We start from the raw sequence: 52,811 nt of genomic DNA on the forward strand, positions 1-52,811 counted from the left end.
CCATTCGGCGTCCGGATGTGCTTCGCGCGCCTGTGCGAGCATGCCGCCGCTGAAGTCGACGCCCGTGACCCGTCCTCGGCACAGCGGCCGGAGGACCCGCATGCCCGCGCCGGTGCCGCAGCACACGTCCAGCCCCTCGCCGAACGGCCCGAGTGGACGCAGCGCGTCGGCGGTCGCGTCAAGGACGCGGTCGGGGGTGCGGAAGGGCGTGTGATCGAATTTGGGTGCGAGCAGGTCGTAGCCGCGCTCGACCGAGGACAGCGACTGGATCGCCAGCTCGCGCAGAGACGGGCCTTGAGACGAGAACACGGGCCAAGGGTACTTCTCGACGTCGGCCCGTCCGCCGGCTCCGGGTTCGTGGCGGGACGGTGATCACGTCGGGGGATGGGCGTCGAGCCAGGCGGCGGCCCGGCGGGCTGACGCGCGCGACAACCACGCGTCCTGAACTATTTCCGCCAGCTCGTTCCGGGTGAGCTCGCCGATGCGTCCCGCCCGCAGCAGCACGGACAGGTGGCCGTTGAAATGCGCGGTGGTGAAGAACGGTGACGCCTCGTCCTGCACCAATGCCTGCTTGTCCTCTTCGGACGCGACCCAGAAGACGATGACATCCCGGTAGCGTTCCCCGGTCTCGGGATCGACCGCGTCGGGTCGCGGATTGCGGAAGAAGACGAACGACTTCCCGCCCACCTGGTAGACCGGATTGTCGTCGGTTCCCGGATAGACGGTGACATGCGGCATGGCCAGAGCGAGCTCGTGTACGTCCTCGACCCGGGCGGGCCGGCTCTCGTCGTCGGGCATGGCCTCAGCGTAGGCCGCACGCCATTCGAACGGCGCTGCCGTGATCACCCGGTGAGGAAGTCGGTCAGGACCGGTGCGAGGATCTCGGGCTGCACGACGTGTTCCTGGTCCTGCAGAATGTGAAGGCGTCCCTTCGGCAGCGCGTCCGCGATCCGCCGGGCGGCTTCGATCATCCATTCGGGGCTCGCCCCGCCGGCCAGGACGAGTGCGGCCGTGGTGACGCCCGCGGCCTGCTCGGCCGGTGTCCGTCCGCCCCGGCTGTACTCGCTCATGACCTCGAAGGGGTCGTAGCGGAGCGTGGGTGCGTGAGCCCGCATGGCGGCGTCGCGGCTGAGGTCGTCGAGCACCTGCGGTGGCAGCCCCATCGGCTCCAGGAACGTCCGGACCGCATCGCCGTGGCGACCGCGGGCCAGCAGCGCAGAGATCCGCTCCGCCTCCTGCCGTTCGGCCTGCCGCTCCTCCTCGGTTCCGGATCCGAAGGGCGGCTCGTGCAGCACGATCTTGTCGATCGGAAGGCCGTACGCCGCCGCGTGCTGGACGAGGGCCGCACCGGAGGAATGGCCGTACGCCGAGGCCGTCCCGCCCGCCTCGGCGATGACCGCTCCGAGGTCCTCGATCTCGCGCTCGACCGCGTACGGTGCGGTGTCGCCGCTGCCTCCGCGGCCCCGCCGGTCGTAGTTCAACACGGTGAAGTGCCCAGAGAGCGCTTCGGCGAGCGGCCGGTAGGTCGCCCGGCCCTGCAGCGCCGCGGAGACCAGGACGAGCGGCGTCCCGGCACCGGTCCGCTCGAAGGCGATCTCCGTTCCGTCCTTGGACGTCGTTCGATGTTCGGCCGTCATCGGTTCTCCTCGCTCTAGAACTAGACGGTACAGTACTGAGTTGAGTACTGGGCCGTCCAGTACTGTTGGGTCCACGTTCGTCAGAGGAGGCAGTCATCGAAGAGCCGGCCCAGGGGGCGGTCCAGAAGGTTTCCGGGGACGGCGGGCCCGCTGAGCAGGGCCGATCCGCCAGGAAGCGCCGGGCGATCATCGAAGCGGCCCGCACGGTGTTCCTGCGCAAGGGGTACGGCGGCGCCAGCATGGACGAAGTGGCCGCGCTCGCCGCAGTGTCCAAGCAGACCATCTACAAGCACTTCGCCGACAAGAAGCGGCTGTTCACCGCGATCATCACCGGTGACATCAGCGACACCGAGATGCTGACCCATGAGATGGTCACGGCGCTGGGCGACAGCGAGAACCTGGAGGAGGACCTCCGGCGGTTCGCGCGCAGGCACATCGTCGAGGTGACCCAACCGCACCTGGTGCGGCTGCGGCGCATCATCATCGCCGAAGCCGAGCGTTTCCCCGAACTGGCCCGGACGTGGTACGCCAACGGGCCCGAGCGCGGGCACGCCGGCTTCGCCGAGCAGTTCCGCGCGCTCGCCCGGCGGGGGCTCCTGCGCATGGACGACCCGATGCTGGCCGCCCAGCACTTCAACTGGCTGATCCTGTCCATCCCGCTGAACAAGGCGATGTTCCACGGCGACGCCACCGAGTTCGCCCCGGAAGAGCTCGAAGGCTACGCCGACGAGGCCGTCCGCGTCTTCCTGGCCGCCTACGGCACCCCGCAGACCCGCTGAAGCCCGACACCCGCCACAGGAAGACGATTTGGCGGAACCGGTTCCGTGCGCGCGAACCCTCCTACTTGCCGTCCTGGCGGCGGACGATCTCGGTGATCCAGACGGGCGCGAACGGTGACGTGCAGCCCGGGGAGGTCGGGTAGTCCTTGAGCACCTCCAGGCGCTCACCGATGTCGATCGCACGGGCGCGGTGCTCGGCGTGGTCGATCCCGATCTGGGCCAGGCAGTGGTTCATCGCCCACTGCAGGCGATCCGGGGCGTCCTTCATCTCCGTCTCGATGACGTCGAGCAGTCCCGTGAGGTCGAGACTCTCGGGCTTCTTCGTCACGCGTTCGGTGGTCAGCGCCCAGCCGGCACTCGCGACCACCGGATCGGGATCGGCGGCCCAGGCCAGGCGCAGTTCCTCGGAGTGCGGGTTCTTCTTCACCACGTAGTTCACGAGCCAGTCGTGCACCTTGGGTGTGCGCGCCTCGCGCAGCATGACGTCCAGCTCGTCACGCTCGAACGCCTTCGGGCGGCAGATCAGGGTCGCCAGCAGTCTCGCCGCCGTGTCACCTGTCTCCCAGAGCCGGCGCGCGAGTTCCTGTTGCGTTTTCAGCCGTTTCGCGACGGCGCGCAGCCTGCTGAGGTTCACACCGTGATCGTCACCGTGCTTCTCGTTCACGGCGCGCGCCTTCGGGTCCTCGAGCGCGGCCAGCTCGGCCATCACCTCGGCCACCGCCGTCTCGGTCGGCGTCGTCTCGGTCACCTCGGCCTCCTGTCCATCACGGGCGAACCTCAGCCTACGACGGCGGTCGGCGCACACCGCGCTGCACGGGCTGCGCGACGCGGGGAGGATCGCCGCCGGGCAGCGGGTCCTGGTCAAAGGAACAGATCGCACCCGTCATCGACCGGACCTACCCGTTCGCCGAGATCCCCGAAACGCTGCGCTACATCGAGCAACGGCACGCCCGGGGCAAGGTCGCCATCACTTTCTGATCGTCCGCCGGTTCCGCGCCGCCCGGCGTTCGCGCCGCTTCGGGGTCAGACGGTGAGCAGCGTGCCCGCCGCGGCGCGCGACCGCCGAACAGGGCGCGGTTCAGTTCAAGGGCGGGTCGCCTGCACGAAGGTGATCCGGCCGAACCTGTGGTCGGCGTGCGCGACCTCCCGGGCGTCGCCGAACCCGGTCTCGGTGAGCAGCGCGACGATGCCGTCGCCATGGTCGCGGGCCGCAACCGGGCTGTGCGCCACCCGGGAACGCAGGGGGCGGGGCAAGTGCCGCAGGGCGTGGGCCGGGCCGTGGCCGCGCGCGGTGTGGTCGGCGTCCCCGGCGTCGGACGAGGGGCCGCCGAAGTCGACGACGGTGACCCGCCCGCCCGGCCGGAGGGCACGCAGCGCGTCGCGCGCGAACGCGCTCCGGCCGTCGTCGTCGATGTGGTGCAGGGCCAGCGACGAGATCACGTGGTCGAGCGTGGCGTCCTGGGCGGGGATCCGGTCGGCGTATCCCTGGACGAGGGTGAGAGCGACGCCGCGGCGGCGCGCCTTGCGCGCCGCCCTGCGCAGGGCGGCCCCGTCGGGGTCGAGGCCGGTCACCCGCGCGCCCGGCTGGGCGGCGAGCACGGTGAACGAGAGGTTGCCCGTGCCGCAGCCGATGTCGGCCACCGCGTGCCCGGGCTCGATTACGGCGAGCTCGACAGCCCGCTCGTGCAGTGCGCGGACGCCGGCCACCCGGGTGAAGGCGTCGTAGAACGGGAGGAGCCAGGTCTTGCCCGCACCCGGCAGGAACGGGCGGTCCCGCTCCTGCGGGGTTCGCTGGTCGAAGATGCGTACGTGGGTTGAAGTCGCCATGGGTGCCCCTTGCGCAGTTCGATGGCCGGTCTGCGCGCGGTGGCCGCGGCAGACCGGGTGCCGTCATCTCTCAGTCTTGGACATTCCGCGGTTACGGAGCAGGACATAAGTTGGAAACCATGGGACATTCTTCGGGCGGTGCCTCGGTGGGCGCCCGGTCGCGGCTGCGCACGGTGCGGCTCGACGGGACGCCCGTCTACCGCCACCAGCAGCGCCCCGGCGTGCCCGCCGTCTCGGTGACCCGTTTCGACGCCCGAGCCGCCCACGCCGGCCTCCCGGCCGGCCACCGGCACGCCCACGACTTCCTCGTCCTGGTGTACATCGAAGAAGGTGCGGGCTCGGTCACCATCGACGGCACCGAAAGGCCGCTGCGCGCCGGCGAGGTCCACGCCGTGTCACCCGGGCAGGTCATCGGCGTCACGACCGTCACCGAACTCGCCCGCGGCCGCGCGTGGTCGGTCGCGTTCACACCGGACGCCGTCCCCGCCTTGGCCTCGGTCTCCCCACTGGCCTGGACGCACCATCCCCTTCTCGCCCTGTTCGCCCCCGGTGCGGGGCGCGGCCGGGTCGACGGCCCCGACCAGGCGAACTGGTCGGCGTGGCTGACCGACCTTGCCGAGGAACTCGCCGACCCGGGCCGTCTCGGGGCCCGCGAGGCCATCGCCGCCGCGCTCACCCGTCTCCTGGTCGCGGCCGCGCGACTGGCACCCCGCGCTCCGGGTACGCCGGACCCACTCGTCGAGCAGGTCTTCGCCGAGATCGAGGCGACATTCCGCGAACCGGTCTCCGCCGCGGATGTCGCCCGCACGCTGGGCTACACGCCCGGACACCTCACGACCGTGCTCCGCCGGCGCACCGGCCGCCCACTGCTCGAATGGATCACCGAACGGCGCATGATCGAAGTCCGGCGGATGCTGCGCGAGACCGACCTGCCGCTCGACGCCGTGGCCGCCCGGACCGGCCTGCGCGATGCCACCTATCTCGTCCGCCGCTTCCGCAACCGCTACGGCATCACCCCGCAGCGATGGCGCCGCGCCGAACGCGAACGAGCATGAGGGAAGGGCCGTGGCGTCGACGCGGCCCGTGGATAGCGCGTCTGCGGCCTACCTGCTGCGGACAAGTGCGACCCGCCGCCCTCTTCGATCGAGGGCTGCGGGCCGAACGCCGGTCGCGGATGTTGTCAGTCTCTTCGCGGAGGCGTGGTGTGCCGCTCCTTCCCTGACGAGGCGCCCACCTTCTGCCGTCCGAGGTGGAAGGGGCCCCGCCTGGTCCGCTGCGACGGGACGGCGGTCGCCTCCGGGCGGTCATCGGCCCCGACGCGGTCATCCGCGCCGACACGATCATCCGCACGGACACGATCACCGGCGCCGACACGGTCATCCGCACCGACACGGTCATCGACGGGGCGGCGCTCCCTCTCCGCCCGCCGTACCTCGCGGACGCCGACCACCAGGAATCGTCCCAGCGCCAGCCCTGCCAGCAGGACCATGACGCTGCCGAGGCCCTCGAAGAACGACAGCCGTTCGGCGACCTGCCGTCCCTCGCCGCCGAGCGGCGATCCCACGCCCATGTTCCAGAGCGCGGCGATCGTGGTGCCGACGACGAACCAGAGGCCGCCGAGGACGGCCAGCCAGCCGCCGAACTGGGCGATGGGCCGGTTCGCCGCGAACATCAGGATCAGTCCGCCGATGCCGACGGCGATCGCCGGAAGGATGGACAGCACCAGGCGGTCGGCGCTGTAGACCCACGCATCACTCGAACCGAAGCCGAAGTCGAAGTAGGGGCCGATGAACGGAATGAGCCCGCCCCAGAGTGCGAGGAGCACCAGCAGCAGCCCGCTGAGCATGCCGCGGCTGCGGGGCGCTCGCAGTTTCCCAGCCATGAGAATCCCCCTCTGACCAGGTGATAGTCCAATATTTCAGGTTCAGGCATGCCGTACCCGATATGTCCCAGTCCAACCGGTTTGGGCATCAGGCAAGGTGTCGGCGCGGTTCGGTCTTCCTGCCACGGCTGTGTGATCCTTAAGTCCGGAAATGTGCCGTCCGGCTCGGGCCTGGGCGGCGGTCTGGACGGTGCGGGGATGAGCGGAGAACGCGAGGTCGACCGGGCCGCGAAGAGATACGGCCTCAAGGCCGTCGGGCGTTTCGCCGTCACCCAGGTCCTGATCGGCATCGGGCTGCTGATGGTCTGGACCTTCCTCTTCGGCGTCCTGGCGGAGGAGGTCGCGGCCACCGGCCGCGCCGCGAGAGGCGAGGGGGTTGCAGGCACGTTCACCGCGCACTCAAGGGTGTGCGGACGAGGCGGATGTTCCTGGTACGGCACGTTCACGACCGACAGCCTCTTTCAGTTCGCCGTCGGGCGAGTTGAGCTGAGGGGCGACGGCGGTCGTTCTTTTCACGCCGGGGAGGCGATTCCCGCCCTCGACGTCGGTTCGGGGAACTTCGTCCACGTGCAGGGCGGATCGCCGGAGTGGGGGCAGCCGGTCAGCATCGGGATCCTCACCGCCATGACCGGAGGCCTCGGGGTGGGGTTGAACGCCATGGTGCTGTGGGGCGTTTACTGGACGCGAGCTTCTCCCGCGTCGCGGAGACGGCAGGCGGGGGAACGCGGCCGCTTCGCGCTGCGCGACCTGGCCGACCCAGACCGGTGGGGCTGGTCCGCGCGGCCCGGTTCCTCCACGATCAGGGTGAAGATGGCCAGGTCCAAGAGGCGGACCCTGGCCGGGGCGGTCGGCCTGCTCACACTGGCGGCGTCACTGCCGCTGTTCGGTCTGATCTGGGTCGAGTTCAACAAGGAGACCACCCAGGCCGAGCTGGCCGCGGGCTCGTGGTCGCTGCTCTTCGCGCTCGTCCTGGGGGGCGTCGCGATCCAGACGCTCAGGCTGGTTCTGGCACGGCCCCGGATGTGGGTGACCGACGATGAGATCGTCATCTGGGACGCGCTGCTGCTGTGGAAGGTGCTGCGGATCCCGCGCACCGCGATCACGGCGGTCCGCTACGGCGACGAGCCGCGGCCGTACCAGGTCGAGGAGGACGTGGCCCAGCTGACACCGTTCCACGAGGAGCTCAACCTCGTCCTTCGGATGCGGGACGACATTTCCCTCCCCGCGCGTCGGCTGAGGTGGGGCAACTGGTTCTGGGTCATGTTGACGCTGAAGGATCTGGATCCGCGGACGGGCATGCCTCAGCGGGGGCATCGGGTCCGCCGGCTGTGCCTTCGGGTGAAGGAGCCCCGCAGGGTGGCCACCGAACTCGACCACTGGCTGGCGGAGGGCGAGACACTCCCGCCGCCGGCGTTGGAGCCGGTCGATCACGCTCATTACGGCACGGTCCGCACACACCGTGGCGTCGGCGGTACCCGCGTCAAGATCAAGGGACGGCTTCCCCGGCCGGTGCTGGCCGAGTTCGGGAATCAGGGCTCCGGGACGCTGCAGGCCTGGCTTCGACGTACCGAGTTCGGCCAGGGAACCCCGGTCGCGGTGTGCGGCCCTGGAGCCCCACCCGCAATGATCGTCCTGGACGACCGGCTGGTATCGGACAAGGCGCTCACGAAGAGGTTCCTGTACGTCGAGTCCCAGGGCCGGTGGACCGTCACGGTCAGCGGACCGGAACGCGCACGCCGGTTCACCGCTTCGGCCACGGGCAGCGGCCCCGAAGTGCTCGACTACCGGGGACCGGCTGGAATCGCCGTCGTGACCTGCCCAGGTGGGCAGCCCCATCAGATCCACTTGCACGGGCCGGACCTGGCCGCGCTCCACGGCTGCGACCCGCTCGCGTCCACCGCCGTGCTCAGCCCGCTACCGGGGAACGAGTCCCCGCCGGGCCGGAGCACATTCGCCGTCCCGGCGCGGGCGGTGATCCAGGTGAGAACCGCGGGGGCGGACTGGCGGATCGACGTGACGCCCCTGGAACAGGCCGACGTGGACGCCCTCGCCCAAGCCGCGGAGCAGGACGCCATCACCGTCCCGCCCACCGGCCACGTCCGCCCGTTCGAGCACTCCATCGCGGGCGACCGAACCGCAGTGGTGCGCTACCTGGGCCCGCCGGGACCTGTGCTGTTCCGCAGCGGAGACGCCTTCGGCCTCCTGCACCTCGACGCCGCCCTGACCCCTTCCCGGACGCTCGCACTCCCGGACGGCGACACCGAGATCCAACTCCGCTCCCGCACACTTCTCCAGATCACCGGAGGCCACGGCGCCTGGTCCCTGGAAGAGACCCACGTCCTCGTAAAGCCTGACTTCTGACGGCCGCTCAGGACGCCGCGAGCGAACATCCGCTCCTGCCGGTAGGCCGCGTCCGGCCGTGGAGCCGCGGCGTTCAGATGGTGAAGGCCAGGTTGTCCACGATGCGGCGGCCCAGCTGCCGGTCGCCGTCCATCTCGACGGCGGCGTGCGTGGTGAGACGACCGCCGCACAGCCGCAGGAACAACGTCGAGGGCAGGTGAAGTGCCGTGGTCGGCGGTTCGGCGCCGGCGGCGGCCAGCCGCGCACGCCCGTCGACCTTGACGGTCATGCTCCGCCGGACGGGTCCGGTGAGGTCGATGAGAACGGTGCTGCCGTCGGGGGCCGCGGCGCGTTTGCCGATGACGTAGCCCATCGAGCGGGCCGCTTCGTCGAGGGCGGCTTCGGCAGCCGGGCCGTCCTCGTTGCCGGGCGTGCCGACGGCGTCGCGGATGTCCTGTTCGTGCATCCAGCAGTCGTAGATCCTGATCTGCATGAACCGGCCGTAGGTCGCCTGGCCGGCGGGGGTCCAGCTCGGCGCGGCGAAGTCCGCCTCGGACATCGCGGCCAGCATCTCGGCCCGGCGGGACGTGATGCCTCGGAACCGCGCCAGCATCGCGGCGGGCTCCTCGCCGCGCATGGCCTCGACCCACTGCTCGTTGACGGCCGCGATGTCGTTGCGTACGTGGGGCAGCGCCTTGACATCGGCGTCGGTGGCGGGCGCCTGCTCACCGGCGAGCATCGACTCGGTCCCGATCAGGTGGGCCACGACGTCGGTCACCCGCCAGCCCGGCAGGCAGGTCGGCCGGATCCAGTCCTGCGGGGAAAGGCCGGTGAGCAGCCGGTCCAAGACCTCCCACTCGCCGACGAGCACGTCGGTCACCTGCTGCTTGCCGGGTTCCTGGGTCATGCCGCACCGCCCGTCCGGGAATCGTCGGGGAACTCGATCGTCTTGCCGCGGTCGATGCTGATCCAGTCACGGCCCGCGAGGTAGGGCTGGAGCGACCGGTGGATCCGCTGCCGCTCCGCGACGCCCTTGGGCCGCTGGATCTCGTACAGGTCGGGGAACTCCAGCATCCCGGTGACGATCTCCCAGAGCCGCACGGCGCGGTCGCCGGCGGGCGGGTCGATCAGTACCGGGCCGAACAGGCACTGGCCGTCGGGGAACACCAGGGTGGGCACGCCGTAGCCGCCGGCGTCCACGACCCGTTGATGATCGGCCAGGACGTCCTCGTGGGTTCCCTCGTCGGCCAGGGCCTCGTCCAATGTCGAGGCGCCGAAGCCCGATTCGTCCAGCAGCCGCCGCGCGACGTCGGGCATGTGCGGCTTGCCGCCCCGTACGTGCAGCTCCGCGCCGATCAGGGAATACCACGCGTCGAGCGCCGCCATGTCGCGGCGTCGCAGCAGCGCGCCGATCCGCATCAGCGACCAGCCGTAGGACCACGGCCGCTCCCAGGGGTGCTTCTTGCCCTCCGCCCGGTTGACCTCTTCCAGGCTGAAGAACCGCCAGCCCACCGTGATTCCGAGCTGGGCGCGGACGTCGCGCAGCCAGACCGAGGTCGCGTAGGCGAACGGGCACATCGGGTCGAAATGGAAATCGACCTCTGCGGTCACAGGTCCTCCCGGAGGTTGGCGGCGATCACCTGGTGCAGCGCCCGGGGAATCTCCGACGCTTCCGACCGGCCCGTCTTGGCCAGAAGGATCATGCCCTGGAACTGGGCCAGGAGGATCTTGGCCAGAAGGCCGGGGTCGACGCCGCCGCGCAGCGCTCCCCGGTCGGCCGCCGCGCGGCACACCACCGCGAGCCGCCGCTCCCACTCGGCGAACACCCCGGCGAGATGCTCACGCAGCCCGTCGTCGGTCGTCGCCAGCTCGGCGGCCAGGTTCCCGAACGGGCAGCCGACGACACGCCCGAACCGGTCCTCGAACCCCGCCTGGATCTCCCCCACCGCGTCGGCCATCGCGTGCAGCCGCGCAGCCACCTCGCCGTGGGCGGACGCCGCCGTCGCGGGGGACGCCGTCGCCCGGGCGGGCACGTCACCGGGGGCCCGCTCAAGCCGGGCCCACAGGGCGGCGGCATGGTGGTCGATGACGGCCTTGGCCAGGTCGGACTTGGCGGGAAAGAAGTGGTAGAAGCTGCCTTTTCGCACGTCAGCGGCCGCGCACAGCTCCTCCACCCCCACGGACTGGTAGCTGCGGGTCAGGAACAACCGTGCGGCGGCCCTCACCAACCGCTCCCGCGCGTCGCTCGTCCGTGGCACCCACCCAAGATGGCCGATAGTTGACCGGTCCGTCAAGAACCTGCCGTGGCTGTTCGACGCGGCGTATCCTGCGTCCGTGGAACTGCGCTTCGGGACGCGCCGGTCCGACTCGCCGTGGGTCGACGCCGTCTGGACCTGCACGAGCGAGCAGGTCACGGAGATGACGTCCGTGGCAGGGGTGCGCTGGGGTCTGGTGTTCTGTGAGCAGGAGGGCCGGGCGCACGCGACCATCACCGGCCCCGAGACCCGGACCGGCATGGCGCCGGTGCCGGAGGGCGCGAACTTCACGGGTATCGAATTCGCGGTGGGCACCTCGTTGCGGGCCGTGCCCACCCCCGCGCTGGTCGACGCGGGCGTCGAACTCCCCGACACCACGCGCCGGACGTTCCGGCTGGACGGCGCACGCTGGGAGACGCCCGGCCCCGACGACGCCGAGGCCCTGGTCGAGCGTCTCGTCCGGGCCGGGATCGTGGTCGGTGACCCGCTCGTCGCCCAGGTGCTGCGGGGTCACCGCCCGGACGTCTCGCCGCGCACGGTCGAACGCCGCTTCCGCGCCGCGACAGGGCTGACACGGGGCGCCATCCGGCAGATCGAGCGGGCCCGCACGGCGGCGGGGTCGCTGGCGGCCGGCGATCCGGCCGCCCTCGTCGTCGCCAAGCTCGACTACTTCGACGAGCCGCACCTGGCCCGGGCGCTGCGCTCCTACGTCGGACGGACCGTCGGGCAGCTGCGCGAGGGCGCCGGCGGCGCGATCGGCCTCGACCTGGATCAGCGCTTGAGGTCGTAGACCAGCTTCAGGATCCCGTTCGGGTAGCTCTCCGACTCCCGGAGCGTCAGCATCTGCTTGTCGCGGTCGGCCCGCCCGAACATGCTCTTCCCGGCACCGAGCAGGACGGGGAAGACGAGCAGGTTGTACTGGTCGATCAGGCCCTCGTCCGACAGCCGCCGCGCCAGTTCCGCGCTCCCGTGGATGAAGATCGCGCCGCCCTCGCTCTCCTTCAGCGCGGCGACGTCCTCGGTCGAGCGCAGGATCGTCGTCGGCCCCCACCCCTCGACAAGGGCGTCGTCGCGCAGCGTGGTCGACACCACGTACTTGGGCAGTTCCTTGTAGTCGGCGTGGTCCTCCGATGCGGGCCAGACCGGCGCGAACGCCTCGTAGCTGCGGCGGCCGAACATCAGCGCCGTCGTGTCGGCGAGCTCCTCGCCCTTCAGCGACCAGGCTTCCGGGACGAACTCGAGATCCTTGAACACCCAGCCGCCGCTGCGGTGCTCCTCATCAGGTCCTCCGCCGGGGGAGTCCACCACGCCGTCGAGCGACATGAAACCGGTGTAGACAAGGTCACGCATAACGCTTTCTCCTCATGGTCGGGCGAGCTGCAGGGTTCACACTAGATCGCAGGCACGGGGCCGTCTTGGACGGAAACGACAGCGGGTCCAGAACGCCTACCAGGACAGCGCCACAGCCCTCCTGCGCGTGGAGGCCGAATGGTGATCATGTCCGGATCGGCCGCGGAGCCGTTCCGGGCGGTCGCCGGAATCGTCTGTCTCCGCATGGTGCTGCGGGCCGGTGTCAGCGGTTCAGCGGCCACACATAGACGGGCGGGCCGGATTCGACGTCACGCCCGGCGGCGGCCAGCCTGTGGTCGTCGAGGAACGCGACGACGGCCATCGATTCCTGCAGGCCGCGCAGATGACGGACATGCCGGCCGGTGCCGGCGTTCCACAGGTGGACGTCGCCGTTGGAGTGCGCGCAGGCAAGCAGGCCGCCGTCCGGCGAGAAGGCCAGATCGCGTAGTTCGTCGTCGTATCCGTCCGCGGGACCGTGGTGCGGTGGTGGCCCGAGGACGGGTCCAGCAGTGAAGCCGTCCGGGGCGCGACGCCACAGGCGGATCCGCCGGGACCGGCATTCTCCCGTGGCCAGGATCTGGCTGTCGGCGGACCAGGCCAGGCGGTGCTCGGTCCCCGATTCGGTGGCGATCAGTTCCTGGCGGGGCGTCCCGTCCGCCGCGTCCACCAGCACGACGCCTCCCAACGCGCGATCGGCGGCCACCGCCAGCAACGCCCCGTCACCGGAGAACCGCAGGCAGGACGCGGCACCCTCCAACCGCCACAGCTCACCTCCGGCGGCCAGGTCGAACGCCCTGACGGAGCCGTCGATGCCGGCGGCCACGGTGGCACCGGACGGCGACAGCGCGATCGTCCAGGCGTTCTCCACAGCCGTGTCGTGACCGGTGCCCTCGGGCAGGCCGATGCGCCGCACCCGCTTGTGGTCGTTCAACAGCACGGTCCGGCCGTCCGATGAGATCACGACCTCCCAGTACGAGGAGTCGTGCCGGGTCGCGAGGAGCTCGTGGTCACCGTCCAGGTCCCAGGCGTACAGTTCCCCGCCGGAGCCGCACGCGACCAGGCGTCCCGCCTCCGCCGCGTACGCCAGCCCGCTGACCTGGTAGGCGCCGGTGGACCCGAGCGTGGCGAAGTCGCCGACCGGTACGGGGATGTCCAGGTCGCGTGCCAGCCGCTCGGCTGCGGCGGGCGGGTTGAGCCGTCGCGCGTTGCCCAGGATGGACCGGTCGCTCTGGTCGCCCTGCAGGACATTGACGACCACCTGTTCGCGGACGGTTCCGGATCCGAACAAGCCCTCGTCGTCCAGCAGGGCCAGGGCACGGAAGCACGCCTCGAACCGCAGGTTCACCTCGTCGTCGAACTCCTCGTCGTCGCGTTCGTCCTTGTCAACCAGCTGCCAGGGGTCGCCCCGGCTCTGCAGCAGTTCCAGCACCCCGTCGAAGTGCTCCTCGCCGAGCATGTGGTGCGGCGAGTCCACCGGAGCCCACCGCAGGGACGCCGCCTCCTCGTCCAGCGGGCGGCCGGACTCCTCGGCGTAATGGCGCGCCACCTGCGCCAGTCCTCCCTCGGACATGCAGGTCGGCAGGACGTAGGCGGCGAACGCGTCGGTGAACAGCGCGAAGCAGTAGAACGAGTCGTCCGGGTGTTTCTCCCTGGCCTCGGTGAAGGCGGCTCGGGCCGCGTCGGCCACTCGCGCCACCAGTTCTTCGACGTCCTCGGCATCCGGGGTGCTCTCGGCGGACATGCCGCGATCATGCCACGAAACGCCATTCGCCGCAGACCGAGCGATGGCCGAGGCCATGCCGCGCTTCATGCGCTGATGGGCCACAATGCCGGAGTGACGCGGTTGCTCGATGATGAGGCGCTGGCGAACTCGTCGGTCGTGGCGAACTGCACGATGAATCGCGAACGGTCCCTCAGCGGCTCCAACGGCTACGGTCGGGAACTCGGTATCGACGTCATGGCCGAGTTGAGCACCCGCGCCAGCACGGTAACGCCCGTACGGTGGCTGGACGTGTGCTGCGGGACCGGACGGGCACCAGCCGAAGCGGCCGGCCTTCTCGCCGATCGCGGCCTGACCGCACAGGCCCAGATCACCGGGCTGGACCTCGTGGACGACTTCGTCTCAAGCAGCTTTCCCCCATTCTTGCGCTTGATCAGCGGCTCGGTATCCCAGTGGATCCCTGACGGCCGCTTCGACCTGATCACTTGCGTCCATGGGCTGCACTACGTGGGCGACAAACTCGGCGTCCTGAGCCGCATCGCATCCTGGCTCACCAGCGACGGGCTCTTCATCGCCAACTTCGACGCCCGCTCGGTCCGCCGTGCGGACGGCACCCCCACCGGACGACGCCTCACCGCCCACCTGCGCACCCAAGGGTTCGCCTACGACTCCGCCCGCCGCCGCATCTCCCGCCGCGGATGCACACAGACCCGGTTCCCGTACCGCTATCTCGGAGCCGACGATCAAGCCGGCCCCAACTACACCGGCCAACCCGCCGTCGACTCGTTCTACGAACCACTCCCATGACCCCCGGCTAATAATCCGTGACGACCCGCACGCCATGAGAAACGAAGCCACCAGGCAGCCGTCGCCTCGGCCTGCCGCACACAACTGCTGCTGTAATGCACTCTCCTGCCGCATACCGCGTACTCGGACCTGAGAAGGGTGCGCGCGATACGGCCGGCAACGAGGTGCGGCCGCACCGGTGCCTGCTGCGGGTGGCTGTGTGCGGGCAGACGGATATCCGTTGGGTCAGGACCTGGCGCGCTGGCACAGTACTGGTGTGGACGACTACGTGGCGATCAACAAAGCCAACTGGGACGAACGGGCCCAGGCACATGCCGATTCCCCCGACTACGAATTCGATCGGTTCATCAACGACCCCGGGCACCTCAGTGGCGTCGTCCGGTTCGACCGCACCCGTCTCGGCGATCTGACCGGGCTGCGTGCCGTGCACCTGCAATGCCACATCGGCACCGACACCGTGTCCCTGGCGCGCCTGGGTGCCACCATGAGCGGCCTGGACTTCTCCGCGGCCGCGCTGCATCAGGCGCGGCGACTGGCCGCCGGCACGGGCAGCACCATCGACTTCCGTCATGCACAGCTCTATGACGCCGTCGAAGTCTTCGGCCGCGAGGGCTTCGATCTGGTCTACACCGGGATCGGTGCCTGATCTGGCTGCCGGACGTGGCGCGATGGGCCCGCGTCGTCGCCGACCTGCTGCGACCGGGTGGCCGATTGTTCATCCGCGAGCGGCCACCCCCATGCTGTTCGCACTGGACGAGACCGCCAGCCCGCCCGGCCTGCGTTACCCCTATTTCGAAACTGCCGAGCCGGTGATCTCCGAGGAGCCCGGGACCTACGTGCAGACCGAGACCATGTTCACCCACACTCTCACCCACGAATGGAACCATGGACTCGGCGAGACCATCACCGCGCTGCTCGCAGCCGGAATGCGGGTGACCGGCCTGACCGAGCACGACAGCGTTCCCTGGCATGCCCTGCCCGGACACATGACCATGGACGAGACCGGCGAATGGCGCCTGAGCCGCCACCCCGAACGGCTGGCCGCCAGCTACACCCTGCAAGCGGTCAAGGAATAGACCCTGAAAGACTCCCCGCGTACGCACAACGCCCTCATCTGCCCCGAAGCGTTCGAGCGCGATGAGCGGAAGTCGTTCGAGCGATGTACATCCGCTTCGAGGCCGGGAACTGAAGCGCCTTTGTCCGCGTTCTGGCTGGTCAGAGCTTGAAGGTGGGCAGGGGCAGGGCCGAACCGCCGACCTTCGGCTGCGATTCATTACGAGTCTCACGAGCAAGATCCACCCGTCCAGACTCGTCCGCAGACCCGTTTGGAAGCCCCGGCGGAGGGTCCTTGGTTCCACCTTCGTCCATGCCCATCCAGATCCGCCGTCAGCACCCGCGTTAGCAAGCCGGAGCACTCCGCGCCGACCAGTTCGGGGTGCTCGTTCGCGCGAACGGCGCGCGAGGTGTGACAGACCGTCTCGCGCGAACGAGTGCCCCGGCTCCAGGAGGGGTCTGGGGAACCACGGGGGTCCCCGGTCACGAACGCTCGACCGTCCGTCGTAGCGACGCGCAGATGCCCGGCCCCCCATCGGCGAACACCGAGGGGCACAGCGACAAAGTCAACCCAGGTTGACACTCGCAATGATGTCAACCTACATTGACATCATGAAGATCCGATCACGGGTGTCATTGTTCTGCGGAGCAATCGCGGGCCCTCTTTTCACCCTCGCCTACCTCGCCGAAGGCGCCACTCGCGCGGGTTACGACCCGCTGCGCCATCCCGTCAGCTCACTTGCTCTCGGCGAGTACGGCTGGATGCAGACCCTCAACTTCTTTGTCGCCGCCGCGCTCACAATCGTGTTCGCCGCGGGCATGCAGCACCTATCCACGCGCTCGACCTGGAAACCGCTTTTGATCGGCCTTTGGGGAAGCGCACTGCTCGGCGCGGGCATCTTCGTGACCGATCCGGTCGGGGGCTATCCGGCCGGGACCTCCGACCGGATCCCAAGCGCCACCACGCATGGCGCCCTTCACGATTACGTCTCACTGACCGGATTCGCCATGCTCACCGCGGCATGCTTCGCATTCGCCCGCCAGGGTACAGCCCGATGGCGGCTCTACTGCGTCCTCAGCGGCGTTGGCTTCGCCGTCACCATGCTCGGCTCCAGCGCTGCCTTCGGTCAGACGGGGGAACTGGGCGACGTGGCCGGATTGTTCCAACGCATTGCCCTAACGACGGCATGGTCCTGGCAGACCATACTGGCGCTGCGCCTTCTCTCTCGCTCACGACGCGGCGAAACAGGACGAGACGGATGACCCCGCACCCGCGGCAGCGCGCCCTTGAAAACGTAGAGAAAGTTCTCATCCGGCGGCCGGGACGGCGGCCTGGGACAGCAGCTCGTCCACGTCCACCCCTGCATGCCGGGCCACGCCTTCACGAGGGTGAGCGTCTGACTCCCCGTGGCCATAAGTGCGGCCATGTCCTCATCGTGACGGCCAACGCGCCTCGACGGCGCGGAGCCCCCTCTCGATCTCCCCGCTACCATGTTCCGGCATGGCTGATCTTTACGAGGTACTGATAGCCGCCGAACTTCGAGGCGATCTACCGGAAGCTGAGATCGCTGAGCTTCGTTGGCATCTCGGGCTGGGGCCACAGCCTGAGGAACTCGCCATCGTGACCGCTTGGTATCCCATCACCGTCGATGAGCATGGCGATCAGCTACCCGAAGATCAATGGAAGTACGACATGTATCCGCTGTTGGCTGAGCGCGGACCTGCCGACGGGAGGGTCGGTGGTGTTGCGTTCTCGGAACTGGCGCGTCGCGAAGACGCGGGGGCCACGAGTTGGGCTTTGACCTCGCGCCAGGTTCTCCACCCTGATGAGCTTGATCTGCTGGGTCCGCTACTCCAGTGGCTCCAGGAACAGGCGACCGGCTACAGAGGCGGCCCTGCTTACTTCAGTTGCCACATGCGTTTCTTTGAGGACGACCTCGTCCTGAGGCCTATCTCTGTCCACGGGGCGGACATCGTGCTCCACGAAATCAAGGTGGTCAAGTAGTCCTGACCAGCAGCGCCGTGGCGCGTTCATCGTAGGGCGTTGCGTCCAAAGGCCGGCGGTTGTGACGCCATGAGGGCTGTCCCCTCTCGTACTCCGTCACCACGGTCCGGAGTTCTCGTTCGCGCGAATGGCGAGACGGTGTGACAGACAGATTCGCGCGAATCGTCACTCCGGCCGGGCCTGGTCGCCTTCCCGTGGGAGGCGGTGCTCGGCGGTGAGAAGCGGTGGGGTGTGGCCTTCCGCGCCGACCGCATCGCCCCGGGTGTGCCGACCTGGCCTAACCAGCAAACCCGTGGGCCCTGGTCGGGAGTCGGTTGATGTTGCGAGCCCCGTCCGCTGTGGTGCATCGTCCCTTGCTGTCAACGACGACGCCCCGGGCCGTGTGGCTCCGGGGCGTTTCTGCTGGTCGTATGGGGTGGGCAGGGGCGGGGTCGAACCGCCGACCTTCCGCTTTTCAGAAGTAGCAACCACCCAGCGGCCACCCCCTCGACCAAGGTCAGACGGTGCCCAACGTGCGCCCATGGTGCTGTCTGGTGGCCATCGTTGCCGTCAGGGTTGCCGTCACCGGTCAGTGCTGTCAGGCGACCTTGATTGAGTGGGGGCCGACGCTGACGGTGATGTCCAGGTGTCCGCCGAGGGCGGTGGCGTAAGCGCGGAGGGTCTCCAGTTCCATGGCTTCGAGGTTGCCGTTTTCGATCTGGGAGACGCGGGACTGGGAGACCCCCAGGATCTGTGCGACCTCGGCCTGCGTCTTGCCGATGGCCTTGCGGAGCTCCTTGAGATGGTGGCCGGCGACGTAGGCGTCCAGTTCGGCGCGAGCCTGGGCCTGGCGCTCGGGGTCGGCCAGCTCGGGGTTGCGGCGGTGTGCTTCGGCCTTGATGTCCTGCCAGCTGCGTCCGGTGCTCATCGTCCGCCCTCCTTGTCCTTCGCTGCCCGGTACTCGGCGTAGCGGGCTTCGGCCAGCGGGATTGCCTCGTCGTACCAGCGTGACCACTGCCCGGCCTTGTCTCCGGCCACCAAGAAGATCGCTGCCCGGTCCGGATCGAAGACGAACAGCATGCGGATCTCCGATCGGCCTCGGCTGCCGGGCCGCAGCTCCTTGAGGTTGCGTAGCTCGCTGTGTTCCAGGGTGTCGACCAGCGGCCGTCCCAGCGTCGGTCCGACCTCGGCCAGCCTGTCGATGGCCTGCTCGATCAAGGCTGCAGTGTCCGTCTCTGATTCACACAGCTTGAGGAACCAGCTCTCGACAGGTTCGAGGATGATGACGTCCCAGGGCACCCCACCAATATAATCTCTAGCTCATACTGAGGAGTCGACCGTCCGCTTCCCGATGACGTCGGTTGCCGTCAAACACAACGCCCCAGGCCACATGGCTCCGGGGCGTTTTCGCTGGTCAATAGTGTGGGCAGGGGCGGGGTCGAACCGCCGACCTTCCGCTTTTCAGGCGGACGCTCGTACCGACTGAGCTACCTGCCCAGGACGCGTGGTGCGCCTGGCGGTCCTGACGGGATTTGAACCCGCGGCCTCCACCTTGACAGGGTGGCGAGCACTCCTAGCTGCTCCACAGGACCTTGCTACTCCGAGCTTAGTGGCTTCGGAGGGATGTCTTGGCGGGTTGCCCCGCGCTTGGCGACGTCCGAGAGCATACGCGATGGCCGAGGTGGTCGCCAACTCGATATCGGGCCGGCGGGTGCGTCGGGGAGGGGGGCGGGGGGTGGGGCGTGGGATGATCCGTCGTGGCGGTTCCTTCCCTCCGGAGGCGCACGTGACCAGCATGCTCGAGATCCGGGTGCGGTGGGTGCTGCTCGTGGTGGTGGGGTCCGCGAATCTGGTCGGATCGCTGGTCGTGCTGTTGTTCGCGACGTTCGTGCTGCCTGATCCGCCGTTGGACGATCGCGACTATGCCCGTCAGGTGAACGCTGTGGCGTTCTTCAGTTATCCCGTGGTCGCGGTGCCTGTGGCGTTGATCGCGGGGTTGTGGCTGTGGCGGCCGGTCGTCAGGCTCGTCCGGGACGGGGGGAACGCCGATCGGGCGCAGCGGCGGGCCGTGTTGCTCGGGCCGCTTCGGTTGACGCTGCTCGTCGGCGGGTTGTGGGTCGCCGGGGCCCTCGGGTGGGCGGTTCTCGACCTCGTGTTGTTCACCGGGCGGCTGGCGGTGAAGACGGGGCTGACGTGTCTGCTGGGGGCGGCCACGACGTGCACGATCGTCTATCTGCTGTCGGAGCGGTTGCTGCGGCCTGCGGCGGCGCTGGTGCTGGCGGCGGAGCGTCCGCGCCGGTTCCGGTTGCCGGGGGTGACGACGCGGGTGATGCTCGCGTGGGCGCTGGGGACGGCGATTCCGGTGTTCGGGCTGATCTGTGTCGCGGTTGCCGCGCTGGCCGCGCCCGACATCAATGTCGTGCAGCTTGCGATCACGATCCTGGGGCTCGGCGGGGTCGCGCTGCTGGCCGGGGTTTATGTCACCTACATGGCGACCCGGGCCATCGCTGATCCGATCAAGGCGGTTCGGAAGGGGATGGCGCGGGTCGAGCGGGGGGATCTCTCCGCGGAGGTCGCCGTGTACGACGCCAGTGAGGTCGGGCAGTTGCAGGCCGGGTTCAACCATATGGTCGCGGGGCTCCGTGAGCATGAGCGGCTGCGTGATCTCTTTGGACGCCATGTGGGGGAGGAGGTCGCCGACCTGGCGCTGGAGCGCGGCGACATCACGCTCGGCGGTGAGACGCGCGAGGTGGCGGTCCTGTTCGTCGATCTCACCGGTTCGACCAGGCTGGCCGACACGCGGAGCCCGGACGAGGTGGTCGGGCTGCTCAACAGGTTCTTCGGTGTCGTGGTGACGGTGGTGGCCGGGCACGGGGGGTGGATCAACAAGTTCGAAGGGGACGCGGCGCTCGCGATCTTCGGGGCGCCGACGCAGGTGGAGGATTCGGCCGGTGCGGCGCTCGGTGCCGCGCGGGAGCTGGCGCTGCGGCTGCGGGTCGAGGTCCCGATGCTGGACGCGGGGATCGGCGTGTCGGCGGGTCCCGTGGTGGCCGGGTACATCGGGACCGAGGAGCGGTTCGAGTACACCGTGATCGGTGATCCGGTGAACGAGGCGGCCAGGCTCAGCGACATGGCGAAGACGACGGCGGGGCGGGTGCTGGCGTCGGCGGCCGTTCTGGAGCTCGCCCACCTCGTCGAGTCGGACGAGTGGGACCTCGGCAGGTCGGTGACGCTGCGTGGCCGGAGCCGTCCGACGCGGCTGGGCACGCCCCGGTCGGCCGCGCTGCCGCCACTTGCGTCCGGTGAGTCGGTGACCGCGAGACCGCCGCCTGTTCGGCGTGTCCGTATTCCGCGTCCGCTGCGGCGGAGCCGGAAGCTGCTGCTCGGCGCGCTGATCCTGTCCAGGGCGGCCAAGGACGCCAAGCAGGACGATGGCGAATAGTCCGTCTGTTCTGATCAAAGGACCGTGTCCGCGCGGGTGTCACGCGGCGCCGATGCGTATCGTCAGCGGCTGTACACGGTCTGCTACTGGCTCGTAACTCCGGTGTCACCGGACGGTCCGAGGGTTGGGGCGGACACGCCTCAGCTCCCGGAAGGTGACCATGCATCGACGTACCCGTATCGCGCTCATCGCCGTCACGGCATCGACGGCGATCGTCGTGCCAGCCACGTCCGCCGCCGCGGATCCCGATCCGGTACCGGCGCAGGAAGCGGGTGCGCCCGAGCCGCGCCCGCGTGTGAACGCCGCGCCGGACGACGGGATCACGAATGTGGCCCACCGCGGGGCGTCCGCGTACGCGCCGGAGAACACGCTCGCCGGCGTCAGGCTGGCCAAGGCGCAGCGCGCGGACGTGTTCGAGATCGACGTCCAGGAATCCAAGGACCACAAGCTGGTCCTGATGCACGACACCACGCTCGCCCGGACGACGAACGTCGAGAAGGTGTACCCGGACCGGTCGCCCTGGAAGGTCTCCGACTTCACTCTCGCCGAGATCAAGAAGCTGGACGCGGGTTCCTGGTTCGCGAAGAAGTACAAGGGGGAACGCGTCCCGACGCTGGCCCAGGTGCTCAGGACCATGCGCGGACAGGGCCTCGGGATGCTGCTGGAGATCAAGAGCCCGGCGCTCTACCCGGGCATCGAGAAGCGCATCGCCGCCTCGCTGAAGCGTTCGCCGTCCTGGCTGCGGCGCGACGCGAGCGAGCGCCGGCTGGCCGTCCAGTCGTTCGACTGGGAGTCCGTGCGCCGCTTCCACTCCTTGATGCCCAGGGTGCCGACGGGGCTGCTCGGTACACCGGAGGTCAAGGATCTGCGCAAGCTGGCGTCCTACGCCGATCAGATCAATCCCACGTTCGGTGACCTGACCGCGTCCTACGTCAGGAAGGTGCACGCGGCGCGCATGGACGTGCTCACCTGGACGGTGGACGACCGCGGGCAGATGAGGAAGGCCGTCGAGCTCGGCGTGGACGGGATCATCACCAACAGGCCGGACGTGCTCCGCCGCGTCCTCCGGGAGTCCGCCGCGCGCTCGGCGGCGGCGGCCTGACCACGATTCCCCCGGCCGGCGGCGGCGCCCGATCGACGTGGCGCCCGGATCACCGTGATCAAGGGGCCGGCTGGCCGGGGGGTGCGGGGAGGTGCTCGCGGGCTCGGCTGATCAGGGCGCGGGCGGCCGGGCCGCGCGGGCCCTCGGTTCGCCAGGCGAGCGCGATCCGCCCGGTCAGCCGGGGCCGGACGATCGGCATCGCGTGCAGGTCGCCGGGCAGGTCCCGGGCGGCGGACTCGGGCAGGACGGCGACGCCGAGACCGTGCGCGGCGAGTTGTGCCAGCACGGGTGGTTCGCCGGCCTCGAACGCGATGCGCGGGCTGAGGCCGGCGTCCGCGCAGGCCTCGTCCAGGACGGCCCGCAGCCCGGTGCCCTTCGGCAGGCTGACGAGGTCCTCGCCGGCGAGGGCCCGCAGCGGGATCGTGGACCGCCGCGCCAGCGGATGACCGCGCCCGGCGGCGGCGACGAGGTGCTCCTCGATGACGACCTGGGTCGCGATGCCCTCGGGTGGTTCGCCGCCGAGGCTGAGGAACGCGAGATCGACCCGTCCGTCCCGCAGCGCCGCGGTCAGCGTCGCGGCGTCGTCCTGAATGACCGTGATTTCCACATCCGGATGGTCTTGGTGGAAATCGGACAACATGCCGGGTAGGTCCAGGGACTGAATCCAGTCGATCGTGCCGATCGTGACGTGCCCGCGCAGCAGCCCCGTCAACTCGTCCACCGACCGCCGCGCGCCCTCGACCGCCGCGAGCGCCGCCCGCGCGTAGGGGAGGACCGCCGCGCCGACCTCCGTCAGCCGGACCGTCCGCCCGGACCGGTCGAGCAACGGCTGCCCCAGTTCCCGTTCCAGTTGCCGGATCTGTGCGCTCACCCCCGGCTGGGCGACGTGCAGCCGCTCCGCCGCCCGGGTGAAGCCGGCCTCTTCCGTCACCGCCACGAAGTACTCAAGCTGGCGCAGCTCCATAACCAGTGATTCTAACAATGGGCTTGTCCAGCGCTAGAGCTTCTGTCGATCCCCCATGGCGGCCGCAACGCGGTGAATGATTTCTTTGTCCTCTCTTGGGTGCATCGCTGCTGCTCAGAGGACTGATCTCGGTCTGGGCGGTGATTACCTCACCTGCGGGAGGTTGGGTGAGCGGACGGCGCACATGGTCCATACGGGTGCGGATGACCGTTATTGCCGGGACGGTCGCCGCGCTGATCTGCGCGATCCTGAGCGCATTGATCGTCGTCGGGGTCCGTGGCCGTGCGGAGGACTTCGAACGGAACGAGGCGGCCGCCTCCGCGCTGCGGCTCGCCTACGAGGTCGACCGGAGGGGCGTGCGGGGCGGGGTCATCGCCCCGGACGACGTCGTCCTGCAACTGCTGGACGACCGGCGCGTCGTGATCGCCGGTACCGAGGATGCGCTGGACGGGCCGCCGATCGCCCGCTTCCGCCCGGCGGAGACGAAGATCTACTCCGCCCGGGTGCTCTGCCCGCCGCCGGGGCTCGACCACTGCATGTGGGTGCTCGCACTCCGCGTCTACAGACATGGCGGAGACTGGGTCGTCTACGCGGCCACCCCCACCATTCCCTGGTATGTCAGCCCCGGCCTCCTGATGTTCCTGACCAGCATGTCCCTGCTGGTCACGCTGCTGGTCTGCCTGCGGGCCTGGGGGACGGTCGACCGCACCCTCGCCCGCGTGGACGCGATCCGCGCCGAGCTGGCGGAGATCACCGCGAGCAGGTCGGGCCGCCGGGTGACGGTGCCGAAGAACCAGGATGAGATCAGATGGCTCGCGGAGGCCGTGAACGCGACCCTCGACCGCCTCGACAGCGCCCTGGCGAGGCAGCGCACCTTCACGTCGGACGCGTCCCACGACCTGCGCAGCCCCATCACCGCCGCCCGCGCCCAGATCGAGGAGGCGCTGCTCTTTCCCGACGAGGTCGACTGGCCGCAGACCGGCCGGGCCGTCCTGCAGAGCCTCGAACGGCTGCAGGCGATCGTGATCGACCTGCTGCAGCTCGCCCGCCTGGACGCCGCGGCCTGGCAGGGCGCCGAGCCGGTCGACCTCGGCGCCCTCGTCACCATCGAGGTCGCGAGATCCGACCGCACCAAACGGATCGTCCCGCACCTCCAGGAGGGCGTGGTGGTGTGCGGTGACCGGCTCCGGCTCGTCCGGCTGCTGACGAACCTGCTGGACAACGCCGAACGCCACGCCGACACGCGGGTCGACATCACCGTGCGCCGCGAGGGCGACACCGCCGTCCTCGAAGTCCAGGACGACGGCGCCGGCGTCGCCGAGGAGGACCGGGAGCTCGTCTTCCAGCGCTTCGCCCGCCTTGAGGCCGGCAAGGAGCGCGACGCCGGCGGAACCGGCCTCGGCCTTCCCATCGCCCGTGAGATCGCGAGACTCCACGACGGGGGGCTCACCATCGAGGACAGCGACCGCGGCGCCCGGTTCGTCCTGCGCATCCCCGCTGTGCCCTGAAGATCAACGACCACTCCACAAGGGCGCCGGCGCGGGGGCGAGGTAACCCGGGACTCGGACGAGACACAGACGAGACGAGTGGCACGGCCGGACGCACGTGAGAGCAGGAGCCGCGGAGGGCGGTGGGACGCGGAAACCCCGCGGTGCGTCCTGCACGCGGGGTCGTGAGGGGGTGTGGGCCCGCGCGGGGACGGGCCGGCGTGGGTGCTGGGGGTCAGACGGCCGACTGGGCGGGCACGCCGCGCATGTGGATCCAGCCTTCCGTCTTCAGCTTCTTCACCCGGCAGCTGATGGGCTCGTACTCGGCGGGGTTCACGTGGCCGGCGCTTTGGGTGATGACGGATTCGTAGACGAACTGCGACGCGATGAAGCCGATGTCGGCGCGGGTCGCGGCGAGCCGGTCCTTGAGGGGACGCGCGTCCAGGAGCCGGGCGGTGTGGATGAGGGCCCAGCCGTTGACGCCGGGCGGGTCGGGCATCACGGGCCCGACGTCCACGGCCACCCTGAGCTGGATGCGGACGGCGGCGCTCGACCGCTGGTTGTGGCGGCGCAGCCGCACGGCGAGGGCGGTGAGCATGGGGTCGATGACGGCGGCCGTCGGCACCTCGGGAGGGACGACGATCAACGCGCCGTCGCCGCGGTCCTCGGTGTGGCAGGCGTCCCAGGGGACCCGCGACTCCTCGAACGCCTCGCGCAGGACGGCGTACATGGCGCGCCGCATGTCGAGGCGGTCAGCGTCGTTGCGGTGGGACGCGCTGAAGCCGGCGATGTCGCTGTAGACGATCGTGCAGTTCTGGCCCGCCAAGGACGGTACGGGCGGTCCGGGCGGGGTGATCGCCATGGGCTGCGTCGCCTGTGCATGGGACGGGGCACGGGTGACCGGAACCGGGCGGGCAGGCCATGGCCCGCCGGCCGGCACTGGCCGCGGCATGTGGGCGGACCTTCCTGCGGCTGCGGGGTATGGGACGGGACCCACCGGTGGGTTGCCCCACGGTGTCGGCCCGGTCGCGTAGGTCTGCCCTGCGGTCCCGTGGTGCCGTGTTCCGCCCGCGTAGGGGTTGTGTGCTGCGATCGCGTAGCCGGGCCGCGTTCCGGCCGGATAGGGCGGCTGGGGTTCGTGGTGTGCGGCGTGGGCGTACGGCGACGGCGTCTGCGGCGGGACGCCCGTCTGCTGCTCGGTCAGACGGTCGTACACCTCGCGTTCCATGATGGCGACCACGCGGGGGTGGTCGCTCAGGTACGTGACGAACTGCTGCGTGGTCATGCGCAGGCCGTGGACGGTCTCCATGGCGACGATGGTCGCCGAGCGCCGGCGCAGCAGCAGGGCGGCGCGTTCACCGACGATGTCGCCGGGACCGCGGAAGGCGATGATCCGCTCGTGTCCGCCGCGTTGCACGGACACCCTGATCGAGCCCGAGCAGATGATGACGGCCTGGTCGGCGGCCTGGCCCTCGAACCAGAGCACCGTGCCGACCGGGTAGACGATCTCCTCGGCGCACGCGAGGAGCGCGGCCCGCTCGATCTCGGTGAGCGAGTCCCAGAACCCTTGCCGCGGCGGCGGTGGCGGTGCGACGGGCTGGAGCTGGCGCGGGCAATCGGTGTCCCGGCACAGGGCCTCGGCGGTGTCGTGGATCTGCGGAGGCTGGACGTCTTCATGGGGGCCTGTCTCGGACGGGACCTGGTCGGGGTTGTGCTGGCGGGTGTAATCGTCCATCAGCACACCTGCCTGATGCCCGGACGGACGGCGAACGGTGGGTTTGCGGGGTGGTCGCCAAAGGTCGGGGGGTGGATCTTCTGGCTTGCCATATCGAGAACCCCATGCCTCGAATCGCGTCTTCGATGCCGTCCGTCCAGCTGTCGGGGATTGCCCGGCATTGGCCGCCCGGGGGGCCCGAAGTCGCTTTCACCTATAGCCCGCACCGCGTGACCGCGGTTAGACTGGGTGAGTCCGCAGGGAACGTTTTGGCAGGTCAACCCCGGATCTCGCTGCTTTTTCGCAGAGGTCCGGTGACGATCGGTCAGCACATTCTCACGCGGGCCCGAGGAGTCGCTCTCCGCTTTCCATCGATCGTTTTGGCTCGCAACCGGTGATCGGCGGGAAGCGGTGAGCGACTCTTTTGTCTTTTCTGGCTGTGCCGAAATATCGGTGTTCCGTGGCGACCTCCCCGTTCGGCGCGTCCGCCTTCGGTCCCTCGTTCGCCGGCGGCGTACGCGGCCCGTGCCCGCCGGTGGGAGATCTCGGACGGGGGGACGCGCTCGTCCGTCCGAGATCTCACTCTGCGTCAAGGTCGTGCCAGTGCAGATGTAGCAGTGCGCCTGGTAGCAAGATGGAGCCTGCTGTTTGCTACATAGCACAATACAACATAGTCTACAGTCATGCAGCACTCTGGAAGCTTCAGGTGAGAGTTTTAGGCGATATGACGGGTCTCGACCTGGGGGTGTGGGTTTGCGTGGCCAGGGCAGATGGCACTCTGCCGGAGCCCACCATGCAATATGACGCCATGACAGATTGCATGCAGATAGGTGGCACCGACTACGCAGAGTGAGAACAGATGACCAGTGATCAGGGGCCGATCGTCCAGAGCGCCCTGCTGCGCGGCGAGCTCGTCCGCCTGCGCAAGGAGAAGAGGCTGACGCAGGAGCACGTGGCGCGCCAGCTTGAGTGGTCACCGTCAAAGCTCATCAGGGTCGAGGGCGGCAAGAACGCCATCACCCGCACTGACCTGCAGGCCCTGCTCAGGGTCTACGGCGTCACCTCGGAAGCGCGCCAGGAGCGGCTGCAGGCACTGGCCCGCGGGGCGCGTGAGCCCGCCTGGTGGAACGTCTACAAGGGGGAGCTCGATCCCGGCTTCCTCAACTACGTGGCGTACGCCGCGGGCGCGGCCTACATCCGGCAGTTCCACCCGACGGTCGTCCCCGGGCTGATGCAGACATCCGAGTACGCAGAAGTGCTCTCCACGGGCAAGACGTCCGAACAAGCCAAAGCCCTCGCGGTCAAGGTGCGCATCCAGCGGCAGGAGGAACTCGCCAAGCGGCAGAACCCGCCACGCCAGCGCTACATCATCGATGAGGCGGTCATACGCCGCCATGTCGGGATCATGGTCGATCCGGGGATCATGCCCGCCCAGCTCCACCACATCGCGGACTCCGCCGAGCGCGATGATCTGCTCACCGTCCGGGTCATCCCGTTCAGCGCGGGCGCGCACCTCGGCCTCGACGGGCCGTTCAGCCTTCTGGAGTTCGAGGGCGACCTCGGGGACGTCCTCTATCTGGAGGGCCGGCCCGGCACGAGCGTGATGCACTCCGGCGACGACGAGAAGATCCCCGAGTACCGTGACACGTTCGAGATCCTTCTGGAACAGGCGCTGCCGCCCGACGAGTCGATCGCGCTGATCCGGCAGGCCGCCGAGGACCTCATGGCCTGACTCCAGGACCGCAACCCGACGACCCGACTCCCAGCGGAGGTGACAGCCGCATCTGGCACCCACAAGGCGAGTGGCCCTCATAACGCAGTGTGATCTTGTGATCCGGTTGTATGCGGAATTACTAGAACCGTTTACACTCATGACCGGGAATTAGCCACAAGGTCGTGGTTCGTCGTGCCCTGCTTGGTGCTCGCCGGGCGGGTGTTCTTGTCCGATCGGTTGACGGGACGGCACCCGCCGGCAATGGATGGAGGGGTTGCTGGATGGTGGACCGGTCGACACGAGAGACGTCGCTGTACTGGCGCAAGAGCAGCGCGAGCAGTCCTACGGATTGCGTGGAAGTGGCGGTGATGGGCCCGTCGGTGCTGGTCCGTGACTCGCATGATCACTCTACCGGTGCCCTCGCACTCGATTCCGCTCAGTGGAATGCGCTGGTGGACGCGATCCAGAACGGGCAACTGGACGGCCGCTGAGTCACGCGACTCATTTATCATGCCAACCCCGAAAATTGTCGAACACAACGATATCCCGAAGCATTGACTGGCGACTCTTGACAAAACTGCGAATGACGAGCCGACTCCGGGGATCCTGAATAATCCCTGAATCCGCGCTGAACCGCCCCTGGCAGCTCCCCGAGGGCCGACGGGGCGGCAGCAGCGCACCTCCGCCCGCCCCGCCCGCTGGTACGTCGGGGCAGGGGCAGACGAGTAGTCGTTAGGCGTTGAACTACGGGTGGCCGGTGTGGCAGCCTGCCGTCACCGGGACCGCCGACCTCCGGACGAGGAGTCACCGTGGACATCGACGCGTGGCATCGGAGCTACGAGGCCCTCGACGAGGAGCACGACTACGACGTCGGCGAGATCGACGGCAGGCTCCCGGAGGGCCTGGCCGGGACGCTCTACCGGAACGGCCCGGGGCGCTGGCAGGTGGGCGAGAGCCTCCTCGACCACATCTTCGACGGCGACGGCATGCTGTCGATGTTCGCGTTCCCCGGCGACGGCCGGATCCGCTACCGCAACCGGTACGTCCGGACGAGGCACTACCGGTACGGGCAGCGCAAGGGACGGGTGGGGCTGCGCGGGCTCGGCACCCAGCGCCGGGGCGGCCGTCTCGGCAACATGTTCCGCCCGCCCGCGAACGTCGCCAACACCGGCGTGGTCCTGCACGGCGGCCAGCTCCTCGCGCTCTGGGAGGGCGGCCGCCCGTTCCGCCTCGACCCCGACAGCCTGGACACCATCGGCGAGCATTCGTTCGGCGGACGGCTGAAGGTGGCGTCGGCGTTCTCGGCGCACCCGTCCCGCTGCACCGTGACCGGCGAGCTGTTCAACTTCGGGATGGATTTCACGCGGGCCCGCAGCCTGCGCTGCTACCGGGTCGACCCGGCCGGGGTGCTGCACCACATGCCGCGCGTCTCCCTCCCGTACACGCCGTGGAACCACGACTTCGCGCTCACCCGCCGGCATCTCGTCTTCGTCGTCAACCCGGTCATCCCGAAGGCCGCGCCGATCCTGCTGGGGAGCGGGTCGATCGCCGACGGCCTCACCTACGAGCCGCACCGGCCGACGTGCTTCACCCTCGTCCCCCGGGACGGCGGCAAGGCACGGGTCATCGAGCATGAGGCGCTGCTCGGGTTCCACTTCGTCAACGCCTTCGAGGACGGCGACGACACCGTCATCGAGTTCGTCCGCTTCGCCGACTGGGACCAGGTCGCGACACGGTTCCGCGACTTCCGCACCAGTGACTTCCCGTGGGGGGACGCGCTGATGCGCTACCGCGTCACACCGTCCGGGAAGGTCGAGGGGCAGGAGGTGTGCGCGATGCCGATGGAGTTGCCGCACGCCGACGTCCGGCAGGCGGGCCGCCCGCACCGGTACACCTACTTCGCGGGACGGACGGAGGCGAGCACGGGCATCCATGCCTACGACCACACGACCGGGCGCCGCACCGTCCACGAGCTTCCCCCGGGTCACGGCTTCGGCGAGCCGGTGTTCGTGCCGCGCGCGCCCGCCGCCGCGGAGGGCGACGGATGGCTGATGACCCTCGCCTACGACCCGGACACCCACCGCTCCCGCCTGCTCATCCTGGACGCCCGCGACGTCGAGGCCGAGCCCGTCGCCGTCGCACACCTGCGCCACCACATCCCCATGGGCTTCCACGGTTCCTTCACTGACCGCGTCGCCACCCCGCCCGCCGGCACGTGAGTCAGCAGCGGAACGGGAGGTGATCCACAGGCTCAGTTCCTCACCGGACGGCAGTTCCGGCAGGTCGGCGAACCGCTGCGCCTGCCGCTCCACCGCCGCCTCGAACGCCCCGGTCGTCTTCAGCGCCGTCCCGCCGACGTTCTCCGACACCAGGTCGGCGCGGCTCACCTCGACGACCTGGCCGTTCTCGACCACGCCGAGCGCCGCGAGGATCCGCCCGTACAGGCGTGCGACGGTCGTCTTGCCCGTCCCCGGCGGCCCCGCGAACACCATGTGCCGCCCGATCGACGGTCCGGGCGGCAGCCCCGCCAGACGACGCTGCTCGGCGACCTTCTGCAGGTTCGTCAGCTTCCTGATCTCGCGTTTCACCCCGGCGAGGCCGATCATCGCGTCCAGTTCGGCGAGCAGCGCGTCCGCCGTCGCGCCCGCCGGCTCTTCCGGCACCGCACGGGCCTTGGCGGGGCCCGTGTCCATGGCCGTCGCCGGTTCCTTGACCTGCGCGGTCCCGCCCGACTCCGCCTCGACGTCGAGGACGTCGGGGGCGGCGTTCCGCTCGCTGGTCACGCCTTCCATGTGGACGCGCGCGGAAACGTACGCGAACACGCCCGCGCGCCCGTTGTCCGTGACCGTGCAGTCGCGCAGGGACAGCTCGGAGCGGGGGTCCGCGCTCACCCCGAACAGCGCACTGCCGGTGACGGCCGTGCCCTCGATCGTCCCGGACCCGCCCTCGGCGACGGCGATGCCGATCTCCTGCGCGCCGTCCACCCGCCCGCGCACGAACGTGGCGCGCCCCTTGCCGCCGACGAACACGCCGTTCTTGGCCGCGCCGATGACCTCGCAGTCCTCGAAGACCCCGGAGCCCTCCTCGACGGCGACGCCGCTGCGGCGCGCCGACTCCGCACGGATGCGCCGCCCCGTCAGCGTCCCGCCGGCGGTCACCCACACGGCCTCCATGGCCGCGTCCGTGATCAGGCAGTCCCCGGCCACCGCGGTCGCGTTGTCCCGGACGACCAGCGAGCACCGCTGCGACCCGTGCATCGCCGAGTTGCGGATCGCGGCGTCCGCCCGGTCGTCGACCAGCACCGCGGCGGCCCCGGCGTCCTTGATCGTGCACTGCTCGATCAGCGGCCTGGACCCCTCGGTCACCCAGATGCCGCTGCCGCCCGGCTCCTCGATCCGGCACGACCGGACGGTCACGGCACTGCCCTTGCGGAGAGCGATCGCGTTGCCGTCCGGCCCCGACACATCGGTGGCCTCCATGATCCCGGACGCGGCGGCGTAGACGACGGCGCCGTCCTGGACCCGGCAGTTCTTGAGCGCGAGCCGGGCGCCGCCCCAGCCGCGCACCGCCACCGTCTCGGCGCGGCTCACGAACTGGCACTGCTCCACCAGGACGCTGCCCTCGGACACGTCCAGCGCGGCGCCCTCCGCGCTCCAGTTCCGGACGATGAGGCCCTGCAGCGTCACGTTGCCGGTGAGTTCGATCGTCGCGTCGGTCGCGCCGTCCAGCGTGACCGAACCCGGCCCGCCGACGGCCGTCAGCACGAAATCGCCGGAGCTGCGGAACCCCGTGTTCGGGTAGTGCCCGGGTTCGACCAGGATGTGCCGGCCGGGCGGCCCGTACGGCGGGCTCGGCGCCCACAGCGCGTCCAGGACCGTCCGATACGCCCCCGGGGAGGTTTGTGACACGACCAGACGAAGCAAACGGGCCTCCTCATGAAATCACCGTCATCGTGCCATGAGGGGCCCCGCCCGGCGGAGTCAGCGGACTCCGCGAGGCCTGAACTGGACGCTGATCCGCGGCCCGGCCACGCGGGCGCTCTTCGGGATCGCGTGCTCCCACGTGCGCTGGCAGCTTCCGCCCATCACGATGAGGTCGCCGTGCCCGAGTTCGTGGCGGATCGTCCGGCCGCCGCCCGTCTCGCCGCCGCCGCGGGGACGCAGCAGCAGGCTCCGCGGCGTCCCGAGCGACAGGATCGCGACCATCGTGTCCTGCTCGGCGCCGCGCCCGAACCTGTCGCCGTGCCAGGCCACGCTGTCGCGGCCGTCCCGGTACAGGCAGAGACCCGCCGTGCGGAACGGCTCCCCGAGTTCGGCGGCGTAGTGGGCGTCGAGCGCCGCCTTCGCCTCGTCCAGGACGGGATCGGGGAGCGGCTCGCCCTCGTCGTAGAACGCCAGCAGACGCGGCACGTCCACGACCTTGTCGTACATGTGGCGCCTCTCCGCACGCCACGGGACGGACGTGTGCAGCCGCTCGAACAGCGCGTCCGCCCCCGGGATCCAGGCGGGCAGGACGTCCACCCAGGCGCCGTGGGCCAGCCGCGTCCGCCGCGCGGAACCCAGCGGACGCGGACCGCGCTCGTCCGTGTCGTCCAGCAGCGACCCTTGGAACATGCCCCCACTCTAACCCGCAAGTCAAACGTATGTTCGATCATCTCGCGGGCGGTTTCAGCGGCGGAAGATCACCGCCAGGACGCGCAGGGACAGGACGCTGCAGACCACCAGCCCGCAGTACCCGAAGAACTGGTACAGGGACACGGCCGGGGTCATGACCGGGCCGCCCTTCAGGCCGAGCAGCAGAACGGCCATCACCCCGGCCGTCGAGGCGAGGATCGTCAGCAGCACCTGCTGGAGCAGCCCGGTGACCGTCCGCCGGTCGCCCTCGTCGGCGAACAGCCGGATGTTCAACGTCAGCCGGCCGACCTCGGCGGCCGCGGTGATGCGGTCCAGGCGGCGGGGCAGGCGGCGCAGCATCGGCAGCAGCCCCATGAGTTCGTCGGCCGCCGCCTCCTGGAGGGACGCGGGACGGAGCCGTTCCCGCAAATACGTCTCCCCGAACTCCTGCGCCTCGTTGACGATGCCGAAGCCGGGCGCCAGGTCGGTCAGGCCGCCCTCCAATGTCGCCAGCGCCCGGAACACCGCCGCGATCTCCGCGGGGACCGCCAGTTCGTACCGCGCGACCAGCCGGAACAGGTCGGTGAACATCGCCATGTCCGGGGCGCACCCCGCGCCGAGATGCCGCGTCATGAACGCGCCCAGAGCACGGGCGAGGCCCTGTTCGTCCAGTTCGTCCGGACGGGCGACGACCTCCAGGAAGGCGTCCGTCACCGCGACCGCGTCACCGCGGTTCATGGCGAGGAGCATGCGCTGGAGGCAGCCGCGCAGTTCGGTGTCCAGGCGCCCGACCGAACCGAAGTCGATCAGCCCGAGGCGGCCGTCGTCGAGCAGCATGATGTTGCCGGGATGCGGGTCCGCGTGGAACACGCCGTCCAGGACGATCTGGCGCAGCACCGTGTCGAGGAGGGTGTGCGCCAGCTTCGTCCGGTCCATCCCCTGGCGGTCGATGCGCGGACCGGCCTTGCCGAGCGCGACGCCGTCGAGGCGCTGCATCACCAGGATCCGGCCGGTGCACAGGTCGTCGTACGGGTGAGGGATGACGACGTCCGACCCGCGTGCGGTCGCGGTCGCCGCCACCGACGCCATGTTGCGCGCCTCCACCCGGAAGTCCAGCTCCTCGCGCAGCGCGGCCGCGAACCCGTCGGCGAGGTCGACGACGCCGAACGCCTTCGCCCAGCCGGCGCGGCCCTGCAGCGTCCGTGCGAGGCGGGCGACGATGTCGAGGTCGCGCTCCACCACCGACCGGATGCCCGGCCGCTGGATCTTGACCACGACGTCCTCCCCTGAGCGCAGCGTGGCCGTGTGCACCTGCGCGACCGACGCGGCCGCCAGCGGGGTGCGGTCGAAGGCGGCGAAGACGTCTTCGGGCGGGGCGCCCAGTTCCTCCTGGATCACCCTCTCGATCTCCGGCCACGGGACGGGTGCGGCGCGGTCCTGCAGCCGCCCGAGCTCCGACACGAACTCGGGCGGCAGGACGTCCCGCCGCGTCGACATCACCTGACCGAGCTTCACGAACGCGACGCCCGCCTGTTCGAGGGCCTGCGTCAGCTCGCGTGCGAGCCGTTCGCGTCCCTCCGGGGACGTCGGACGGGCACGTCCGCGCAGGTAGGGGCCGAGGCCGTGGCGCAGGAAGATGAACGTGATCCGCCAGTAGCGCCGGGTGCGCGCCATCCGCGACCGGACGCCGCCGAACCAGTAGAGCGGCGACGGGACCGACCCGGTCGGGACGAACGCCTCCCAGAGCACCAGCACGGTCATCGAGACGAGAAGGGCGCACGCGAATCCGAGGCAGACGAACCACAGCATCGGGGTCACCTGCTGGCGCTCGCCCAGGTCGCCGATCAGCGAGCGGATGATCGGATGCGCCACGCCCTGCCCGACCGCTCCCGCCGCGATCGTCCGGAAGAGGGAGAACCGGACGTTGAGGAGGCGCCGCGCCCCGTACGCCATGACCCACGTGTTGAGGATCGTCCCGACCACGAACGCGACAACCGTCGCCGAAGTATCCAAAGCCGCCCACCACCTGCTGAATCGCTTGATCGTCGCAGGCGACGGTAACGAGCGGCCCGCACGCCCGGCCTCCCGCCGCCGGGGGAGCCCCTCACCCCGGTGGGGGACTTCGGGCGGGTGCCCCGGACGTCAGAAGTCGTTCAGGAGGTCCTTCAGGAAGGTGGTGCTGCGGGCGGGAGGAAAGGCGCGGATCGCGAGCAGGTCCATGATCTCCTGGTAGCGGTCCGCCTCCTGCCCCTCCGGGTAGCGGGCGCCGGTGAGCTGTTCGAGGTAGACGACGTCGTCGAGATCGTGCTCCGCGAACCGGACGATCGTGATCGGGCCGCCGAGCGCGACATGGCCGCCCGCGGAGAACGGCAGGACCTGCACCTTCACGTTGGGCATGGACTCCGACACCGTGATCAGGTGCTCGATCTGGGCGCGCATCGTCTCGGGCCCGCCGATCGGCCTGCGCAGCGCCGCCTCGTCGAGGATCGTCCACAGCCGCGCCGGGGCGACCGGCCGGTGCAGGATCGCCTGCCTGGTCATCCGCAGGGTGAGGCGCCGGTCGAGTCCTTCGTAGGCCGCGGCGTGGTGCTCCAGGCCGATGATGGCCCGCGCGTACTCGGGGGTCTGCAGCAGGCCGGGGACGTACTGCACCTCGTAGCCGCGGATCGTCGCCGCCGACTGCTCCAGGCCCAGGTACTGCTCGAACCAGCTCGGCACCAGGTCGCCGTAACCGTGCCACCAGCCGGGCTTCTTCGCCTCCCGCACGAGCTCCAGGAGGCTTTCGCGCTCGTCGGGGTCGTGGACCCCGTACAGGTCGAGGAGGTCGAGGACGTCGCGCACCTTGAACCCGTGGCGTCCGAGTTCGAGCCGGCTCATCTTGGACGCCGACCCGCGGATGGCCTCCCCCGCCTCCGCCCGCCCGATTCCCCTGTCCTCACGCATCCGCCGCAGCCGCGCGCCGATCTGCATGCGAAGGGCGGTCGGACTCGAGCCGGCCTGCCGATGGTCCAGCACAAGATCTCCAGCATCTCCGTAAGGTCCCGGCAACCATCGGAGGGTCTCACAGGCAATGGCGGGCGCGCAGGAAACCTTCGGACAGAGATATGTCACTGCAGGCCGCCTTTACAAAAGGTCGCATTGTGTTAAATGACCCGAGGGACCGTTCCAAAAAGTGGCGTCGCCGTTCGACGGGGCCGGGCGGGGTCACCGCCGCGAAACCAGTAGGTCGAGGTCCGCACTCGTCACGCGCGCCAGTTCCGCGACCCGGTCCCGGCCGGTTCCGGCCTGCCCCACGACCTCGATCGCCCGCGTCAGCATCGTCGGCTGTTCAAGGGGCCTCGCCGGCCCGGGCTCGTGCCGCCGCCAGCCCCGCGAGCTCATCGCGCTCATCGCGTTGCGGTACACGGTCTCCGTCATGATCCCGAGTGTGCGCGCCCGGTAGAGCAGTGCCGCGATGCTGACGCCCCAGACCGCCTTCAGTTCGCCCAGCCGTTCCCAGTCGGCCTTCGCCGGCAATTCGGCGGCGATGTCGGCCTCCGGCATCAGGAATTCCGCCGCGAACCTGTGCGCCTGGTCCTCGACGACCTTCTCCCCGGGCTCGGCGTCGGCGTGCATCACCAAATGCCCCAGCTCATGGGCCGCGTCGAACCGGTTGCGCCAATAATCACCCTTTGCTGGATTGAAGAAGACCATCGGCCTCGGATGAATCCCCACACTGAACGCGTCGACCCGCCTCGCCGCCTCCGGCAGCACGAGGACGATCACTCCCCGGGCCTCCAGCAACCGGACGACATGTGCCACCGGCCCGGGCTGCTCCACCAGCGACTTCCTGGTCAGCCGCGCCGCCTCGACGGGGCCGCCTCCGGCGATCTCGTCCGGCGACACCGGGTACTCGGGCAGGTCCACCTCGGGGAAGTCGACGAGGTCTTCGAGGACGGCGACGACGTCCGTGGCGATCCGGCCGTACGCGAGCGCCTGGTCTCGCTCGATCTGACTCGTCGACCGCAACGACCGGAAATGGGCACCGTCCATGGAGACCGGGCTCCGCCCGGCCTGGAAGAACTCGACGGGAACTCCGAGCGCGATGGCCAGGCGTTTCATCGTCGGCTCCTCGGGCCGCTGCACCCCCGCCTCGTACTGCCCGATCGCTTTCGGCGTCGTCCCCACGGCCTGCGCGAGCTGGTTCTTGCGCATCCCCCGGAGCCGCCGGGCAAGCGTCAGCCGCTCGCAGTCGAACAGCACCCTGCGCCACCCTTTGCTAGGCCGTCTTCGTCTCCCCGCGAAGCCGCACAGGGACGTCTTCGTGCTCGTCCCAGAGCGGCATGGTCCGCTCGACGAGCTTACGACGTGGATCGGGCCCGATGCCGTCGTCCAGCTGTTTCACCCAGTGCCACGCGGTACCGCCGTCGGCGTTCCACCTGGGTCGGCCCAGGAAGAGCTCAAGCTCCAGGGGTTCCTCGCTAGCGCTGTGCGCAAGAACCAGCGTGACGACCCCGGGCGTGTCGTGGGCTTCGAGCCCGAGCGGCAGGGTCAGCTGCGGGTCCTCGATGTAGCCCTGCCGTGCCACGGCCTGCTTCGTGGGGCTGTCCCTGTCCCAGCGGATCCCTTTGACGTTCCCGAATTCGTGCCTCTTCAGGAGGACGCGGTACGGCCCGTACCGCCATCCGGGCGAGCCGTTCAGATCGTCCCGGACGACCTGCTTCGCCAGGTCGCCCTTGCCGAACACGCGGTCGAGGTGGCTTTCCAGCAACTCGAACGCGCCGACCCCGTACGTCCGCTCCTTGAAGCCCGCCGCGCGGCTCAACCCTCCGAACAGGGCCAGCGTCGCGTCACGGTGAGCCTCCCGCACACCGTGCAGGAAGCCCGCCGCCAAGAGCTCGTCCCACGCAACCCGGTCCTCAGCCACCCTCCGACGATAACCGCGGGCACCGACACTATGAGCAGCCCTCGAACTGCGGCACTTCCCCGACCAGCCTGAGGCCGCTGGGCCCGAACCATTTCCGCAGCAGCTCGCCGGCCGTCCCGTCCTGGTACATGGTGGTGACGGCCCGGTTCACCGCCTCGCATCCGTCGATGTCGCCCTTCCGCATCCCGACGCCGTAGCGCTCGTCGGTGAACGGCGAATTGAGGATCTCCAGATCCGGCGCCGAGAACCCGGCCGGCACCAGGGGTGATCGAGTAGGACGCCAGCCCGAGGTCGACGACGCGGTCGTTCAAGGCCGGAACTCACTTACCGGCCCGGCCCGGCCCGGGCCGCCCGCCGCCGTTATCTCCGGGGTCGTCAGGGGGCCGCCGTCCCGAGCCGGATCGCCTGGACGGGGCAGACACGTGCCGCCCGGCGGACGGCGTCGTCGTGCCGGGCGTCGGGTGAGGGGTCGTAGCGGAGTTCGTCGTCATCGTCGAGCTCGAAGACCTCGGGCGCCGCGAAGACGCACTGGGCGTGGATCTCGCAGACGGTCCGGTCGACGTCGATCTGCATGGTCATGTTCCTCTCGCGGGCGGGTTGAACCGGGACGGCTTCTCCAGCCGCCACCGCAGAGCGACGCGGTGGTCGAGCTGGATCACGCGGTCGATGTCGAAGTCGACGAAACGCTGCGCTCCCGGGCGGCGGGCGGCTCTGTCCGGGTCCCAGTCGACGGCGGCGGTTCCGGTCAGGTGCAGGGTGCGTCCGGCCGTCCAGTCGATGAACAGCAGGGAGGCCCGGGGATCCAGCAGGAGATTCCCGAACGTCATGTACATCGAGTTGCCGACGTAGTCCGGCCAGCTGACGCGATGCGGGTCGACGTCGAGGAACCCGGGGCTGCCGCCGCGGTGGGACGCGTCCGCGCCGAGGCCGGGGGCACCGGTCCCGACGAAGAACGTGTCGGCCTCGCGGAGCCAGGCGAGCTGCGCGTCGTCGAGGGCCGCGCCCTCCGTCCGCGCCGGGGTTCCGGACGGTTCCACCGTGTCGGCGCGGCGGGTCTGGATGTACTTCGGGCAGTTCGAGTAGACCTGGTGGGCGTGCACCAGCAGTCCGCCGTCCGCCTGGTGCGCCCGCCCGTTGATGCGCATGCGGCGGCGTGTCTCGGGTTCGATGGCGAGCATGCCGATCTCGGCGGGGGCGGTGAACGCCCCGGCGAGCGGATCGAGTCCGGGGAGGCCGGCATCGATGCGGAGCGTCGACTCGTCCGGGATTCCGATGAACCCCGGCTCGCCCGCCAGGAGCGTGGTCCACGGCGTGCCCTCGTGCTCGGCCGTCACGACGATCATTCGCTGAGCCGTCAGGAACTGCCGGGCCACGTCGGGGATCGTGTCCCCGACGGCGGCGCTGCCGTGCGCGTCCGCGTGCACGCCGGCGTGTTGCTGGACGTCCACTTCGCCTGGATGGAACATCCGGTTCTCCTTTCCGGGAAGGGCCCGGGGCGCGCGGCCCCGGGCCCGATGGGCTTCAATGCGGGGATCAGAAGAAGCCGCAGGTGGGCGCGTCCTTGACGGGGGCGCTGTCGCCGTCGACGCCTCGGGGTGTGTAGATCTCGAGCCGGACCCCGTCGGGGTCGGTGAAGAAGACGCCCCCCGAGCCCGCGCCCTCGGCGTGGGCGACGATGCCGTCGTAGGCGAACTCGACCCCGAGCGTCTTGAGCGTCTCCTCGGCCCGTCGCACGTCGTCGATGGTCGGGACCTCGAACGACAGGTGGTGCAGCCCGGACAGCCCGGTGTCGAAGCCGCCTCCGGCCTGCTGCCACAGGGCGACGCTCACGCGGCCGTCCTTGCCCAGGAGCGCGAACTTCCGTTCGGCGTCCGAGCGGGCGATGACGTCGAAGTCGAACAGCTTCTCGTAGAACTCCGTCGACCGGCTCAGGTCCGTCACGTTCAGCGCGACATGGCCCGTCTTCAGCGGCGGGTTGCTCATGGTCCCCTCCAGGTCGGCATGCGCCTCGTCACCCACGGCGGATGACTCTAATGTTTAGAAAGCAGCTTGCCATTAGGTGCAGAGTAGAGGTTCGACTAATGCAATGCAAGCCCTGATACATTAGGAAGCGGCCGGTGGGGCCTCGGGCCGCGCCGGGATCGACCGCGAGGAGGAGGGACCATGGCGTCCGACGACGTGCCCGACCTGTACCCCTCCGAGCCGCGGCCGGTGCGCCTGATGAACACGATCTGGGCGGACAAGGCCGGGACGCACGACGCCCTGGCGACGGTCGGGCAACTGGACCGGTGGGTGCGGCAATGCGGGATCCCGGCCACCGGCCCGCTGGGTGAGGACGACCTGTTGCGGGCCCGGGAACTGCGCGATGCGCTGCGCCGGCTGGCCGCGACCGCGGTGAACGACGAACGTCCCGCCGCCGTGGACGCGGGTCAGGCGGTCGAACACGCCCTGGCGACGCTGAACGGCTTCACCTCGCAGAGCACCCCCGAGCTGAGGTGGGACGGCGAACGGGGGTTCCACCGGGACTGGCGGTTCGGCGTCGACGGGTTCGGACGCGAACTCGCCGCCCTGGCACTCGAAGCCGGGGAACTGCTGTCCGAGGGGCCGGAGGTCCGGCTCGGCGCCTGCTACGGGCCCGGCTGCGTGCTCTACTTCTACCGTTCGCACCCGCGGCGCGGCTGGTGCTCGGCGGGCTGCGGCAACCGGGCCAGGGTCGCGCGCCACTATCGGCGCCACGCCAACGGCTGAGCGAACGACCCGCCCCCGCAGCCGACGGCGGGGGCGGGCGTGCGGGGACGGCGGAGCCGCAGGCTCCTACTGAAGCGGGATGACCTTCCCGTGCTCGCTTTCCGGACGCGTGCCATGGATACGCCGGTCGGCTTCGTCGATCGGCAGATCGTTGATGCTCGCTTCGCGGCGCCGCATCAGCCCGCGCTCGTCGAACTCCCACAGTTCGTTGCCGTAGCTGCGCCACCACTGACCGTCGTGGTCGTGCCATTCGTACTGGAAGCGGACGGCGATCCGGTTCCCGCGAAATCCCCACAGGCTCTTGCGCAGCGCGTAGTCGAGTTCGCGTTCCCACTTCGACTCCAGGAAGCCGATGATCTCCTCGCGGCCGGTGACGAACACGTCCCGGTTCCGCCAGACCGAGTCGGGGGTGTAGGCCAGCGCCACCCGCCGCGGGTCGCGGGTGTTCCACGCGTCCTCGGCCGCCTGGACCTTCTGCAGGGCGGTCTCCTCGGTGAACGGCGGGTAGGGCGGACGATCTTCTGCTCCGGACATGTCTGCACTCTCCTTATGTTGAGAACGCCCGTTCTCGACCGGGCTCGCCCTAAGATAGGGAACGGTCGTTCTCAAGGTCAAGCGGAGGAGGCGCCATGCCGGCGGCGATCACCGAGGAGCAGACCGCCCTGGACCGGGACGCGCTGCTGGACGTCGCGGAGAACCTCTTCTACCGGCGGGGAATCCAGGCGGTCGGCATGGACGAGCTGCGGACCGTGTCCGGTCTGCCCCTCAAGCGCATCTACCGGATCTTCCCGACGAAGGAGGCCCTCGTCGTCGCGATGCTGGAACGCCGCGACCGCCGATGGCGAGGAAGCCTGGCAGCCTACCTGGACCAGGTGTCCGACCCCCGGGAACGCGTCCTCGCGATGTTCGACTGGCTCGGCGACTGGTTCACCGAACCCGGATTCCGCGGGTGTGCATGGGCCAACGCCCACGGTGAACTCGGGTCGTCGTCCTCTGCGGTCGCGGCCGAAGTGCGCTCGCACAAGCAGGCGTTCCATGACCAGGTCGCCGAACTGGTCGCCCCCGTCGACGCCCGTGTCACCGAACCCGTCTACCTGCTGGCCGAGGGGGCCATCGTGGTGGCGGGAATCCATGGCGGCACCGCGGCGGCCCGCCATGCCCGCCTGGGCGCCGAAGCACTCCTGCCCGCCACGCCTCAGTGATTTCGTCCCTGTGGTGGACGGTGACCTGCAGGCCGGTCTCGGCCCCAGAGACGACCGGTTCGGCCAGGATTTCCTCGACCCTGTGCTGGAGGGTTGTTAGAGCTCACCGCGCAGTACGGCGTGGCCGGTGTCGGCGTCGAAGGGCACCGACGCGTGCTCGTGAACGATCGTCCAGGCGCCGTCCTGCCGGCGGAGGCAACTCGTCGCCCGCACCCACATGCCGACCTCGGTGCCGTCCCGCATCGTGCCGCTGATCCGGACGAGGAAGTGGCAGAACGCGATATCGGCTCCGGCGGTGATCTCCAGGTCGCGGATCTCGTGCCCGATCCCGGTCCGGTACGACGCGATCCACCCTTCCAACCGGGCGGCCGGGTCCTCGCCGCGGCGGACGAACGGGCCGACCGCGTCGTACAGCACGAGGTCGTCGTCGTAGCCGGCGGCCGCGGTGGCGGCGTCCCGGCGGCCGAACGCCCGGGTGCGGGCCTCCAGCAGCTCGCGGATCTGCCGCTCGCCGTCCGCCGTCATCGCTGGGCCACCTGGCGGCCGAGGGCGTCCAGCCAGTCGCCGGTGCCCTGCTCGCGCCACTCGGGCTGTTCCCGGTCGTCCAGGAAGGTGCCCTGTTCGGTGAGCACCAGGCGGGTCCCGTCGCCGTCGCGGGCGAACTGCACGGTGGTCAGCGACACGGTCGACAGGACCCCGTCGGCGAACAAGGCCGTGGTGTAGACGATGCGCTCGTCGGCGACGATGTCGTGGTACTCGCTCCTCGCGACGAGGTCGACCCCGTCGCCGCCGTGCACGGCCTCGGTGCCGCCGACCCGGAAGTCCAGCGAGTAGCGTCCGTCCTCGGCGGCGAACCACTTCGCCTTCGTGTCCCGGTCGGACCAGGCCGCGAAGACCTCGGCGGGCGAGGCCGCGTAGGTCCGCTCCAGCGTGAACGTGCTGTGTTTCACCGAATGATCGGTCATGATCCTTGCTCCTTCGCTTGGTCGTCGAGGACCGCTTCGAGGCGGTCCAGGCGGTGCTCCCACGCCGTGCGCTGGCGCTGCAACCACGCCTCGGCGTTGCGGAGTCCGGCCGGATCGAGCTGGCAGGTGCGTACCCGTCCGACCTTCTCCGACCGCACCAGCTCGCTGTCCTGCAGCACCCGGAGGTGCTGGACGGTCGCGGCGACGGTAACCCCGAGGTGGGCGGCCAGCTCGCTCACGGTGGCCGGGCCGCCGGTCAGGCGCTCGATCACCGCCCGCCGGTTCGCGTCCGCGAGCGCGTGAAACGCCCGGTCCGCGGCCTCCGCCTCATACTTAAGCATGCACTTAACTTTATTCGCCGAGCTCGCAAAGTCAAGTGGAGACTTAAGTTTCTGATCCAGCCGGTGGCGGGCGCCGACCGGCGGGACCGACCTTGACCGAACGGACGGGTGCCTCACGGCCGACGAGTGTCCGTGACGTTGCGGACGGTCCTATGGAGGCCGGCCAGCTCACCGAGATCGAGGCACTCACCGCCCACGGCGTCTACCCGTCCGGCACCCCCCAGGTTCATCCCCTGGCCGAAGGGCCCAATGTGCTGCGGCAACTCGAAGCCGCCCAGATGCACGGCAAGCACGCCCTCGACCCCTGGAGCTAGGAACCACCCGTGACTCACCGCAATGCCCCGCTGTCCTCGGGGGCGCCTTCGCCTCGTCCAACGCCGCCACGCGATGGCGCCTCGCTCATGCCTGAGGGGCGGCAGGCGGGGGAGAAGGGTCCGTCCGTTCAGTCCCGGCCGGCCGGAGGCGCCGCCGTGTCGGGGGACGTGCTGATGCGTGTGGTCTGGTCCTCCTGGACCTCCCGGGCGGTTTGGAGGAAGTCGAGGATGGTGGCGAGTTGGTCCTGGTCGTAGCGCCGTAGCGCCTGCGCGCCCGCATGTCCGACGGGCAGGTAGATCTCCTCTTCCACTTTCCGTGCGGCGCCGGTGGCCTCCACCAGTACGCGCCGCCGGTTGGCGGCGTCCCGGGAGCGCAGGACGTAGCCGGCGCGTTCGAGGCGGTCGATGACGGTGGTGGTGGCCGCCGGGCTGAGCTTGAGCGCTGTGGCGATCTGTCCCGCCGACAGCGGCCCGCCGCCCAGGACGACGTCCAGGCAGCGCAGGTCGGTGCGGTTGAGCTTGAGGCGGGCCGCGACGGCCTCGTCGAAGGCGTCAAAGCTCTGCTGGAGCAGTCGGAACTGCATCGCGATCTGCTCCGCCGATCCATCTTTCGACATTCGAATCTTCCTGGTATCGTAAGTTTCGTTGATCGAAACAATAGCACCGTGGAGGACGCCATGAGCACCCAGCACACCGACGCTCAGATCAAGGAGCTGTTCGAGCGGTTCATGCAGGCCTGGACCGCAGGCGACGCCCACGCTTTCGGCGCCTGCTTCACCGACGACTCCGACTACGTCTCGTACGACGGCACCCGCGCGACCGGCCGTGAGCAGCACCAGGAGAACCACGACAAGCTTTTCCGCGGCGTGCTCTCCGGCTCGGCCCTGGTCGGCGACCTGGAGTCCATCCGCTACATCACCCCCGATGTAGCAGTCCTGTACGGCACGGCCTCGGTGCTGATGCCCTGGAGGTCCAAGCTCCCCAAGCGGCGCCTGTCCCGCCAGACCATCGTGGTCGTGAACACCGACGAGGGTTGGCGCATCACCGCCATTCACAACGGCCGGGTGCGCCCCATCACCGTCCCCGAGCCCGACGCGTTCCCGTCCAAGATGTCCCAGCTCATGGGCCGCGCCGCCCGCCGCCTTGGCCGCGGCCGCCCGGCAACCGCATGACCAGCGCGCACACCCGCCGGAAGGGGTGCCGGCCGGTGGACCAGGGCACTGACGGCGGGAGATCACTCGCCGGGGTGGCTGGTGCGTAGCGTCTCGACCACTGCGACCGCGTCCTCCAGCATCTCGATGGGGCAGCCCCAGTAGTCATAGATGCCGCCCCGGGCCTGGTTGCTGCCGCAGATGACGAACACGCCGGTCCCCAGCTCGGCCTTGAGGTGAGTGGCCAGCCAGCCGACGAAACCACTGTTGTCCTGGACGTCGGGGAAGTGGAACGAGAAGATCCCGAACCGCTCGGTGCCGCTGTGCCCTTGAACGAAGGGGACCAGGCGGCTCCAGCTTTCCTGGTCGCGGATCATCGCAAGGGTGTCCGGTGTGAGCTCGGGGGCCTGGTCGACGGGAAACTCTTCAAAGCACCAGACGCCGTCGTGCACGATGACCTCGGCTTGAGCGATCACACCGCGCAGACGGGCCTCCGTCTGCTCCTCGGTTTCCACACTGACACTGACCATGGGTGCCCCCTCCGTAATCCGGCCTGCCTGCCCGGTGATCAACCCCAACTCCGCGTACGGCTCGTTCATTTCGTCTCGGCCGGGTTCGTTGGAGCTGACGCCAGGTGCTCACCTCGTCCTCCTCCACCAGCAACGACCTTCAGCAACGAGTCGGAGCCTGACGGAGCCAGCCCCTGCTTCCCCGGTTGGCGGGACGCAGGACAGCCCGAGGAAGCAGCGGGCTTCAGGTGCGGAGGCTCACCAGTTGGCGGAGGACGTCCTCCAGCGCCGCCCGGCCGGCCGTGACTTCACTCATGTCGGCGAAGTAGGTCATGCGCCTGCCGGGCATGCTGCCCTCCAGAAGTGCATTGCTGATGTTGACGACCTCGGGGTCGTGGAAAACGAGGTGGACGCGGTCGGTGGCGCGGAGGTTGAAGGTCACGAGGTAACCGCCGTCGAAACTGAAGGTCGGCGCGTTCCACTTGATCTGCTCGGTGATGCCCGGGTTCACGCCCTTGATGATGTCGCGGGTCTCCTGCACCTCAGCCTTGAGCGGATGGTCCAGCTCGGCCATGAAGTCATCGACCGCCGTCATGGGCTGAGCGTAAAGGAACAGTGCTCAAGCACAGCGGCCCTGGAGACGGGCCTTCGCGTCGACTCCAGAACGGGGCATTCACCAGCGGAAGTTCGCTGTGGTGGTCGTGGCGGACGTCGTCATGGTCGACTCGCTCCCGGCGTGGCAGCGCCCGCAACTTGTCAGCGGGCAGCAGCGCGGACGGGCTGTTCCGGGAGTCGACGTCATCGCCACTCTGCGCTGCTTCTCAGTTCTGGTCCTTGAGACGCTGCACGAGAGTCGCGAACGCTTCAGGAGTGAGGGTGAGGTGCCCGTGCCCTTGGCGCTTACTGTCACGGACTCCGATGCCTTGGACGAGTCGCGCCACCTCGACACACTCACCTGACGTCCCCTGAGTTGACCGACTGCTCTTGCGCCATGTGGGGGGATTCATGTGAAGCTCTCCATCAGTTGCTCAATCAGGCGTCGTGAGGATTCTACGGGCAGAGCCACTGCGCCGATGCGGTCGAACCTCAGCTTCAGGCCACGAACCTCAGCCGCCTCGAGCACCAGTCTGCCTCCGTTGGGTGCCTCTACGAAGCCGACCTCTCCTTGCTTGACTGTAATGATCTTGAACGGCCCGTCCAGCCCCTCATGCGCGCCCGCGCTCTTTGGGACGATGCGCAGGAACACGTTGGGACGTCTGGAGAGCTCGAGTAGATAGGCGAGCTGCTCTCTCATCACATCTGCGCCGCCGACCGGTATATCGATCGCACTCTCAGAAAGAAGCACCCAGAGTTCGGGCGGGTTGTTGCTGTCGAGAACCTTCTGGCGCGCCAACCGCTTTTTGAGATCCTCCTCAACATCCTGATTTCGTCCAGCCTCGAGAAGGGCACGGGCATAGCCGGGAGTCTGGAATAGGGCAGGTATGAGTTGGCCGTCGTAGCTGTGGACTCTCTCCGCGCGCGCTTCGAACTCAGTGAAGTTTTTGAACCAGGTCGGGTCGTGACCTTGGCGGGCGTACCAGACCATGATCGAGAAGTGGCTGCCGGTGTGCCAGGCACCGTCCAGGATGGCGGCCTGCTTCTCGTCGAGCTTGGCCTCGCCGTTCTCCAGTCTGGAAATTGAGGAACGAGCGCAGTTGAGCAGCTTACCCACGGAGTCTCCCGTGAGCCCGCGCTGCATGCGGTGGAACCGCAGCGAATAGGCGATCCACGCCCACATCGAAGATCGCGGGTCTGGGGACTCGTTGATGTTCACGACCTACCCTCTCTCGCGGCCAAGTTCCAGAAGTTCTCGGGGACAAGAAAAGCCTAGGTCAAGGGACGCAGTCTGTGACCCGAAGAAAGAAACCTGTGACCTACAAGGAGGGTCTCAAAATGGCGCAGATAGTGCAGTCCGGACATATGGCAATCGGTCACGCCGCTGATATAGCGCTGGGAGGGATGTGTGCGTGGCGCCTCCCCACCGACGCGAGCTGTGCCTCGGTCGCCCGCTCCCTCCTCGGCCTCGCCATGACGACCCTCGGCCTGGACCGCGACAAGGTCGACGACGCGACCCTGGCCGTCAGCGAACTGGCCACCAACGCCCTCCACCACGGCCTCAACGCCGGCCCCGAAACCCCGACCGCCCCGCCCGAACTATGGCTGTGGGCCCGAGCCACCCCAACGCCGCAACTGGTGCTGACGGTCTTCGACGCCTGCCGCTCGTCCTGGCCGGACACCACACCTCGGGGCCTGCTGGACGACCACGGCAGGGGCATCGGAATCGTCGCCATGCTCGCCGAAGCCTGGGGCGCACACCCCACACGCTCGATATGCACCCAAGGCGTGCCAGGCAAAGCAGTCTGGAGCGCCTTCGCCCTCCCCGACCCATGGTCCAACACCCGCACAACCGCCCCACCCATGCTCGCGGCCCGCCACCTGGTCGCAATGCTCACCGCACGCGGAGTCACAAACGTCACCCACCGCCACGGCAAAGGCGTCTCCCTCGTCACCATCCCCCTGGGCGGCAACGAGGAGACGAACATCTGGATCGAGCCAGGCCACCTCAGCTACACCACCCCGACCGGCACTCGCCACCGCCGCCCCATGATCGACCTACACGACGCCACCGAAACCCTCGTGCAGGCGCAGGAAAGGATTACCGCGCCTAACCTGTTTTGATTTCGTGAATTAACAGTTCGGGCGAAATTAGCTTGAGGCTTATGTGAGGCCTTTTCCGGGCGGAGTCTACCCTTTTTGCCCTGACATGCCGCGTGCGCCTGACGGTCTCCGAGATTTTGTTCGAAAACGAATACCAGGTTACTCTGCGGCATTAGTCAGACAACTTAGACGGCCAGGTCTAGGGGAAGATCGGTGATGTCGCGGATCCGCTTGCCGTCTACTAGGGTATGGAGCATGCTGATTGCCTCGTCGTTCTCCGTCCCGTCTACCGCCCTAATCAGTTCCGGTAGCGCAAAGTGATAAACCATATCGATGTCGCCGGTGCCAAGCGCTAGGGATGCCAGCTTAGACGGCGATGGTTCGCCAGTGACGACAACAGTATGCGGCATACGGCCTTTCCGGTTTCGGATTACGTTTAGCGCCTCGGACCGCGCATTCTGTGCCCGATCGCTCCGAAGTGTCCATTTACATGAAACTACAGCGTGCACGATTAAACGCTCCTGGTTCTCCCGTCTGATGACGGCATATTGACCAAAATCCGCGTCCACGAATTCGTGATCGCGGTTAATCGCCTCATCTGACTCGGGGCTTCGCACGATCAAGATGTCCGGGCCAATATCGTACGAATTACCTAGCACTGAAGCGAGAGTGCGGTCGCTTTCGATGGCGCGAGCCAAGTCGGCCAGGTGTGCATACGGCTCGTACTTGGCTACCTGGTACTCTTTGCGAGATCCTCCGACGTTGTAAATACTCCAATCGCCGGGTCGAAGAGATTGAAGGTAGGGAAATGTCTCCTTCAGAAAATTTTCAACAGCTTGCTCAAACTGGCGCCCTGCCCGCTGCCCTTGCAGTTTCTTCTCTACTGTCTGAGCGGCCAGGTCATGTGCAATCCCCTCTGCTATGGCGACGCTGCTCTTCTGGCTCTTATCGGCATTGGAGGCAACTTGATGGGGCGATAGTGTGAGCGTATGCCTCTCGACGAGATCGTTGTGGAACTTCTTCCTGGCTTCAGTAAGTATTGCTGTCATCGGATAAGGCCGCCAATCTTGACAGGCTCAGAGCGATCTTAAAATGGTCGTTCGCCTCAGCGCACTGGATAGCGAAGTCCGCGTAGGCGCGCGAAGGTCAGAAATCTCTCCTCCTCGGATGGGCGCCTAGGGTACGACCCCCTGTATGGCGCTCGTAGCGGAGTACGCCGGCCCTTCGATAACGCAATCGTTCCGGGCTGACAGTCGTGCGCTGACGCCGATGTGGCCATTTTCCTGCGCTGTAAGAAACCATCGCTGAGCCTCCTCATTGCGTTGCAATGTCTCCAGAATTTCACCCAAGAGGAAGGCGGCATCAGCGTGGCCTGCGTCCGCAGCAAGTGCAAGATAAGTTTCGGCAACTGCACCCTGACCCTGGTATAGATATGAGCGACCTGAGTTAAATGCTACCTGTGCAGCGACCTCAGTATCCAGTGCTCCTGGCGCCGTCCTATTGGCATTGCCGTTCCAGTAGCGCGCGTCGTCGGTGTTGCCCGATAGCCACTGCAGTACGGCGAGTTTTCGGAAGGAGTCCGCATCATCTTGGCCGATCGCGCATTCAAGCAGACTGATTCCATATTCGCCAAAGAGGTCGGCAGTACGATCGTGGCGCGGGTCATTCGAGTTAAAGGAAGTTGCCCTCTGCTCCCCACTGGTTCTGCCGGCGCGCAAGACGGTGTCAGCAAATACCTCAGCCTCTTCTATAGCACTGAGTGCAATCACATAGTCCCGCCGTTTAGGTAGCTTGACGTAACGAACCGTCAGGTGAAGCAGTAACAGATTGCGTCTTCTCAGCTTTTTCAAACCGCAACCCGTCTTCATGCGGCTGATGGTGGGGGTGGTCAGGCGGTCCGGCAGATCGACAGAGTAGACCGCCTTAAGGGCTGTGGCCACTTCCCTGCTCCTGTTCGAAATGACGTCCTGGGTTACACCGGACCACTCGATGAGCTCGCTGACGAGGCGAGACTGCTCGCGAGGTATCCCCATATCGGGTTGCTGCCGCTCCATGCCGAACCGCCCTCTGTCCCGGACCCGGAAGCTCGATGACGGTCAGGAGAATAGCGGGAGATATCCGGCTTGTCCATCGTGAAGCGTGCTTTTCGCCCACGCTGTCCGTATTTCATTTTCTTTCACTTTGGGAGGGGACCGGCGCTGCCCTGGCCAGCATCTCCGGCCGTTCCACTGCGGAACCAAGTAATTCGCCAGCTCAACCGGCAGGTTGTGCACCAGCGGACGGACCGGCGGAGCGGTTTATGAAATATTTCAGGGAGTCAAGAATGTTGACGCAGATGGTGCTGGCCTGATCGTCTAGCCCGGGTGAAAAGGGACGATGCCATACCCCCAGTGGTTGAGCACGGCGAACTGGCAACGCTGTGGCACTACACCGATGCGCGAGGAGTGTCCGGAATTCGAGAGAGCCACATGCTGTTCCCGTCGCTGCGGGAGGTGAACCCGAGGGACGCGCGCTATGGCGACGGCCAGTACCTCTCCGATGTGCCCCCCGGGTCGATGTCCCTGGCTCAACTCTCCCGTCGCCTCGTGGGAGTCCCCTGGCAGGGGCACCGCTTCACGCACTACGTTGAAGTCGACGTGGCGGGGCTTGCCTTGGTTCCGTGCAGGAGCAGCGTCATCCTTGTCCCCCAGCGCGGCCCGCTGCGGCTGGATGGGAGGATCGTTTCCTGGGGGGCGAACGAATGGTCTGGTACCTGAGAGTCGAGTGGTTGCACGACTTCAGCGAGGAGCCGGTCGAGATTTACAGTGAGGTCGGTGATGACGGCTACGAGATCCGGAAGATAGAGGTGTTTCGAGACGGACACCTGCAGTACGCTGACGAGCGCCGCGAGGCTGCGGGGACCAGTCTTTCAGAGACGCCTGTGGGGACGGTGGATGAAATCGCTGCCCACAGTGAGTTCCGGCCTCACGTGATCAGTGAACAAGAGTTCGAGCGGACGTGGGCTCGAGCCATCGCGATGCCGGAGGAGTGACTCGTGCCTGGCAGCGATGCGGGAAGCAGCGAGACTTGGCAGGCCCCGAAGGGCTCGTGGGCATCGTCGGCCGCGAATCGCCGGAGCATGCTGGGCAACCGCAACCGTGACACGTCACCCGAGCTTGCGCTCAGATCCCTGGTACACGCTGCCGGGCTGCGCTATCGGGTGGCAGCCAAGCCGCTTCCGGGGATGCGCAGGACCGCAGACTTGGTCTTCAGGCCGACCCGGGTCGCTGTCTTTATTGACGGCTGCTTCTGGCATGGCTGCCCTGAACACTTCGTGCCTCCAAAGACGAACCCGGAGTACTGGCGCGGGAAAATCGGTGGCAACGTAGAGCGAGACCGGAATACGGATGCGCGTCTCGCGGAGGCTGGATGGCTCGTACTGCGGTTTTGGGAACATGAACCTGCTGACCACTGTGCCCAAGCGGTCTGCGAGGCGGTCTGGTCCCGTCGCCGTGCCGGCTGAGAGCGTCGGCCATTTTATCCACGCAGGAGTGGTGAAGCTTCCTGTCCCAGAACAGCGGCGAGCCGCGGGATCCCGCTGGATGAATGCTCCGGTGGTACTTCGATCCGGCACGCTTCCCAGCGCGCGTACAACCCTCGGTCGTGCGGGACCTGAGTTTCGATCCAGCTACTGTCGACAGAGGCAATCGCCCTGATTGCAAGCTGATCTGTGAGCTGGAGAACGATGAGTTGCCAGGAAGGGTCGTACTGCATTACCTCGTATTCGCGACGCGACAGGAAAAACGGCAGGCGGTTGCGCCGTGTCGTGGCCTTGGCTTCGATATGTAGGCTGTGTCGCTCGGCGTGGACCGCGATGTCGTAGCCGTATCCGTCGGAGTGGGCAGCGACATGTTCGATGCTCGCGTTCGTTGAAGCGGAGAGCAGTGCCACAAGAGCCGCTTCGCCGGCGGCACCGATACGCGAGCGTTCCGCCGCGTCCACTTTTCCCCACACGGCGTGGATCTCCTGGTATGCCCAGTTTTCGCTGAGTCCGAGTACTGCGGCGGCTCGACCTGCATCGATGGGCAGTTCTGTCGGCTCGCGTACATGGATGTCGACATCCGAAAACCATGAAACGTCGCCTGTCAGCAGGAGAGAGCGGAAAATGCGTTCTCCGGCAGGCTGCGCATCGTCGGGGTCGTATAGAAGCCCGGTTTCCTCCAACCATCTATACGCGGCATCATACTGCGTCGGACTGATGTCGCTGTACTCCGTATGGGTGGTGAACAGCGACCGGCACCTCACCCGGCCGTTGGCGGGCAACTTCTCAACCCAGCGGACAGCGGCTCGCAGAAGAGGGTCAGGAGGCACGGGCAAGGATGTGGCCCATCAATGCTTGAAGGTCGACCTCGTCGAGGCCGCCGCCGACAGCTGGTTCCTCTTCAAGGTCGGAGAGCTGCCTTACTTCCGGATCGTCTAGCACCTTCCCCATGAATTGAAGCTTCTCGTCCAGCCGCAGCGTCACGATGTCATCGATGGTCTGCTCGGAGGCTAGGACGGTGATGCGGGTCGCAGTCTCCGGAGCTAGGCCGAGGCGGTGGATCCGGTCCAGGCTTTGCAGGAACCGGCCGGCAGCGAAGTCGCGGTCAACATAGACAGCGTCATGGCAGTGCTGGTGGAGGCTGATGCCCTCACCGAGCGTGGCCGGGTTCGACAGCAGCACCATGCAGTCTGGGTTGTTGCGAAAGCGCTCGATCTCCGATCTACGGTCCTTCGTACCGCCGTGCACCAGCGCCGGCTGGTACTCCTTGAGAATGCGCCCGAGGGTGTTGAGACTGCGAATAAAAGTAGACCAGACGAGGGTCTTGCGGCCCTGGACGGCGTTGGCGTCCACGATGGCCAACGTTTCACGGTACTTGGCCGAGAACTCGTAACTCGGCAGATCCTGCAATAGCTCAAACAGTTGCGTGCCCTTCGGCACCTGGAGTGGCGGCACCTGGTACTCCAGCGGTTCGTAGCGAGTGCTGCCTACGCGCAGAAGCGCCGGGCTGGTCGCGGCCATGAGCAAGTAGACCGTGATTCTCCCCCATGCCAGGAAGTCGGCTTCCGATCCGGTTGCCCGTGCGGAGAACCTGCCGACGAGTGCCTCGTAGATCTCATTGTGCAGAGGCGGCATCTCCAGGGGCACGATCTTCGTACTAACCGGGGGGAGACCCAACTCGTGCTTCGTCGTGCGGGCGAACAGCGGGCGGAGGGCCTGGCTTGCCTTTGCGAGGTCACCGCCGCCGACTGCCTGGATCACTTGCTGGCGGCCGTAGCCAGGCCACAC

General features: G+C 68.5%; 62 protein-coding genes, 2 tRNA genes and 1 pseudogene (2 of these 65 only partly in view). 25 read left to right on the plus strand and 40 right to left on the minus strand.

All coding sequences use genetic code 11. The annotated features are described in order from the left end of the window. The 3 genes from ACGFIS_RS14805 to ACGFIS_RS14815 form a co-directional block, all read right to left on the minus strand. A protein-coding gene (locus ACGFIS_RS14805; protein ID WP_392911413.1) for a class I SAM-dependent DNA methyltransferase crosses the window boundary here: on the minus strand, window positions 1-309 show its beginning. It extends 414 nt beyond the left edge of the window; the window shows 309 of its 723 coding nt (coding positions 1-309); its start codon is at window positions 307-309; its stop codon lies beyond the left edge, outside the window. A gap of 63 nt (window positions 310-372) precedes the next feature. Next, entirely contained in the window at window positions 373-798 is a 426-nt protein-coding gene (locus tag ACGFIS_RS14810; RefSeq protein WP_392911415.1) for an MmcQ/YjbR family DNA-binding protein, read from the minus strand. A 44-nt stretch (window positions 799-842) separates the two neighbouring features. Beyond that, window positions 843-1,637, minus strand: coding sequence for an alpha/beta fold hydrolase (locus ACGFIS_RS14815; RefSeq protein ID WP_392911417.1), 795 nt, complete (start codon window positions 1,635-1,637; stop codon window positions 843-845). Window positions 1,638-1,825: 188 nt separating this feature from the next. Here ACGFIS_RS14815 and ACGFIS_RS14820 point away from each other — a divergent pair, with 188 nt between their 5' ends. Beyond that, on the plus strand, window positions 1,826-2,416 hold the full coding sequence (locus tag ACGFIS_RS14820; protein ID WP_392911452.1) for a TetR/AcrR family transcriptional regulator: 591 nt from the start codon (window positions 1,826-1,828) through the stop codon (window positions 2,414-2,416). A 61-nt stretch (window positions 2,417-2,477) separates the two neighbouring features. On the opposite strand, the gene ACGFIS_RS14825 is transcribed toward ACGFIS_RS14820, so the two are convergent. Next, window positions 2,478-3,122: a DNA alkylation repair protein gene (locus tag ACGFIS_RS14825; RefSeq protein WP_392971260.1), complete on the minus strand. Its 645-nt coding sequence runs from the start codon at window positions 3,120-3,122 to the stop codon at window positions 2,478-2,480. A gap of 167 nt (window positions 3,123-3,289) precedes the next feature. Between ACGFIS_RS14825 and ACGFIS_RS14830 the strand changes: the two genes are divergently transcribed. Next, on the plus strand, window positions 3,290-3,394 hold the full coding sequence (locus ACGFIS_RS14830; protein ID WP_392911456.1) for a zinc-binding dehydrogenase: 105 nt from the start codon (window positions 3,290-3,292) through the stop codon (window positions 3,392-3,394). A gap of 105 nt (window positions 3,395-3,499) precedes the next feature. Here the strand turns inward: ACGFIS_RS14830 and ACGFIS_RS14835 are convergent, their stop codons facing one another. After that, window positions 3,500-4,243, minus strand: coding sequence for a class I SAM-dependent methyltransferase (locus tag ACGFIS_RS14835; RefSeq protein ID WP_392911419.1), 744 nt, complete (start codon window positions 4,241-4,243; stop codon window positions 3,500-3,502). Window positions 4,244-4,362: 119 nt separating this feature from the next. Between ACGFIS_RS14835 and ACGFIS_RS14840 the strand changes: the two genes are divergently transcribed. Next, window positions 4,363-5,298, plus strand: a complete 936-nt coding sequence (locus ACGFIS_RS14840) for a helix-turn-helix domain-containing protein (protein WP_392911421.1) — start codon at window positions 4,363-4,365, stop codon at window positions 5,296-5,298. 125 nt (window positions 5,299-5,423) lie between these two features. Here ACGFIS_RS14840 and ACGFIS_RS14845 read toward each other — a convergent pair whose 3' ends face one another. After that, a complete protein-coding gene (locus ACGFIS_RS14845) occupies window positions 5,424-6,125 on the minus strand; it encodes a hypothetical protein (protein WP_392911423.1) in 702 nt (233 codons plus the stop codon). Window positions 6,126-6,323: 198 nt separating this feature from the next. On the opposite strand from ACGFIS_RS14845, the gene ACGFIS_RS14850 reads away from it, so the two are divergent. Then, entirely contained in the window at window positions 6,324-8,486 is a 2,163-nt protein-coding gene (locus ACGFIS_RS14850) for a hypothetical protein (RefSeq protein ID WP_392911425.1), read from the plus strand. Window positions 8,487-8,559: 73 nt separating this feature from the next. On the opposite strand, the gene ACGFIS_RS14855 is transcribed toward ACGFIS_RS14850, so the two are convergent. From ACGFIS_RS14855 to ACGFIS_RS14865, 3 genes are read right to left on the minus strand one after another with little or no spacing between them, the layout of a single operon-like run. After that, window positions 8,560-9,372 carry a maleylpyruvate isomerase family mycothiol-dependent enzyme gene (locus ACGFIS_RS14855; RefSeq protein ID WP_392911427.1) on the minus strand — a complete coding sequence of 271 codons (813 nt, stop codon included), beginning with the start codon at window positions 9,370-9,372 and terminating at the stop codon, window positions 8,560-8,562. Further along, a complete protein-coding gene (locus ACGFIS_RS14860; protein ID WP_392911429.1) occupies window positions 9,369-10,076 on the minus strand; it encodes a DsbA family protein in 708 nt (235 codons plus the stop codon). The genes ACGFIS_RS14855 and ACGFIS_RS14860 overlap by 4 nt, the downstream gene beginning before the upstream one ends. After that, window positions 10,073-10,723: a TetR/AcrR family transcriptional regulator gene (locus ACGFIS_RS14865; protein WP_392911431.1), complete on the minus strand. Its 651-nt coding sequence runs from the start codon at window positions 10,721-10,723 to the stop codon at window positions 10,073-10,075. The genes ACGFIS_RS14860 and ACGFIS_RS14865 overlap by 4 nt, the downstream gene beginning before the upstream one ends. A 76-nt stretch (window positions 10,724-10,799) precedes the next feature. On the opposite strand from ACGFIS_RS14865, the gene ACGFIS_RS14870 reads away from it, so the two are divergent. Then, the gene (locus ACGFIS_RS14870) at window positions 10,800-11,510 is read left to right on the plus strand and encodes a helix-turn-helix domain-containing protein (RefSeq protein WP_392911433.1); all 711 of its coding nucleotides are present in this window, start codon (window positions 10,800-10,802) and stop codon (window positions 11,508-11,510) included. Here ACGFIS_RS14870 and ACGFIS_RS14875 read toward each other — a convergent pair. Both ACGFIS_RS14875 and ACGFIS_RS14880 read right to left on the minus strand, forming a co-directional pair. Further along, window positions 11,492-12,070, minus strand: coding sequence for a dihydrofolate reductase family protein (locus ACGFIS_RS14875; protein ID WP_392911435.1), 579 nt, complete (start codon window positions 12,068-12,070; stop codon window positions 11,492-11,494). The genes ACGFIS_RS14870 and ACGFIS_RS14875 overlap by 19 nt on opposite strands. Before the next feature lie 223 nt (window positions 12,071-12,293). Continuing rightward, on the minus strand, window positions 12,294-13,811 hold the full coding sequence (locus tag ACGFIS_RS14880; protein WP_392911437.1) for a DUF4303 domain-containing protein: 1,518 nt from the start codon (window positions 13,809-13,811) through the stop codon (window positions 12,294-12,296). 93 nt (window positions 13,812-13,904) lie between these two features. Here ACGFIS_RS14880 and ACGFIS_RS14885 point away from each other — a divergent pair, with 93 nt between their 5' ends. From ACGFIS_RS14885 to ACGFIS_RS14905, 5 genes are all read left to right on the plus strand, one after another. Then, window positions 13,905-14,597: a class I SAM-dependent methyltransferase gene (locus ACGFIS_RS14885; protein ID WP_392911439.1), complete on the plus strand. Its 693-nt coding sequence runs from the start codon at window positions 13,905-13,907 to the stop codon at window positions 14,595-14,597. A gap of 256 nt (window positions 14,598-14,853) precedes the next feature. Beyond that, entirely contained in the window at window positions 14,854-15,243 is a 390-nt protein-coding gene (locus ACGFIS_RS14890) for a class I SAM-dependent methyltransferase (RefSeq protein WP_392911441.1), read from the plus strand. A gap of 91 nt (window positions 15,244-15,334) precedes the next feature. Next, window positions 15,335-15,673 (plus strand): hypothetical protein, encoded by a 339-nt coding sequence (locus ACGFIS_RS14895; protein WP_392911443.1) that lies wholly within the window; start codon window positions 15,335-15,337, stop codon window positions 15,671-15,673. A gap of 589 nt (window positions 15,674-16,262) precedes the next feature. Continuing rightward, window positions 16,263-16,913 carry a DUF998 domain-containing protein gene (locus ACGFIS_RS14900; RefSeq protein WP_392971116.1) on the plus strand — a complete coding sequence of 217 codons (651 nt, stop codon included), beginning with the start codon at window positions 16,263-16,265 and terminating at the stop codon, window positions 16,911-16,913. 238 nt (window positions 16,914-17,151) lie between these two features. Continuing rightward, complete coding sequence (locus ACGFIS_RS14905; protein WP_392971119.1) at window positions 17,152-17,655, plus strand: hypothetical protein; 504 nt, start codon at window positions 17,152-17,154, stop codon at window positions 17,653-17,655. Between the two features lie 577 nt (window positions 17,656-18,232). Here ACGFIS_RS14905 and ACGFIS_RS14910 read toward each other — a convergent pair. The 4 genes from ACGFIS_RS14910 to ACGFIS_RS14925 form a co-directional block, all read right to left on the minus strand. Beyond that, on the minus strand, window positions 18,233-18,562 hold the full coding sequence (locus ACGFIS_RS14910; protein WP_392909809.1) for a helix-turn-helix domain-containing protein: 330 nt from the start codon (window positions 18,560-18,562) through the stop codon (window positions 18,233-18,235). Then, window positions 18,559-18,933: a type II toxin-antitoxin system RelE/ParE family toxin gene (locus ACGFIS_RS14915; protein WP_392909811.1), complete on the minus strand. Its 375-nt coding sequence runs from the start codon at window positions 18,931-18,933 to the stop codon at window positions 18,559-18,561. Before ACGFIS_RS14915 ends, ACGFIS_RS14910 begins: the two co-directional genes overlap by 4 nt. A 124-nt stretch (window positions 18,934-19,057) precedes the next feature. After that, window positions 19,058-19,131 (minus strand) — tRNA-Phe (locus ACGFIS_RS14920). A 17-nt stretch (window positions 19,132-19,148) separates the two neighbouring features. Beyond that, window positions 19,149-19,226, minus strand: a tRNA-Asp gene (locus ACGFIS_RS14925). A 203-nt stretch (window positions 19,227-19,429) separates the two neighbouring features. Between ACGFIS_RS14925 and ACGFIS_RS14930 the strand changes: the two genes are divergently transcribed. Both ACGFIS_RS14930 and ACGFIS_RS14935 read left to right on the plus strand, forming a co-directional pair. Then, window positions 19,430-21,076 carry an adenylate/guanylate cyclase domain-containing protein gene (locus ACGFIS_RS14930; RefSeq protein ID WP_392910217.1) on the plus strand — a complete coding sequence of 549 codons (1,647 nt, stop codon included), beginning with the start codon at window positions 19,430-19,432 and terminating at the stop codon, window positions 21,074-21,076. 160 nt (window positions 21,077-21,236) lie between these two features. Further along, window positions 21,237-22,178 carry a glycerophosphodiester phosphodiesterase gene (locus tag ACGFIS_RS14935; protein WP_392909843.1) on the plus strand — a complete coding sequence of 314 codons (942 nt, stop codon included), beginning with the start codon at window positions 21,237-21,239 and terminating at the stop codon, window positions 22,176-22,178. Window positions 22,179-22,236: 58 nt separating this feature from the next. On the opposite strand, the gene ACGFIS_RS14940 is transcribed toward ACGFIS_RS14935, so the two are convergent. Further along, window positions 22,237-23,142 (minus strand): LysR family transcriptional regulator, encoded by a 906-nt coding sequence (locus ACGFIS_RS14940; protein ID WP_392909845.1) that lies wholly within the window; start codon window positions 23,140-23,142, stop codon window positions 22,237-22,239. Window positions 23,143-23,345: 203 nt separating this feature from the next. On the opposite strand from ACGFIS_RS14940, the gene ACGFIS_RS14945 reads away from it, so the two are divergent. Next, window positions 23,346-24,650: a sensor histidine kinase gene (locus ACGFIS_RS14945; RefSeq protein WP_392971122.1), complete on the plus strand. Its 1,305-nt coding sequence runs from the start codon at window positions 23,346-23,348 to the stop codon at window positions 24,648-24,650. 214 nt (window positions 24,651-24,864) lie between these two features. Here ACGFIS_RS14945 and ACGFIS_RS14950 read toward each other — a convergent pair whose 3' ends face one another. Further along, window positions 24,865-26,364, minus strand: coding sequence for a cyclic nucleotide-binding domain-containing protein (locus ACGFIS_RS14950; RefSeq protein ID WP_392971125.1), 1,500 nt, complete (start codon window positions 26,362-26,364; stop codon window positions 24,865-24,867). Window positions 26,365-27,202: 838 nt separating this feature from the next. Between ACGFIS_RS14950 and ACGFIS_RS14955 the strand changes: the two genes are divergently transcribed. The 3 genes from ACGFIS_RS14955 to ACGFIS_RS14965 all read left to right on the plus strand — a co-directional run bounded on the left by ACGFIS_RS14955 (window position 27,203) and on the right by ACGFIS_RS14965 (window position 30,276). Then, a complete protein-coding gene (locus ACGFIS_RS14955) occupies window positions 27,203-28,075 on the plus strand; it encodes a helix-turn-helix domain-containing protein (protein ID WP_392909851.1) in 873 nt (290 codons plus the stop codon). Window positions 28,076-28,338: 263 nt separating this feature from the next. Beyond that, on the plus strand, window positions 28,339-28,548 hold the full coding sequence (locus tag ACGFIS_RS14960) for a DUF397 domain-containing protein (protein WP_392909853.1): 210 nt from the start codon (window positions 28,339-28,341) through the stop codon (window positions 28,546-28,548). A 318-nt stretch (window positions 28,549-28,866) separates the two neighbouring features. Then, complete coding sequence (locus ACGFIS_RS14965; protein ID WP_392909855.1) at window positions 28,867-30,276, plus strand: carotenoid oxygenase family protein; 1,410 nt, start codon at window positions 28,867-28,869, stop codon at window positions 30,274-30,276. Window positions 30,277-30,420: 144 nt separating this feature from the next. Here the strand turns inward: ACGFIS_RS14965 and ACGFIS_RS14970 are convergent. Beyond that, a pseudogene (locus ACGFIS_RS14970) lies at window positions 30,421-31,686 on the minus strand (right-handed parallel beta-helix repeat-containing protein); the annotation flags it as partial. Here ACGFIS_RS14970 and ACGFIS_RS14975 point away from each other — a divergent pair. Further along, complete coding sequence (locus ACGFIS_RS14975) at window positions 31,589-31,858, plus strand: hypothetical protein (RefSeq protein WP_392909857.1); 270 nt, start codon at window positions 31,589-31,591, stop codon at window positions 31,856-31,858. The pseudogene ACGFIS_RS14970 and the gene ACGFIS_RS14975 sit on opposite strands and share 98 nt — an antisense overlap. A gap of 179 nt (window positions 31,859-32,037) precedes the next feature. Here ACGFIS_RS14975 and ACGFIS_RS14980 read toward each other — a convergent pair whose 3' ends face one another. The 9 genes from ACGFIS_RS14980 to ACGFIS_RS15020 all read right to left on the minus strand — a co-directional run bounded on the left by ACGFIS_RS14980 (window position 32,038) and on the right by ACGFIS_RS15020 (window position 39,595). Further along, the gene (locus tag ACGFIS_RS14980) at window positions 32,038-32,670 is read right to left on the minus strand and encodes an alpha-ketoglutarate-dependent dioxygenase AlkB (RefSeq protein WP_392909859.1); all 633 of its coding nucleotides are present in this window, start codon (window positions 32,668-32,670) and stop codon (window positions 32,038-32,040) included. Window positions 32,671-32,724: 54 nt separating this feature from the next. Beyond that, window positions 32,725-34,683, minus strand: a complete 1,959-nt coding sequence (locus tag ACGFIS_RS14985) for an ABC1 kinase family protein (protein ID WP_392971127.1) — start codon at window positions 34,681-34,683, stop codon at window positions 32,725-32,727. A gap of 129 nt (window positions 34,684-34,812) precedes the next feature. Beyond that, a complete protein-coding gene (locus ACGFIS_RS14990) occupies window positions 34,813-35,640 on the minus strand; it encodes a helix-turn-helix domain-containing protein (protein ID WP_392909863.1) in 828 nt (275 codons plus the stop codon). A gap of 234 nt (window positions 35,641-35,874) precedes the next feature. Further along, window positions 35,875-36,912, minus strand: a complete 1,038-nt coding sequence (locus ACGFIS_RS14995; RefSeq protein WP_392909865.1) for an XRE family transcriptional regulator — start codon at window positions 36,910-36,912, stop codon at window positions 35,875-35,877. Between the two features lie 16 nt (window positions 36,913-36,928). Next, window positions 36,929-37,576, minus strand: coding sequence for a hypothetical protein (locus tag ACGFIS_RS15000; protein WP_392971129.1), 648 nt, complete (start codon window positions 37,574-37,576; stop codon window positions 36,929-36,931). Between the two features lie 28 nt (window positions 37,577-37,604). Further along, the gene (locus ACGFIS_RS15005; protein ID WP_392971132.1) at window positions 37,605-37,835 is read right to left on the minus strand and encodes a hypothetical protein; all 231 of its coding nucleotides are present in this window, start codon (window positions 37,833-37,835) and stop codon (window positions 37,605-37,607) included. Between the two features lie 116 nt (window positions 37,836-37,951). Beyond that, complete coding sequence (locus ACGFIS_RS15010) at window positions 37,952-38,149, minus strand: ferredoxin (RefSeq protein ID WP_392971135.1); 198 nt, start codon at window positions 38,147-38,149, stop codon at window positions 37,952-37,954. A 2-nt stretch (window positions 38,150-38,151) separates the two neighbouring features. Beyond that, entirely contained in the window at window positions 38,152-39,042 is an 891-nt protein-coding gene (locus ACGFIS_RS15015) for a pyridoxamine 5'-phosphate oxidase family protein (protein ID WP_392909871.1), read from the minus strand. Window positions 39,043-39,109: 67 nt separating this feature from the next. Further along, window positions 39,110-39,595: a VOC family protein gene (locus ACGFIS_RS15020; protein ID WP_392971138.1), complete on the minus strand. Its 486-nt coding sequence runs from the start codon at window positions 39,593-39,595 to the stop codon at window positions 39,110-39,112. A gap of 144 nt (window positions 39,596-39,739) precedes the next feature. On the opposite strand from ACGFIS_RS15020, the gene ACGFIS_RS15025 reads away from it, so the two are divergent. Next, window positions 39,740-40,324 carry a CGNR zinc finger domain-containing protein gene (locus ACGFIS_RS15025; protein ID WP_392971141.1) on the plus strand — a complete coding sequence of 195 codons (585 nt, stop codon included), beginning with the start codon at window positions 39,740-39,742 and terminating at the stop codon, window positions 40,322-40,324. A 66-nt stretch (window positions 40,325-40,390) separates the two neighbouring features. Here ACGFIS_RS15025 and ACGFIS_RS15030 read toward each other — a convergent pair whose 3' ends face one another. Then, on the minus strand, window positions 40,391-40,858 hold the full coding sequence (locus ACGFIS_RS15030) for a nuclear transport factor 2 family protein (RefSeq protein ID WP_392909877.1): 468 nt from the start codon (window positions 40,856-40,858) through the stop codon (window positions 40,391-40,393). 95 nt (window positions 40,859-40,953) lie between these two features. On the opposite strand from ACGFIS_RS15030, the gene ACGFIS_RS15035 reads away from it, so the two are divergent. Continuing rightward, on the plus strand, window positions 40,954-41,526 hold the full coding sequence (locus ACGFIS_RS15035; protein ID WP_392971144.1) for a TetR/AcrR family transcriptional regulator: 573 nt from the start codon (window positions 40,954-40,956) through the stop codon (window positions 41,524-41,526). A gap of 96 nt (window positions 41,527-41,622) precedes the next feature. Here the strand turns inward: ACGFIS_RS15035 and ACGFIS_RS15040 are convergent, their stop codons facing one another. From ACGFIS_RS15040 to ACGFIS_RS15050, 3 genes are read right to left on the minus strand one after another with little or no spacing between them, the layout of a single operon-like run. Then, the gene (locus tag ACGFIS_RS15040) at window positions 41,623-42,051 is read right to left on the minus strand and encodes a YybH family protein (RefSeq protein ID WP_392909881.1); all 429 of its coding nucleotides are present in this window, start codon (window positions 42,049-42,051) and stop codon (window positions 41,623-41,625) included. Next, window positions 42,048-42,491 (minus strand): SRPBCC family protein, encoded by a 444-nt coding sequence (locus tag ACGFIS_RS15045; RefSeq protein ID WP_392971147.1) that lies wholly within the window; start codon window positions 42,489-42,491, stop codon window positions 42,048-42,050. Before ACGFIS_RS15045 ends, ACGFIS_RS15040 begins: the two co-directional genes overlap by 4 nt. After that, complete coding sequence (locus ACGFIS_RS15050; protein WP_392971150.1) at window positions 42,488-42,832, minus strand: ArsR/SmtB family transcription factor; 345 nt, start codon at window positions 42,830-42,832, stop codon at window positions 42,488-42,490. Before ACGFIS_RS15050 ends, ACGFIS_RS15045 begins: the two co-directional genes overlap by 4 nt. A gap of 152 nt (window positions 42,833-42,984) precedes the next feature. Here ACGFIS_RS15050 and ACGFIS_RS15055 point away from each other — a divergent pair, with 152 nt between their 5' ends. Then, window positions 42,985-43,146: a hypothetical protein gene (locus ACGFIS_RS15055; RefSeq protein ID WP_392971153.1), complete on the plus strand. Its 162-nt coding sequence runs from the start codon at window positions 42,985-42,987 to the stop codon at window positions 43,144-43,146. 128 nt (window positions 43,147-43,274) lie between these two features. Here ACGFIS_RS15055 and ACGFIS_RS15060 read toward each other — a convergent pair whose 3' ends face one another. After that, window positions 43,275-43,763: a MarR family winged helix-turn-helix transcriptional regulator gene (locus ACGFIS_RS15060; RefSeq protein WP_392909887.1), complete on the minus strand. Its 489-nt coding sequence runs from the start codon at window positions 43,761-43,763 to the stop codon at window positions 43,275-43,277. 60 nt (window positions 43,764-43,823) lie between these two features. On the opposite strand from ACGFIS_RS15060, the gene ACGFIS_RS15065 reads away from it, so the two are divergent. After that, the gene (locus ACGFIS_RS15065) at window positions 43,824-44,318 is read left to right on the plus strand and encodes an SgcJ/EcaC family oxidoreductase (protein WP_392971156.1); all 495 of its coding nucleotides are present in this window, start codon (window positions 43,824-43,826) and stop codon (window positions 44,316-44,318) included. 62 nt (window positions 44,319-44,380) lie between these two features. Here ACGFIS_RS15065 and ACGFIS_RS15070 read toward each other — a convergent pair whose 3' ends face one another. From ACGFIS_RS15070 to ACGFIS_RS15085, 4 genes are all read right to left on the minus strand, one after another. After that, on the minus strand, window positions 44,381-44,896 hold the full coding sequence (locus ACGFIS_RS15070) for a DUF6196 family protein (protein WP_392971159.1): 516 nt from the start codon (window positions 44,894-44,896) through the stop codon (window positions 44,381-44,383). Between the two features lie 154 nt (window positions 44,897-45,050). Next, complete coding sequence (locus ACGFIS_RS15075) at window positions 45,051-45,401, minus strand: DUF1801 domain-containing protein (RefSeq protein WP_392971162.1); 351 nt, start codon at window positions 45,399-45,401, stop codon at window positions 45,051-45,053. 226 nt (window positions 45,402-45,627) lie between these two features. After that, window positions 45,628-45,813, minus strand: coding sequence for a DUF397 domain-containing protein (locus ACGFIS_RS15080; RefSeq protein WP_392971165.1), 186 nt, complete (start codon window positions 45,811-45,813; stop codon window positions 45,628-45,630). After that, a complete protein-coding gene (locus tag ACGFIS_RS15085; RefSeq protein ID WP_392971168.1) occupies window positions 45,810-46,619 on the minus strand; it encodes a helix-turn-helix domain-containing protein in 810 nt (269 codons plus the stop codon). The genes ACGFIS_RS15080 and ACGFIS_RS15085 overlap by 4 nt, the downstream gene beginning before the upstream one ends. 95 nt (window positions 46,620-46,714) lie before the next feature. Between ACGFIS_RS15085 and ACGFIS_RS15090 the strand changes: the two genes are divergently transcribed. Further along, window positions 46,715-47,524, plus strand: a complete 810-nt coding sequence (locus tag ACGFIS_RS15090; protein ID WP_392971171.1) for an ATP-binding protein — start codon at window positions 46,715-46,717, stop codon at window positions 47,522-47,524. 164 nt (window positions 47,525-47,688) lie between these two features. On the opposite strand, the gene ACGFIS_RS15095 is transcribed toward ACGFIS_RS15090, so the two are convergent. Both ACGFIS_RS15095 and ACGFIS_RS15100 read right to left on the minus strand, forming a co-directional pair. Beyond that, complete coding sequence (locus tag ACGFIS_RS15095; protein ID WP_392971174.1) at window positions 47,689-48,552, minus strand: NgoMIV family type II restriction endonuclease; 864 nt, start codon at window positions 48,550-48,552, stop codon at window positions 47,689-47,691. Window positions 48,553-48,678: 126 nt separating this feature from the next. Then, window positions 48,679-49,557, minus strand: coding sequence for a hypothetical protein (locus tag ACGFIS_RS15100; RefSeq protein ID WP_392971177.1), 879 nt, complete (start codon window positions 49,555-49,557; stop codon window positions 48,679-48,681). Between the two features lie 336 nt (window positions 49,558-49,893). On the opposite strand from ACGFIS_RS15100, the gene ACGFIS_RS15105 reads away from it, so the two are divergent. The 3 genes from ACGFIS_RS15105 to ACGFIS_RS15115 are packed head-to-tail and all read left to right on the plus strand — an operon-like array spanning window position 49,894 to window position 51,005. Then, window positions 49,894-50,259, plus strand: a complete 366-nt coding sequence (locus ACGFIS_RS15105) for an HYD1 signature containing ADP-ribosyltransferase family protein (protein WP_392971262.1) — start codon at window positions 49,894-49,896, stop codon at window positions 50,257-50,259. Further along, window positions 50,244-50,534 carry a DUF6881 domain-containing protein gene (locus tag ACGFIS_RS15110; RefSeq protein ID WP_392971180.1) on the plus strand — a complete coding sequence of 97 codons (291 nt, stop codon included), beginning with the start codon at window positions 50,244-50,246 and terminating at the stop codon, window positions 50,532-50,534. Before ACGFIS_RS15105 ends, ACGFIS_RS15110 begins: the two co-directional genes overlap by 16 nt. Before the next feature lie 3 nt (window positions 50,535-50,537). After that, a complete protein-coding gene (locus ACGFIS_RS15115; RefSeq protein WP_392971183.1) occupies window positions 50,538-51,005 on the plus strand; it encodes a very short patch repair endonuclease in 468 nt (155 codons plus the stop codon). 14 nt (window positions 51,006-51,019) lie between these two features. Here ACGFIS_RS15115 and ACGFIS_RS15120 read toward each other — a convergent pair whose 3' ends face one another. Beyond that, window positions 51,020-51,805, minus strand: coding sequence for a protein NO VEIN domain-containing protein (locus ACGFIS_RS15120; protein WP_392971186.1), 786 nt, complete (start codon window positions 51,803-51,805; stop codon window positions 51,020-51,022). A 37-nt stretch (window positions 51,806-51,842) separates the two neighbouring features. Next, window positions 51,843-52,811: the 3' portion of a DEAD/DEAH box helicase gene (locus tag ACGFIS_RS15125; protein ID WP_392971189.1), read on the minus strand. 861 nt of this gene lie beyond the right edge of the window; the window shows 969 of its 1,830 coding nt (coding positions 862-1,830); the start codon falls outside the window, past its right edge; the stop codon is at window positions 51,843-51,845.

This window comes from Spirillospora sp. NPDC048824 (assembly GCF_043198455.1).
Taxonomy (GTDB): Bacteria; Actinomycetota; Actinomycetes; order Streptosporangiales; family Streptosporangiaceae; genus Spirillospora.

What these genes read in the sequence shown, in the direction of transcription:
- ACGFIS_RS14810 (WP_392911415.1), bottom strand. Translation starts at nt 798, where the DNA reads ATGCCCGACGACGAGAGCCGGCCCGCCCGGGTCGAGGACGTACACGAG.
- ACGFIS_RS14815 (WP_392911417.1), bottom strand. Translation starts at nt 1,637, where the DNA reads ATGACGGCCGAACATCGAACGACGTCCAAGGACGGAACGGAGATCGCC.
- ACGFIS_RS14825 (WP_392971260.1), bottom strand. Translation starts at nt 3,122, where the DNA reads ATGGCCGAGCTGGCCGCGCTCGAGGACCCGAAGGCGCGCGCCGTGAAC.
- ACGFIS_RS14835 (WP_392911419.1), bottom strand. Translation starts at nt 4,243, where the DNA reads ATGGCGACTTCAACCCACGTACGCATCTTCGACCAGCGAACCCCGCAG.
- ACGFIS_RS14840 (WP_392911421.1), top strand. Translation starts at nt 4,363, where the DNA reads ATGGGACATTCTTCGGGCGGTGCCTCGGTGGGCGCCCGGTCGCGGCTG.
- ACGFIS_RS14845 (WP_392911423.1), bottom strand. Translation starts at nt 6,125, where the DNA reads ATGGCTGGGAAACTGCGAGCGCCCCGCAGCCGCGGCATGCTCAGCGGG.
- ACGFIS_RS14850 (WP_392911425.1), top strand. Translation starts at nt 6,324, where the DNA reads ATGAGCGGAGAACGCGAGGTCGACCGGGCCGCGAAGAGATACGGCCTC.
- ACGFIS_RS14855 (WP_392911427.1), bottom strand. Translation starts at nt 9,372, where the DNA reads ATGACCCAGGAACCCGGCAAGCAGCAGGTGACCGACGTGCTCGTCGGC.
- ACGFIS_RS14875 (WP_392911435.1), bottom strand. Translation starts at nt 12,070, where the DNA reads ATGCGTGACCTTGTCTACACCGGTTTCATGTCGCTCGACGGCGTGGTG.
- ACGFIS_RS14880 (WP_392911437.1), bottom strand. Translation starts at nt 13,811, where the DNA reads ATGTCCGCCGAGAGCACCCCGGATGCCGAGGACGTCGAAGAACTGGTG.
- ACGFIS_RS14895 (WP_392911443.1), top strand. Translation starts at nt 15,335, where the DNA reads ATGCTGTTCGCACTGGACGAGACCGCCAGCCCGCCCGGCCTGCGTTAC.
- ACGFIS_RS14900 (WP_392971116.1), top strand. Translation starts at nt 16,263, where the DNA reads ATGAAGATCCGATCACGGGTGTCATTGTTCTGCGGAGCAATCGCGGGC.
- ACGFIS_RS14905 (WP_392971119.1), top strand. Translation starts at nt 17,152, where the DNA reads ATGGCTGATCTTTACGAGGTACTGATAGCCGCCGAACTTCGAGGCGAT.
- ACGFIS_RS14910 (WP_392909809.1), bottom strand. Translation starts at nt 18,562, where the DNA reads ATGAGCACCGGACGCAGCTGGCAGGACATCAAGGCCGAAGCACACCGC.
- ACGFIS_RS14930 (WP_392910217.1), top strand. Translation starts at nt 19,430, where the DNA reads ATGCTCGAGATCCGGGTGCGGTGGGTGCTGCTCGTGGTGGTGGGGTCC.
- ACGFIS_RS14935 (WP_392909843.1), top strand. Translation starts at nt 21,237, where the DNA reads ATGCATCGACGTACCCGTATCGCGCTCATCGCCGTCACGGCATCGACG.
- ACGFIS_RS14940 (WP_392909845.1), bottom strand. Translation starts at nt 23,142, where the DNA reads ATGGAGCTGCGCCAGCTTGAGTACTTCGTGGCGGTGACGGAAGAGGCC.
- ACGFIS_RS14945 (WP_392971122.1), top strand. Translation starts at nt 23,346, where the DNA reads ATGACCGTTATTGCCGGGACGGTCGCCGCGCTGATCTGCGCGATCCTG.
- ACGFIS_RS14950 (WP_392971125.1), bottom strand. Translation starts at nt 26,364, where the DNA reads ATGGACGATTACACCCGCCAGCACAACCCCGACCAGGTCCCGTCCGAG.
- ACGFIS_RS14955 (WP_392909851.1), top strand. Translation starts at nt 27,203, where the DNA reads ATGACCAGTGATCAGGGGCCGATCGTCCAGAGCGCCCTGCTGCGCGGC.
- ACGFIS_RS14960 (WP_392909853.1), top strand. Translation starts at nt 28,339, where the DNA reads ATGGTGGACCGGTCGACACGAGAGACGTCGCTGTACTGGCGCAAGAGC.
- ACGFIS_RS14980 (WP_392909859.1), bottom strand. Translation starts at nt 32,670, where the DNA reads ATGTTCCAAGGGTCGCTGCTGGACGACACGGACGAGCGCGGTCCGCGT.
- ACGFIS_RS14990 (WP_392909863.1), bottom strand. Translation starts at nt 35,640, where the DNA reads ATGCAGATCGGCGCGCGGCTGCGGCGGATGCGTGAGGACAGGGGAATC.
- ACGFIS_RS15010 (WP_392971135.1), bottom strand. Translation starts at nt 38,149, where the DNA reads ATGCAGATCGACGTCGACCGGACCGTCTGCGAGATCCACGCCCAGTGC.
- ACGFIS_RS15015 (WP_392909871.1), bottom strand. Translation starts at nt 39,042, where the DNA reads ATGTTCCATCCAGGCGAAGTGGACGTCCAGCAACACGCCGGCGTGCAC.
- ACGFIS_RS15025 (WP_392971141.1), top strand. Translation starts at nt 39,740, where the DNA reads ATGGCGTCCGACGACGTGCCCGACCTGTACCCCTCCGAGCCGCGGCCG.
- ACGFIS_RS15030 (WP_392909877.1), bottom strand. Translation starts at nt 40,858, where the DNA reads ATGTCCGGAGCAGAAGATCGTCCGCCCTACCCGCCGTTCACCGAGGAG.
- ACGFIS_RS15035 (WP_392971144.1), top strand. Translation starts at nt 40,954, where the DNA reads ATGCCGGCGGCGATCACCGAGGAGCAGACCGCCCTGGACCGGGACGCG.
- ACGFIS_RS15040 (WP_392909881.1), bottom strand. Translation starts at nt 42,051, where the DNA reads ATGACGGCGGACGGCGAGCGGCAGATCCGCGAGCTGCTGGAGGCCCGC.
- ACGFIS_RS15045 (WP_392971147.1), bottom strand. Translation starts at nt 42,491, where the DNA reads ATGACCGATCATTCGGTGAAACACAGCACGTTCACGCTGGAGCGGACC.
- ACGFIS_RS15050 (WP_392971150.1), bottom strand. Translation starts at nt 42,832, where the DNA reads ATGCTTAAGTATGAGGCGGAGGCCGCGGACCGGGCGTTTCACGCGCTC.
- ACGFIS_RS15055 (WP_392971153.1), top strand. Translation starts at nt 42,985, where the DNA reads ATGGAGGCCGGCCAGCTCACCGAGATCGAGGCACTCACCGCCCACGGC.
- ACGFIS_RS15060 (WP_392909887.1), bottom strand. Translation starts at nt 43,763, where the DNA reads ATGTCGAAAGATGGATCGGCGGAGCAGATCGCGATGCAGTTCCGACTG.
- ACGFIS_RS15065 (WP_392971156.1), top strand. Translation starts at nt 43,824, where the DNA reads ATGAGCACCCAGCACACCGACGCTCAGATCAAGGAGCTGTTCGAGCGG.
- ACGFIS_RS15070 (WP_392971159.1), bottom strand. Translation starts at nt 44,896, where the DNA reads ATGAACGAGCCGTACGCGGAGTTGGGGTTGATCACCGGGCAGGCAGGC.
- ACGFIS_RS15075 (WP_392971162.1), bottom strand. Translation starts at nt 45,401, where the DNA reads ATGACGGCGGTCGATGACTTCATGGCCGAGCTGGACCATCCGCTCAAG.
- ACGFIS_RS15080 (WP_392971165.1), bottom strand. Translation starts at nt 45,813, where the DNA reads ATGAATCCCCCCACATGGCGCAAGAGCAGTCGGTCAACTCAGGGGACG.
- ACGFIS_RS15095 (WP_392971174.1), bottom strand. Translation starts at nt 48,552, where the DNA reads ATGACAGCAATACTTACTGAAGCCAGGAAGAAGTTCCACAACGATCTC.
- ACGFIS_RS15100 (WP_392971177.1), bottom strand. Translation starts at nt 49,557, where the DNA reads ATGGAGCGGCAGCAACCCGATATGGGGATACCTCGCGAGCAGTCTCGC.
- ACGFIS_RS15110 (WP_392971180.1), top strand. Translation starts at nt 50,244, where the DNA reads ATGGTCTGGTACCTGAGAGTCGAGTGGTTGCACGACTTCAGCGAGGAG.